General features: G+C 44.7%; 53 protein-coding genes and 2 pseudogenes (2 of these 55 only partly in view). 18 read left to right on the forward strand and 37 right to left on the reverse strand.

What is annotated here, in order from left to right:
• Positions 1-2864, reverse strand: partial view of a WD40 domain-containing protein gene (locus tag AM1_RS00755; protein WP_012160871.1) — the 5' portion only. 712 nt of this gene lie to the left of the window's left edge; the window shows 2864 of its 3576 coding nt (coding positions 1-2864); its start codon is at positions 2862-2864; its stop codon lies off the left edge, out of view.
• Positions 2865-3608: 744 nt separating this feature from the next.
• Here AM1_RS00755 and AM1_RS00760 point away from each other — a divergent pair.
• A complete protein-coding gene (locus AM1_RS00760; RefSeq protein WP_012160872.1) occupies positions 3609-5657 on the forward strand; it encodes a calcium-binding protein in 2049 nt (682 codons plus the stop codon).
• Between the two features lie 81 nt (positions 5658-5738).
• On the opposite strand, the gene pstB is transcribed toward AM1_RS00760, so the two are convergent.
• The 4 genes from pstB to AM1_RS00780 all read right to left on the reverse strand — a co-directional run bounded on the left by pstB (position 5739) and on the right by AM1_RS00780 (position 9676).
• Positions 5739-6542 carry a phosphate ABC transporter ATP-binding protein PstB gene (gene pstB / locus AM1_RS00765; protein ID WP_041658466.1) on the reverse strand — a complete coding sequence of 268 codons (804 nt, stop codon included), beginning with the start codon at positions 6540-6542 and terminating at the stop codon, positions 5739-5741.
• A 151-nt stretch (positions 6543-6693) separates the two neighbouring features.
• Entirely contained in the window at positions 6694-7629 is a 936-nt protein-coding gene (gene pstA, locus AM1_RS00770; RefSeq protein ID WP_012160874.1) for a phosphate ABC transporter permease PstA, read from the reverse strand.
• Entirely contained in the window at positions 7626-8567 is a 942-nt protein-coding gene (gene pstC, locus AM1_RS00775) for a phosphate ABC transporter permease subunit PstC (protein WP_315897246.1), read from the reverse strand. The genes pstA and pstC overlap by 4 nt, the downstream gene beginning before the upstream one ends.
• Before the next feature lie 95 nt (positions 8568-8662).
• Positions 8663-9676: a PstS family phosphate ABC transporter substrate-binding protein gene (locus AM1_RS00780; RefSeq protein ID WP_012160875.1), complete on the reverse strand. Its 1014-nt coding sequence runs from the start codon at positions 9674-9676 to the stop codon at positions 8663-8665.
• Positions 9677-9931: 255 nt separating this feature from the next.
• Between AM1_RS00780 and AM1_RS00785 the strand changes: the two genes are divergently transcribed.
• Together AM1_RS00785 and AM1_RS00790 are read left to right on the forward strand one after the other, a co-directional pair.
• Positions 9932-10213 carry a DUF7219 family protein gene (locus tag AM1_RS00785; protein ID WP_148215641.1) on the forward strand — a complete coding sequence of 94 codons (282 nt, stop codon included), beginning with the start codon at positions 9932-9934 and terminating at the stop codon, positions 10211-10213.
• 456 nt (positions 10214-10669) lie between these two features.
• Complete coding sequence (locus AM1_RS00790) at positions 10670-11698, forward strand: CHAD domain-containing protein (RefSeq protein ID WP_012160877.1); 1029 nt, start codon at positions 10670-10672, stop codon at positions 11696-11698.
• A 50-nt stretch (positions 11699-11748) separates the two neighbouring features.
• Here the strand turns inward: AM1_RS00790 and AM1_RS00795 are convergent, their stop codons facing one another.
• Together AM1_RS00795 and AM1_RS00800 are read right to left on the reverse strand one after the other, a co-directional pair.
• Positions 11749-12291, reverse strand: a complete 543-nt coding sequence (locus tag AM1_RS00795) for a transposase (RefSeq protein ID WP_012160878.1) — start codon at positions 12289-12291, stop codon at positions 11749-11751.
• Between the two features lie 1119 nt (positions 12292-13410).
• Positions 13411-14139, reverse strand: a complete 729-nt coding sequence (locus AM1_RS00800) for a J domain-containing protein (protein WP_012160880.1) — start codon at positions 14137-14139, stop codon at positions 13411-13413.
• Positions 14140-14536: 397 nt separating this feature from the next.
• Here AM1_RS00800 and AM1_RS00805 point away from each other — a divergent pair, with 397 nt between their 5' ends.
• Entirely contained in the window at positions 14537-14911 is a 375-nt protein-coding gene (locus AM1_RS00805) for an STAS domain-containing protein (protein WP_012160881.1), read from the forward strand.
• 50 nt (positions 14912-14961) lie between these two features.
• Here the strand turns inward: AM1_RS00805 and AM1_RS00810 are convergent, their stop codons facing one another.
• From AM1_RS00810 to AM1_RS00840, 7 genes are all read right to left on the reverse strand, one after another.
• Positions 14962-15888: a formylglycine-generating enzyme family protein gene (locus AM1_RS00810; protein ID WP_012160882.1), complete on the reverse strand. Its 927-nt coding sequence runs from the start codon at positions 15886-15888 to the stop codon at positions 14962-14964.
• An 88-nt stretch (positions 15889-15976) separates the two neighbouring features.
• Entirely contained in the window at positions 15977-16252 is a 276-nt protein-coding gene (locus AM1_RS00815; RefSeq protein ID WP_012160883.1) for a hypothetical protein, read from the reverse strand.
• A gap of 299 nt (positions 16253-16551) precedes the next feature.
• On the reverse strand, positions 16552-17037 hold the full coding sequence (locus tag AM1_RS00820) for a hypothetical protein (RefSeq protein WP_012160884.1): 486 nt from the start codon (positions 17035-17037) through the stop codon (positions 16552-16554).
• A 160-nt stretch (positions 17038-17197) separates the two neighbouring features.
• On the reverse strand, positions 17198-17362 hold the full coding sequence (locus AM1_RS41955) for a high light inducible protein (RefSeq protein WP_010474676.1): 165 nt from the start codon (positions 17360-17362) through the stop codon (positions 17198-17200).
• 97 nt (positions 17363-17459) lie between these two features.
• Positions 17460-18320, reverse strand: a complete 861-nt coding sequence (gene folP, locus AM1_RS00830) for a dihydropteroate synthase (RefSeq protein ID WP_012160885.1) — start codon at positions 18318-18320, stop codon at positions 17460-17462.
• Between the two features lie 253 nt (positions 18321-18573).
• Complete coding sequence (locus AM1_RS00835) at positions 18574-19020, reverse strand: hypothetical protein (protein ID WP_012160886.1); 447 nt, start codon at positions 19018-19020, stop codon at positions 18574-18576.
• 241 nt (positions 19021-19261) lie between these two features.
• Positions 19262-19720, reverse strand: coding sequence for a hypothetical protein (locus AM1_RS00840; protein WP_012160888.1), 459 nt, complete (start codon positions 19718-19720; stop codon positions 19262-19264).
• A 252-nt stretch (positions 19721-19972) separates the two neighbouring features.
• Here AM1_RS00840 and AM1_RS44350 point away from each other — a divergent pair, with 252 nt between their 5' ends.
• Complete coding sequence (locus AM1_RS44350; RefSeq protein WP_187152916.1) at positions 19973-20182, forward strand: helix-turn-helix domain-containing protein; 210 nt, start codon at positions 19973-19975, stop codon at positions 20180-20182.
• 21 nt (positions 20183-20203) lie between these two features.
• Here the strand turns inward: AM1_RS44350 and AM1_RS41960 are convergent, their stop codons facing one another.
• The gene (locus tag AM1_RS41960; RefSeq protein WP_012160889.1) at positions 20204-20341 is read right to left on the reverse strand and encodes a hypothetical protein; all 138 of its coding nucleotides are present in this window, start codon (positions 20339-20341) and stop codon (positions 20204-20206) included.
• 160 nt (positions 20342-20501) lie between these two features.
• Between AM1_RS41960 and AM1_RS00850 the strand changes: the two genes are divergently transcribed.
• Complete coding sequence (locus AM1_RS00850) at positions 20502-21068, forward strand: GGDEF domain-containing protein (protein WP_083776674.1); 567 nt, start codon at positions 20502-20504, stop codon at positions 21066-21068.
• Positions 21069-21249: 181 nt separating this feature from the next.
• Here the strand turns inward: AM1_RS00850 and AM1_RS00855 are convergent, their stop codons facing one another.
• A complete protein-coding gene (locus AM1_RS00855; RefSeq protein ID WP_148215642.1) occupies positions 21250-21627 on the reverse strand; it encodes a hypothetical protein in 378 nt (125 codons plus the stop codon).
• Between the two features lie 763 nt (positions 21628-22390).
• On the opposite strand from AM1_RS00855, the gene AM1_RS00860 reads away from it, so the two are divergent.
• Complete coding sequence (locus AM1_RS00860; protein WP_012160893.1) at positions 22391-23569, forward strand: hypothetical protein; 1179 nt, start codon at positions 22391-22393, stop codon at positions 23567-23569.
• A gap of 234 nt (positions 23570-23803) precedes the next feature.
• On the forward strand, positions 23804-26542 hold the full coding sequence (locus tag AM1_RS37410; protein ID WP_049783669.1) for an ATP-binding protein: 2739 nt from the start codon (positions 23804-23806) through the stop codon (positions 26540-26542).
• An 802-nt stretch (positions 26543-27344) separates the two neighbouring features.
• On the opposite strand, the gene AM1_RS00875 is transcribed toward AM1_RS37410, so the two are convergent.
• From AM1_RS00875 to AM1_RS00900, 8 genes and pseudogenes are all read right to left on the reverse strand, one after another.
• Positions 27345-28247: an alpha/beta hydrolase family protein gene (locus AM1_RS00875; RefSeq protein ID WP_012160896.1), complete on the reverse strand. Its 903-nt coding sequence runs from the start codon at positions 28245-28247 to the stop codon at positions 27345-27347.
• A 268-nt stretch (positions 28248-28515) separates the two neighbouring features.
• Positions 28516-28614, reverse strand: a pseudogene (locus tag AM1_RS44650) (IS6 family transposase); the annotation flags it as partial.
• A 57-nt stretch (positions 28615-28671) separates the two neighbouring features.
• Entirely contained in the window at positions 28672-29607 is a 936-nt protein-coding gene (locus AM1_RS00880; RefSeq protein ID WP_012160898.1) for an alpha/beta hydrolase, read from the reverse strand.
• A gap of 28 nt (positions 29608-29635) precedes the next feature.
• Positions 29636-29770: a hypothetical protein gene (locus AM1_RS43870; RefSeq protein WP_012160899.1), complete on the reverse strand. Its 135-nt coding sequence runs from the start codon at positions 29768-29770 to the stop codon at positions 29636-29638.
• Positions 29771-29803: 33 nt separating this feature from the next.
• Positions 29804-30679, reverse strand: a complete 876-nt coding sequence (locus AM1_RS00885) for an alpha/beta hydrolase family protein (protein ID WP_012160900.1) — start codon at positions 30677-30679, stop codon at positions 29804-29806.
• A 64-nt stretch (positions 30680-30743) separates the two neighbouring features.
• Entirely contained in the window at positions 30744-31589 is an 846-nt protein-coding gene (locus tag AM1_RS00890; protein WP_012160901.1) for an SDR family oxidoreductase, read from the reverse strand.
• A 62-nt stretch (positions 31590-31651) separates the two neighbouring features.
• Positions 31652-32308 (reverse strand): TetR/AcrR family transcriptional regulator, encoded by a 657-nt coding sequence (locus tag AM1_RS00895; protein WP_012160902.1) that lies wholly within the window; start codon positions 32306-32308, stop codon positions 31652-31654.
• Between the two features lie 432 nt (positions 32309-32740).
• Positions 32741-33463 (reverse strand): type 1 glutamine amidotransferase domain-containing protein, encoded by a 723-nt coding sequence (locus tag AM1_RS00900; protein ID WP_238549131.1) that lies wholly within the window; start codon positions 33461-33463, stop codon positions 32741-32743.
• 650 nt (positions 33464-34113) lie between these two features.
• Between AM1_RS00900 and AM1_RS42965 the strand changes: the two genes are divergently transcribed.
• Entirely contained in the window at positions 34114-34308 is a 195-nt protein-coding gene (locus AM1_RS42965) for a CHASE3 domain-containing protein (protein WP_315897247.1), read from the forward strand.
• A gap of 169 nt (positions 34309-34477) precedes the next feature.
• Here AM1_RS42965 and AM1_RS44180 read toward each other — a convergent pair whose 3' ends face one another.
• Positions 34478-34759 (reverse strand): DUF1971 domain-containing protein, encoded by a 282-nt coding sequence (locus tag AM1_RS44180; RefSeq protein WP_071819919.1) that lies wholly within the window; start codon positions 34757-34759, stop codon positions 34478-34480.
• A gap of 267 nt (positions 34760-35026) precedes the next feature.
• Positions 35027-35866: an SDR family NAD(P)-dependent oxidoreductase gene (locus AM1_RS00905; protein WP_012160907.1), complete on the reverse strand. Its 840-nt coding sequence runs from the start codon at positions 35864-35866 to the stop codon at positions 35027-35029.
• A gap of 285 nt (positions 35867-36151) precedes the next feature.
• On the opposite strand from AM1_RS00905, the gene AM1_RS00910 reads away from it, so the two are divergent.
• From AM1_RS00910 to AM1_RS38350, 3 genes and pseudogenes are all read left to right on the forward strand, one after another.
• Entirely contained in the window at positions 36152-36853 is a 702-nt protein-coding gene (locus tag AM1_RS00910) for a Crp/Fnr family transcriptional regulator (RefSeq protein WP_012160908.1), read from the forward strand.
• Positions 36854-36935: 82 nt separating this feature from the next.
• Positions 36936-37382 carry a globin family protein gene (locus AM1_RS00915; protein ID WP_012160909.1) on the forward strand — a complete coding sequence of 149 codons (447 nt, stop codon included), beginning with the start codon at positions 36936-36938 and terminating at the stop codon, positions 37380-37382.
• A 7-nt stretch (positions 37383-37389) separates the two neighbouring features.
• Positions 37390-38577 (forward strand): annotated as a pseudogene (locus AM1_RS38350) (MFS transporter).
• A gap of 129 nt (positions 38578-38706) precedes the next feature.
• Here the strand turns inward: AM1_RS38350 and AM1_RS00925 are convergent.
• The gene (locus AM1_RS00925; RefSeq protein WP_041658542.1) at positions 38707-39093 is read right to left on the reverse strand and encodes a DoxX family protein; all 387 of its coding nucleotides are present in this window, start codon (positions 39091-39093) and stop codon (positions 38707-38709) included.
• A gap of 404 nt (positions 39094-39497) precedes the next feature.
• Here AM1_RS00925 and AM1_RS00930 point away from each other — a divergent pair, with 404 nt between their 5' ends.
• Entirely contained in the window at positions 39498-39944 is a 447-nt protein-coding gene (locus tag AM1_RS00930) for a hypothetical protein (protein ID WP_041658549.1), read from the forward strand.
• Positions 39945-41333: 1389 nt separating this feature from the next.
• Here AM1_RS00930 and AM1_RS00935 read toward each other — a convergent pair.
• Entirely contained in the window at positions 41334-42047 is a 714-nt protein-coding gene (locus AM1_RS00935; protein WP_012160915.1) for an EAL domain-containing protein, read from the reverse strand.
• Between the two features lie 497 nt (positions 42048-42544).
• On the opposite strand from AM1_RS00935, the gene AM1_RS00945 reads away from it, so the two are divergent.
• A complete protein-coding gene (locus AM1_RS00945) occupies positions 42545-44812 on the forward strand; it encodes a response regulator (RefSeq protein ID WP_012160917.1) in 2268 nt (755 codons plus the stop codon).
• A 195-nt stretch (positions 44813-45007) separates the two neighbouring features.
• Here AM1_RS00945 and AM1_RS00950 read toward each other — a convergent pair whose 3' ends face one another.
• The 6 genes from AM1_RS00950 to AM1_RS00975 form a co-directional block, all read right to left on the reverse strand.
• Positions 45008-45865, reverse strand: coding sequence for a hypothetical protein (locus tag AM1_RS00950; RefSeq protein WP_012160918.1), 858 nt, complete (start codon positions 45863-45865; stop codon positions 45008-45010).
• Between the two features lie 428 nt (positions 45866-46293).
• A complete protein-coding gene (locus AM1_RS00955) occupies positions 46294-46752 on the reverse strand; it encodes a hypothetical protein (RefSeq protein WP_238549133.1) in 459 nt (152 codons plus the stop codon).
• 394 nt (positions 46753-47146) lie between these two features.
• Positions 47147-48457 (reverse strand): IS701-like element ISAcma8 family transposase, encoded by a 1311-nt coding sequence (locus tag AM1_RS00960; RefSeq protein ID WP_012160919.1) that lies wholly within the window; start codon positions 48455-48457, stop codon positions 47147-47149.
• Between the two features lie 130 nt (positions 48458-48587).
• Positions 48588-50954, reverse strand: coding sequence for an ATP-binding protein (locus AM1_RS00965; protein ID WP_012160920.1), 2367 nt, complete (start codon positions 50952-50954; stop codon positions 48588-48590).
• 387 nt (positions 50955-51341) lie between these two features.
• On the reverse strand, positions 51342-51716 hold the full coding sequence (locus tag AM1_RS00970) for a hypothetical protein (RefSeq protein WP_049783671.1): 375 nt from the start codon (positions 51714-51716) through the stop codon (positions 51342-51344).
• Between the two features lie 373 nt (positions 51717-52089).
• Complete coding sequence (locus tag AM1_RS00975; RefSeq protein ID WP_238549134.1) at positions 52090-52461, reverse strand: hypothetical protein; 372 nt, start codon at positions 52459-52461, stop codon at positions 52090-52092.
• A 787-nt stretch (positions 52462-53248) separates the two neighbouring features.
• Here AM1_RS00975 and AM1_RS00980 point away from each other — a divergent pair.
• Positions 53249-53995: an FHA domain-containing protein gene (locus AM1_RS00980; protein WP_012160923.1), complete on the forward strand. Its 747-nt coding sequence runs from the start codon at positions 53249-53251 to the stop codon at positions 53993-53995.
• Positions 53996-54545: 550 nt separating this feature from the next.
• On the opposite strand, the gene AM1_RS00990 is transcribed toward AM1_RS00980, so the two are convergent.
• Positions 54546-54863, reverse strand: coding sequence for a hypothetical protein (locus AM1_RS00990; protein ID WP_012160925.1), 318 nt, complete (start codon positions 54861-54863; stop codon positions 54546-54548).
• Positions 54864-55055: 192 nt separating this feature from the next.
• Here AM1_RS00990 and AM1_RS00995 point away from each other — a divergent pair, with 192 nt between their 5' ends.
• On the forward strand, positions 55056-55376 hold the full coding sequence (locus AM1_RS00995; RefSeq protein WP_148215643.1) for a hypothetical protein: 321 nt from the start codon (positions 55056-55058) through the stop codon (positions 55374-55376).
• Positions 55377-55417: 41 nt separating this feature from the next.
• Here AM1_RS00995 and AM1_RS01000 read toward each other — a convergent pair whose 3' ends face one another.
• Positions 55418-56098 carry a hypothetical protein gene (locus AM1_RS01000; protein ID WP_012160927.1) on the reverse strand — a complete coding sequence of 227 codons (681 nt, stop codon included), beginning with the start codon at positions 56096-56098 and terminating at the stop codon, positions 55418-55420.
• A gap of 228 nt (positions 56099-56326) precedes the next feature.
• On the opposite strand from AM1_RS01000, the gene AM1_RS01005 reads away from it, so the two are divergent.
• Positions 56327-56782: a hypothetical protein gene (locus tag AM1_RS01005; RefSeq protein ID WP_041658577.1), complete on the forward strand. Its 456-nt coding sequence runs from the start codon at positions 56327-56329 to the stop codon at positions 56780-56782.
• Between the two features lie 128 nt (positions 56783-56910).
• Complete coding sequence (locus AM1_RS01010; protein WP_012160928.1) at positions 56911-57441, forward strand: hypothetical protein; 531 nt, start codon at positions 56911-56913, stop codon at positions 57439-57441.
• A gap of 104 nt (positions 57442-57545) precedes the next feature.
• On the opposite strand, the gene AM1_RS01015 is transcribed toward AM1_RS01010, so the two are convergent.
• Positions 57546-57671: the end of a hypothetical protein gene (locus AM1_RS01015; protein WP_012160929.1), read on the reverse strand. 843 nt of this gene lie beyond the right edge of the window; 126 of the gene's 969 nt are visible here — the last part of the coding sequence; the start codon falls outside the window, past its right edge — the gene reads right to left on this strand; its stop codon occupies positions 57546-57548.

A 57671-nucleotide genomic window follows, 5' to 3' on the forward strand; every position in this document is an offset into this window, starting at 1 on the left:
AGCCAGTTGCCATCAGGACTATAGGCCAAACCATAGATCCAACCCCGATGTCCGGTCAAGGCACTAATACATTGGCCACTGTGATAATGCCACAGCTTAATGGCATAGTCGCCGCCACCGCTGGCGAGGATCTCACCGTTGGGGCTAAAGGCTAAGGAGTAGATAGGTTGATGATGCCCCTTTAGGGATCGCAACAACGATCCCTCTTTCCGATCCCACAGACGAATACTTTGGTCGAAACTTCCGCTGGCGATGGTTTGTCCATCAGGACTGCAAGCAACAGCGAAAATCCGATTGGTATACCCCGTTAGCACTTTCAGGCAGTTGCCAGTGTCAACATCCCAGAGCCGCACAGTTTGATCCAAACTGCCACTGACGACCAAATGTTCATTGGGGTGAAAGGCGATGGCAAAAATTCCATGATGGTGTCCCGTAAGGGTGTGGAGACAGTGCCCCTGGTTAACATCCCACAATTTAATCGTTTGATCACCGCTACCACTCACTAAGCTACTGCCGTCAGGGCTAAAGGCCAAGGAATTCACCCAGTTGCGATGGCCCCGAAGGGTTTGTAATAGCTCTCCGCTATCGCCATCCCAGAGCTTAATCGTGCTGTCTGTACTACAGCTGGCTAGACGCTGGGTTTGGGGGCAAAATGCCACGGACATAATCCAGTTGTTATGTCCGTGCAAAGTATGCTGACAGGTCCCCTCATCAACGTCCCAAAGCTTGATGGTTTTATCTGAACTCCCACTGGCGATTCTTGAGTTATCAGGGCTAAAGGCCACGGTAAAAATAGCTTGTTGATGACCCGCTAGAGTCTGTAGGCAAGTGTAGTCATTAACCTCCCAAATTTTGAGAGTGGTGTCCCTACTGCCAGAAGCCAGCAGTTGCCCATCTGGGCTAAAGGCCACTGCACAGACTTCAGAGTCATGACCGTGGAAGGTGTAAAGACAGTTACCCGCTTCTGCATTCCAAAGCTTTAAGGTATGGTCGGCGCTTGCACTGGCCAAAGTTTGATTGTCAGGGCTGAACGAAACGGAAAGGACGGCATTTTGGTGCTCATGGCCCACCCACAGTTGCTGATAGGTATGGGCGCACCAGACTCTGACTTTGCAATCCTGATCTGCGATCGCAAGATATCGACCATCGGGACTAAAAGCCACTGCTTTCACTTCATCCAGAATTTCTGAGAAGGTAGAATCGAAAAATTTAACATTGGCAAAGTTCGTACTGTGCAGCACCATCCCCTGCAAATCTGCTTGGCGAATCGTCATTTCCGAGAAATCACGACCACTCATATCCACCTTCATCACCTTAGCCAGGTGAAGAAGATTGCTACAGAAATATCCTTTTTCCAGGTGAACTTGCTCCTGGAGTTGAGGGATTAAGGCAAATATATGTTCAATAATCGCCTCTGGTGTACCAAATGTAGCTAACAAGCGATCGACAATGGGCTGCACAATCAAACATCTTTGAGTTTCAACAACAGAAACGGGGGCTTGAGCTTTGACCAATGGGTATTGGGCTAACCAGTTGATCTGATGCTGTTGGATCGAGGTAGAAACCTCTTGGATCAGCTGGACGGTCATGTACTCCATGACAACGGGCTGCAAGGTGAAAAAATGATCAGATTTCTCGATTAAGGATCGATTTTGGAGGGCTGCGACCGTTTGCAATAGTTCTCCCAAGGCAGTCGGTGACAGGATATCCGCCTGAATATCTTGATAGGAAACAGGTTCTCGATGGATGGCCAGCCAATATAACACCTCTGCCTCATGGGCACTGAGTCGTTGAAATTGCTGACTTAGTAAATCCTGAATGTCATCAAAAATAAAAGGTTCTTGTTGGAGAAAGCTCAGAAAGTGACTGAGATTGGAGTCAAAAACGTCCCGAATAAAAGTGGCCACAATTTTTAGCGCCAAGGGATTACCGGTATAGCGCTCAATTAAGGTTGACCAGTCTTCCTCACCGCCTCTATAGGTGCCTATAGCGCTAAAAATTTCACGACCCGCTTGAGTGGATAGTCCTTGAATTTGATGGCAGCGAACCGGTAATTTGTCTCCTTCTAGTCCATTTAAACCCTGGGGTTTCTCTCTAGACGTCAGAAGTAGACAGCTTTGGTGATAGGTTTCTCCGACAATTTTGAATAATTGCCCATATCCTTCATACCCAGCTCGATAAACACCAGCCCGATTGCAGTCTTCTAAAATCGACTCAACATTGTCCAAGATCAGCAAACAGCGACGCTCCTGTAGATGCTGCACCAATCGCGACAACAAATCTGCAATAGATTCAAACACTCTTGTTTCCTGGTGATGAGAGAGAACTTGAATCAACTGAGACAATAAGGACTCTACAGCAGGGGCATTGCGTAAGCTACGGAAAATGACCGTGTCATATTGATCCTGTAATTCTTGAGCTAACTTCACAGCCAGAGACGTTTTGCCCACTCCTCCCATACCCAGAATGGTGATCAAGCGGCACTGATCCGTCTGAATCCAGGTGTGCAACGTAACGAGATCCGCCGACCGACCATAGAACCGGGAAACATCTATGGCCTCTCCCCAATCTTGAAAGTTTGCCGGAGGGGTGGGGGATTGTGATGGGGGCGATTGAAGCTGTGAACTACTTTTCTGGACTGGATCGCCAAGATCTGCCACCGTTTGCCAATCTAAATTCAGTTGTTCGCAAAGCTCAACAAAAGTGGCGAAATCGACAGGCTTTCCTCTCAAAAAGTTACTGACGGTAGACAAGCTAAAGCCAACATACTCAGCCAAGGAGCGCTGACTGTGGAAGCCACTCCGCTTCAACACCACTTTAGTACGGGCAATACAATCACTACGGACACTCAGAGATCTAGACATGCGTCATCCCAAAAAAAGTTGGCTAATTCGGTCCTATCGGTAGATGGTTCTGTTGCAGGTCTCAATGGGATCTGGACAGCTAGGGCTCAAGTTCTTCTGCTGCCTAAGAAGCTTTCTCTCAAAAAAGGGGTATAGATTTAGTTTTTTGAAGCATAATTTTTACTCCAGAAAAATGATATATCTGACCTCTATTAATGGTTTAGACCAATACTCTAAAGGGCTTATCCTGGCAAGTTCCATATATTGAATGGTTCCTTTTATATCTAACGTTTATTCTGCAAAAAATCAAAAATAAATTAAGCAATAAGTCAGGTAGAAGTCAGTCATTCTCATGGCTTAAATCAGTCAGCTATGTCGTTTGATAGTAAATATCAAGTCTTTGATTCACTCAAATCTTCAATTCTATTGGTTTAACTATCAATAGAATTGAGATTGTTTTTATCTAGATAAAACTAAATTCAAGGGGAAGATATTTCTATCCTAACCATGAATGAATGGCACAGATTTTTACCCAGGTGCCAAAGAGATAGGAACGAAGAACCTTACTTCTTAGCTCTTGCTCAGCCATGAAAGCTGACAAACAGATTTCATCAAGTTTTGACTCGGTGTTCCCTATTTCCAATTAGCGCAAATATTTGAGATTCGCGGTTGGTTCAGATTTGCAGGTGCTTGCGCCTCAAGCTGAAATTCAATGGGCGAAATCAAATGACACTCAATTTCTAATGGTTACAGGGAGATAAATCCATGGCTTTATTTGAAGGAACAGGCGATATTTCATCTGTGGTAGCCGATTTTCAGGCAGCATTAGGTGGGCCGAACAACGGCAATACGTTTGGCCCAGTTGCCAACGGCAGACGAGAAATTAATTGGGATGCCAATATTGTCCCTTTTGACATGCCTGCTGATTTTTTCAACAAAACCGTTACCCGGGGTGCAGAGTTTGTGACCAACGCCGGATCTGAGTTCCGAGTAAGCAACCCAGACCCGAGTGATCCAGGTGCCCCAGATGATGAATTTGACAGTATTAATGCCACCTACCCAGATCAGTTTGATACCTTTAGTGAATTTCGACTGTTTACCCCTTCGGGGTCAAATGTGACAGAAGTGGAATTTTTTGTGCCCGGCTCTGATGTTCGAGCAACGTCAAGCGGGTTTGGGGCGGTCTTTACGGATGTTGACTTAGCTGACAGCACCAAGATTGAGTACTTTGATATCGATGGCAATCTTCTCCAGTCTGAGTTTGTTAATCCTGACCCTCAAGGGTTGTCATTCTTGGGGGCAACCTTTGAAGAAGGCAATTTATACAAAGTCAAAATTACCAGCGGCAATACTCCCATTGGAGCCAATGATGATCCTGCCAATGGGGTAGATGTGGTTGTCATTGATGACTTGCTCTACGGGGAGCCCCAAGCAGCCGAAACGCTGGATGGTGATGACGGTGACAACGTCCTTACCGGGACACCTGGGGGAGAGTTTATTCGAGGTTTCGGAGGGAACGATGCCATTCTGGCCTTTGGCGGCAATGACATTGCCCAAGGAGGCGATGGAAATGACGTTATTAGCGGTGGAGATGGCAGCGACTTCCTAGATGGGGGCGCTGGAGATGACACCGTTATCGGTGACAAAGGGGATGACACCAAACTCGGGGGCGATGGTAACGATCGGATTATTTGGAATGATGGTGATGGATCTGATCGGATTGATGGCGGCGCAGATATGGACACCGTCGAAGTCAATGGCAGCCCTGATTTAGGCGATGAGTTTGAAGTGGCCGCTGGAGCCAGCGATGTGTTTTTTCAACGGGTCAATCTGGGTCAATTCGACTTGGATATTAGTACCGTTGAGACCCTAGAAGTGAATAGTGATGGTGGAGACGACCAATTCACCGTTGGAGATCTGTCTGGCACTGGGCTAGAAAAAGTGGTTTTCAATGCCGGGTATGGTAGCGATGTCCTGGAAGGTGCGGACGCGACCACTGATGTACAAGCATTGGGCGGCACTGGCGACGATACCTTCACCAGTGGTTCGGGGAATGACACCCTGGAAGGAGAAGGTGGCAATGACTCTCTTGCTGGCGGCAATGGTGATGATCAGCTCTTGGGTGGTGAAGGGGATGACACCCTTCGAGGTGGCAATGGCAACGATCTCACAGACGGTGGCAGTGGGAACGATACGGCTGATTTTAGTGATATTCCCTTTGAGATCAGAGCGGATTTAAATACGGGAAAAGCTCAATACGATGTGGCCCCAGGTGTAACCGTCGAAGACACATTAGTCAGCATTGAAAACTTGACGGGTAGCACTTTTAATGACCGACTAGCAGGAGATCGCAATGCCAATATTTTGGATGGTGGAGATGGCAATGATCGCTTAACGGGTCGTCGAGGAGCCGATACGCTTCTAGGAGGCAACGGAGATGACAACTTAATCGGTGGTAGAGGAGCCGATAGGCTAGTTGGTGGCGCGGATAAAGATGTCTTGCTGGGCGGTCGAGGAGCTGATGACCTCAATGGTGGAACCGGCAACGATCTGATGCGAGGCGGTCGAGGGGCTGATGTCTTTCGGTTTGAACGTGATCTCCTAGACGGCATCGCTGATCGTGATGTTATTCTGGATTTCCAAGCCCAGGATGCCTTCAATTTCGATGATTACCTGGGTGCTGGCGGATCCGTTACCATCTCAAGAATTACGGGCGGCTTAAATATTGATTTGAGCGGAGAGGATACCATTATGGTTTTTGGTAGCCGAAGTGCCCTTAATGCGGCAGAAGCCCAACTGGAAGCATTGGTCTAAATACCTAATAGCGAAGTAAGTTGAAGCCATACAGAGGAAGCTAAATCCCCTAGCTTCCTCTGTTTCTTGCGAATGCTTGCATTAACCAAACCGACCTGAGACGTAATCGCGGGTGTAGTCTTGCTTGGGATTGGTGAAGATGGTGACGGTATCGTTAAATTCCACCAAATACCCCAGCTTGCCGCCCTGGTCAGTGGCTTCGGCATTGAAAAAGGCCGTTTTGTCTGACACTCGAGAAGCCTGCTGCATGTTGTGAGTCACAATCACAATGGTGTATTGCTCTTTTAGCTCCTGCATGAGTTCTTCAATGCGCAGGGTAGAGATGGGATCCAAGGCTGAGCAGGGCTCGTCCATGAGGATGACTTCGGGCTGGATTGCGATCGCACGAGCAATACACAACCGCTGCTGCTGTCCCCCCGACAGGGAAAGTCCACTATCCTTGAGCTTGTCCTTAACCTCATCCCAAATGGCAGCCTTACGCAGTGAGCCTTCTACTAATTGATCCATATTGCCTTGGAAACCATTGATGCGAGCACCAAAAGCAATATTCTCGTAAATAGATTTTGGGAAAGGATTGGGTTTTTGAAATACCATGCCAATCCGACGCCGAACTTCTACCGGATCGACCTTTTTGCTGTATAAATTCACCCCCCGGAAAAAAACATTACCCTTGACCTTGGCGCCAGGGATCAAATCATTAGTTCGGTTAAAGCAGCGTAAAACGGTGCTTTTGCCACAACCAGACGGCCCGATAAAAGCGGTGATTTGTTTAGTCGGAATATCTAAGAAAACTTCACGCACAGCCGGAGTAGAACCGTAATAAACGGAAACCCCTTCCATCTTTAACGCGGGCTGTTCAGTAACTGGACTAGAATCAGAGGTCATAGGTGAGTCGGCAAGGTTAGTCATGGGGTCGCATCCACAAGCTTATCAGTGAGCGTAAATCTATTGTTCTTAATTCACCTTAAGGAACACAGCTTATTACTCGGTTAAGAAATAAGGTCATGTGTAAATTTTCCGCAAAGGATGATGTTCGTTACAACTTTTGATTCTGGAATTTATTACGAAGCAGAATAGCGGTTGTATTCATAAGCAACAGGACCACTAACAAAATAATGATGCCTCCAGCTGCAATCGGCTCAAATGATTTCTGAGCTCGGGCAATCCAGACATAAATTTGGATAGGCAGTGCAGTAAAGTCTGATTGCAGCCCTTCAAGAGATAAAGGGGGGGCAAAAGCGATATATCCCGCAGCACCCACTACTAAAATAGGAGCTGTTTCGCCAATGGCACGAGACAGGGCCAGAATGGTTCCCGTCAAAATACCGGGAAGAGATTGGGGAAAAACCAGGTCCCGAATAACTTGCCAGCGCGTTGCCCCTAGGGCAAATCCTCCCTGGCGCAAACTACTAGGGACCGCTCGCAGAGCCTCACGGGTACTGACAATAATAATGGGCAAAATTAATAAAGCTAACGTTAAGCCTCCAGCTAGGACACTGCTGCCACCCGTAATTGGACGCATAATGTCCACAAAAACCGTTAGTCCCAACAGACCATAGACAATAGATGGGACTGCTGCCAAATTTCCAACATTAATTTCGATAATCCGAGTAAAAAGGTTATCGGGGGCAAACTCTTCTAGAAAGATGCCAGAACCCACACCGATAGGAAAAGCAACTGCTGCAGTAATGCAGAGGAGCCAAACAGTACCCATCAGCGCTGGCCAAAGCCCAGCTTTTGCAGCTTTACGGGAAGGGGGACTGGTTAAAAAGTCAACACTCAGACTGCTAGCACCGTCAGAGAGCACATCGAATAGCAATGTCGCCAATACCACCAAACTAATAATGGTGGCCAGCCACGTCAGGGCCTCAAAGAAACGATCCCATCGATATCTGGTATCAAGGGCAGGCTTAAATTGTGAATTTTCACTGTCTTCCAGACCGGGTAAATCCTTGGGATTTGATAAAGTCATTCGTATTTCTCCTGGAAACGGCGGACAAACCAGAAGCTAAAGACATTCAGGCAAAAGGTGATCAGAAACAACGTCATCCCAACGACAAACAAGGTTTTATAACCAATCGTGCCGACCGGATTGTCACCAAAGGTGGCCTGAACTATAAACGAAGTCATAGTTTGCACCGAAACCCGTGGATCCAGGGTCAGCACTGGGGATGCACCAGCAGCAACCGTGACAATCATCGTTTCCCCAACGGCACGGGAAATAGCCAGTACGCAGGAGGCCACAATCCCTGACAAGGCAGCAGGTAGAACGACCCCGGTTACGGTTTCTCGCTTCGTTGTCCCTAATGCATAAGATCCTTGCCTAAGACTTTGGGGAACCGCATAAATGGCATCTTCACTGAGGGAGGCCACCAAAGGCATAATCGCGAAGCCCATCACCATACCCGCACTCAGAGAGTTAAAAATCTTCAAACCTGGAACGAATCCCTGGAGTAACGGTGTGACGAATAACAAAGCAAAATACCCGTAGACCACGGTAGGAATACCGGCTAACACTTCCAATGCCGGTTTCAACCATCTACGAACATTGGGGGAGGCATATTCACTCAGACAAATTGCAGCCAATAGACCAATTGGTAATGCCACCATCAACGCGATCAGCGAGGTCATAAAGGTCGCGCTGATCAAGACAAAAATACCGAATTGATCACTAAACAAGGGGGTCCATTGCGTATCGGTTAAAAACCGAATCAAGGGAATCTCCTTGAAAAACTCAAAGGTTTCAAAGATGAGGGTGCCAACAATGCCAACGGTGGTGGCAATGGAAATTAGAGCGAAGCTGGCAAACAAATATTTAACGATTCGTTCAGACCATACGCTCAATCCTCGTTTTGGCCTCCACAACTGTGAGTCATTAGGTGGGGGGAGTGAGGTGGATTCAGTATGCATATTCAAACCAATCAGGTTATCTCAATTCTCCAATTACTCAGGGATTCTGAATAGAACTACCTGCCCAAACAGAATCCCTAGGTGAGTGGCGTTAATTAAAGAACGTCACTCAATTTAACGCCAACTGTCTTTCCGTCAGGGAAAATGGTTCCAGTCTTTCCTTCCTGGGCACGGGCCAACGCCTTGCCATAGATATCATCTGGCATGGGGAAGTAACCCACATCAGCGACGAGTTCCTTGTTCGCTGGATCCAAGTAAAACTCAACGAAGGACTTCATTTCGGGACGATCCATAGCCGTCTTGCTGACATAAATGAAGAGAGGGCGCGCTAGAGGAGAATAGGTTCCATCCAGAACAGTGGCATCACTAGGGGTGATACAACCATCTCCCCCATCAATTTGAACTGCTCTGAGAGAATCCTTATTTTCCTCATAGTAGGAATAACCGAAGTAGCCCATGGCATTCTTGTCGCCAGCAACACCACGGACAATGGTGTTGTCATCTTCACTAGTGGCAAAATCGCCTCGGCTCCCTTCTTCGTCAGTAATCGCTTCATTGAAGTAATCAAAGGTACCTGAGTCTGTACCCGGTCCATAAAGGGTTAGAGGGGCATCTGGATACTTAGAATTGACCTGATTCCACTTACTAATCTTGCCTTGAGCACCCTTTGCCCAGGCGGTCTTTAACTCGTCGACAGTCATACATTCCGCCCAATCATTATCCTTATTGACAACAACAGACAGGGCATCATAGGCAACAGGTATTTCGATGTACTCGATATTTTTTTCCGCACACAAATCTATTTCTTTTTGCTTAATGGGGCGGGATGCATTTGAGATTTCAGTTTCACCCGCACAGAACTTCTTGAAGCCCCCACCAGTACCAGACTTACCAACGGTAATCTTGACATCACTGTTGGCCGCCTGGAATTCTTCGGCCATGGCCTCAGCAATGGGAAGAACCGTACTAGAACCATCGATCGTGATCTTGCCAGATAGGTTCGCGTCGGTGCCAGTGCTAGACGGTCCATCACTAGTCGTTTCGCCACCCGCACAAGCGGATACACTAGCAACCAAAACAGCTAGGGAAACATAGCGGAATAAATTCATAGATTTATACTTCAGAAACATGGGTTATAAATCTCCCTAACCACACAAAAATAAGTAAGTTTATTCTACATTCCGTTGGAGAATATCTGCTCAAGGTAAAGAATAGGTTAAATTGGCAATAAGGGCAGCTAAATAATAAGGATAAAATGACGTAAATTGTCGGTATTTTTCTTAAAATCCTTTGACATATTTTGGCAAATAAGTTACTCAAAAAAATCTTTGTTAGTTAGAATAATTAAGATACGAAAAAATATTTTGCGTGTTCGTTTGAATTCACCCCATTCTCCTAAAGACCAGTCCGATAGCAAATATCGGTATTTATACCCTCGTAGTAAATACAGAGGGAGCTTTACTCCTGAAAAACTTGCATTCAATGCAAATCTTCAGGAATTTGCCCATAAAGTTACTTTTATCTGTGCTCTAGAAACATCAGGAAAAATCTCTTCTCTGCAGGCTTATAAAGACATCAAGCGCCTTTGGAAACAACTTAAAAAAAGTAAGAACAACTTACAGATCGGTCAAGATCAACTGGATTAAGAACTGGTTGGATTCACGAGTACTTGGAAAATATTAACTCTAATAAAGAAATACTAAATATTTCTCCCAGGAAATGATGTTTGCATAAGAGAAATATATTTAAATTTCCTCCAATTATCCTTTAGATAAGTCAATAAGAAATTTATTACAGAGAATTTAGCACAAATTCATTACTTTAATCTCTCTATCTTTCAGATCCTTTTTTTATCTATTGTTTTATCTGGATTTAGTGGTCTGTATTTTCTCAGGGAATGATGACTAAGAGACACTCTTGAAGGTTAAGCAAAGGTTAATATAAGTCTGGCTGCCCATCAGCTGGGTTCTTCAGGGCTTTTATGCCATACCATAGGGCACTGGATCTAAGAATCCTCTTCTACTGCAGAATTTCTCTTCAAGGTTGAGCATCTTCAGTAGAACTCCCTTTGCCCCAGTCTCGACCGGATGAGCTTATCCACCATGAAAACTCAATCCTCATCTTCTACTCAAAAGAGAAAAACGAAGGCTTTACAGCTCGATGCCCAATTATCCTTGGGGGAAGTGGCCTATCGAGGGATTCAAAAACATTTTAAGAAATCTACTAAGTATCAAGATGGGGTACTGGCGGATCGCGATCCAGAAAATCTACACCAAATGCGAGTGGGCATGAGACGATTGAGAACTGCCCTTGAAGTATTTGGTCCTGCGATTGATCTACCCGAGGCTGCTCAATCCTCTCAGGTTACTAAAATTGCCAAGCAGTTAGGCAAGGTGCGAGATTTAGATGTCTTGCAACTCTGGTTTCAACATTTTTTATCCATTTCCAGTACGAGCGCTGAAGAAGCCCAGGAAATTAAGCGGGTTTTAGGCCGACTAAACAAACGCCGTCAGAAAAAGTTCGCTCAACTCCCCAAATTGTTTAAGAGCAAACTCTATCGACAATTTGTCGCCGCATACCAAGATTGGCTAGAAAAGCCACAATACCAGGCTATTGCCATGATGCCTGTATTAGATGTGGTCCCAGATTTATTATTGCCTCTGCTCAGCCAACTCTTTCTTCATCCTGGGTGGCTAGTGGCAACGGAACCCCTTGAAGGGCGCATCTATCCTATGGTGGGCATGAGTATGGAAGCTCTGGATCAGGTGTTGGCTCAAGAAGGACCCGATCTGCATGATTTGCGTAAGCAAATGAAACGAGTGCGCTATCAAACAGAGTTCTTTGTTCCATTTTTCGGAAAAACCTATCAGACTCAGACGCGGGGCTTTAGAGATCTGCAAGAATTATTGGGACTTTTCCAAGATGAGGCAGTCTTAAGTGAATTCTTGGTCAAAGAATTGGGAGCCTCTTGGCCAGATCAGCTTCCTTCCTTAGCCAAGCTACTGCAAGAAGAGCGGTTTCGAAACTGGAAAAAATGGCAAGCGCAACAGCTCAAGTATTTGGATCCAAAGTTCCGACGAACCCTCAGCCGTCGAGTTATGTCACCATCCTTGGAAACACTGACGACCTGATATTGGCCTTCGCAAGATTCCAAACAGACCAGAAAAACAGATAGGTGAACTTAGGATAGAGCTGGACTATCTGGATGTAATTTATCCCAATCCCAGGCATGGGGGTTGGTAGTGATGTATTGGTGGAAAGTGTGAAAGGCAAACCGATGAGGAATGATGTGCTGATCCACTTCTTGTTGCCAAAGGGGTTGATGGGGCAAGTTTCTCAGATGCTTGATGCGTTGGCTGGCCATCCCTTTAAAGGATGAGATCCACTTGAGCAGGGAATGCGATCGCACCTTCGTTTCCTGCATCAGGGGCTGTTGGGCCAGGTCTTGGGAGCTTGGGTTAGCTGCGCCAATAATGCCGTGAATATGGTTAGGCATCATCACCCAATGGTGGAGGTCAAAGTCGGAACTCTGATCGAATGAGATCTGCCATTCTTCTGCAACTAATGCTCCTAAATCATTAAGCTGCATTTCACCAGCAATAATTTCCCCAAACAAGCACTCTCGTTCATGGGTGCAGAGAGTAATAAAGTAGGTCTCTGTCTGAGGAAATGTCGATTGGAGGGTGGGGGCTGTGGGGGAAGGGAGGGTTAAAGTTTGAGACACGAGAGGAAAGCTATTGTTGTTGGAAAGAGTTGAGTTGGATTTGAATGCATTGTCCTTAGAATGCCCATATGAATGGAAAATCTAAAGAATATAAAAATAGTTAATAAGTAATATTACTAATGTTTACTATTAATTAATCCGTAATTCAATTATGGCAAATATTTAGAATAGACGTCGTTTCTTTCGATACAAAATAGAGAATTAAACCTATAGATTATGTGCCTATTGATTGGAACTAATCTCGTTGATTGCCATCAGTAAATGTGCGTAATTCTTACTAATTGAGAGAAAATATATTGAAAGTTGACATTTGTTATACAACGAATACAACAAAGAAGACTCAACCTGAATCTCTTAGAACGCATGATAGCTACTGCAAGTCTTTCTAACACGGCCTAATATAGCTCTGTTTAGCAGTGCTTGACTGAAAATTGGGTCTTGAGCTGCTCTGCTTAGGTACAGTTTGGGGGCAATCCCGTTGAATTTTTTTTCACCAGATCGCAACTAACGTTGCTGAACAATTTATTCTAGGCTGATGATACCCCCAACCAGTGCTGAAAAATAGTCGGATAATCGGCCTTGGAACGCAGCGAGCTCAACGATGGCCATTGCACCCAATACTCAAACTATTTTGGTTTGCCCAATAGGAAAAATAGTTATGAACATAGATATCCAGCTTTAAGGAGTCTTAGACTCTCGATGCGCTGTCTTACGCTTTGGAAATGAGCGATTAGACTGGGCAAAGGCCTCGGTTCCAAACCTACCCAGGGAAGACATCAGGCTAGAGAAAATAGCCAGGCTGCTTAATAACTTTTTCATGGAAATATCCTCTAAATTGATATTTCTATGAAAACACTAAAAAATCAGCTTTCATGGGATACATCCCACAACCTCGTAGAGATATTATCTGCAAAATTGTGTGGGTTAGATCATGGCCTCACGCCCATTGGATCGGTAGAATAGCTGAATTCAGAATGATGTTATAACCTGACAACGATTTAGCCCTGACATACAAGAGACCTGTGATAGGTACACCACAGCATCTTGTCAGTGCAGCCCAGTACGATATTGATTTTATTGAGTCCCACACATTTCATTCATCAGAAATGCCCCAGGAGATTAGAACGCCATTTCTATTTTCTTAAAGTCCAGCTCAATTTCAGCCCAAAGAGCCTTATTGTGAGGATCCGTATTCAATGCCTTCTTAAGATAAGCTCTAGCCTGATTGAGTTTTCGTTCCCGGATGAGCTGCCGTCCCCAGGATTGGTAAATAATAGCCTGCCATTGTCTCACTTCCGCATCCTGGGGGAGACGTTGGGCCAGGGCTTCAATAAGGGCAACGGCTCTGGGAAATCTCTGGCGCTGAATTAATTCTTGAAGTTGCTTATAAGAATCCACCTTCAGCTTGATGTCTGCGGGTGAAAGGGAGGATTTTCTAGTGGAAGTGGCAGGCTTGGGTTGGGGGGTGGGCTGTTTAGAAACCGTTGCTCGTGGCCTGGATGTCGCAGCTTGAGGTCGAGCCTGACGTTGAGGCTGTTGTGGAGGCGGGGGCGAAGAAGGTTTTGTCGACTGGGTCGAGACCTTGACTGAGGGGGCAGAACGGGGCTTTGCTGTTGCTCTGGATGGAACAGATGCAGGAACTGTGCTGTTATTCGGGGCAGGAGGGACAATTTTTTGCAGCGTTTTGTAAGCCTCAGTAACCTGAATAAATTTCTCATGGGCGAGTTGATCGCCCGGATTGGTATCCGGGTGCCATTGCCTTGCTAGTCGACGATATGAGGCTTTGAGGTCTTCTATATTGGCTCTAGAAGTCAGTTGTAGCAGGCGATAGCAGTCTGCGATATCCATGTGTTTTGTTAAAGTCAGAAAACCCTTAATTAAATTTAGATCACCTATCGGGATGCTTGATTTATTTATTCCACCTCTATAGTTGTCACTTCCAACAAATTTCTTTCACCATGAGCAAATATATTCACGTTGAACCACAGTAGCATCAACTCTAAGTTCGCAACAATAGGCTATTTGCGGATTTACCAGAGTCTGACTGGCTAGAATACTGCATCATCGAGGTCAATCTATAGAGTCTGAACCAGCCAAAGAAAGGTAAAACTGATTCCATAGGTTTAAGCATTGTCTTTAAACTCAGGTGAGACACCAAGGTTTGCTAAACTGCCTCTACCACTCAACATATGGACGAACGGTTTGGTTTGACTGTCTCTACTGCTGTTTGTAGCAGGTACCCCTTGTGCAACAACTACCGAGCTTCTGTATTGTTCACCCTCCTCAACATCTCACTTCCACAACCCAAGACGTGTTTTATCAACATATCTATGAGCTGGTTCAATCTCGGGTTGAGGTCATTCTAATCAATTTGGAAACCGTCACCCGTCTTGATAGCGGGGGTTTAGGTATTTTATTTGGCGCTTTTCGGATTTCCCATCGTCAAGGAAAGCGGTTAATGTTGTATTCGCCTCAATCCCATGTGGTTCAGAATCTCCACAAGACAGGACTGACCCAAATCGTGGGGACTTATGCAACCCTAGCAGACTGCATCAAAGATGCTATTCCCTACTCCCATCGCTGGGTTCAAGATCTATCGATTCAACTGCCTGAGTTTTAAGGTTCAACGAGATTCATTCAAGGGAGCGTGGAGCTGAAGATCTGGCACCTTTACTCTTTAACTAGGCGAAAACCAAAAAGAATATGACGAGAATTTTGGGAACGGGAATGTTGGTAGGCCGCTCGACAAAAGCCCGGTGAATCATCCCACGAGCATCCCTTCATTACAACTGCTGAGCGAATGACCTGTTGCGTTAGGGTAGATGTATATTCAAAGACATTTCCCGCCATATCTTCTACCCCGGCTGGACTCCGACTGAGGGGATAAGTTGCGATCGCACTGGTCTGCAGTCCACCATGATTAGCCCAGTTGGTGGCATCGGCTTGCCAATCATTGCCCCAAGGAAAGTAGCGGCCATCGGTTCCCCGAGCGGCTTGCTCCCACTCTAAGGCAGTGGGTAAGCGATAGGACTGTCCATCTTGTTGGCCTCGCCATTGAGCAAAGGCTTGGGCATCGGGATAAGACACTAAAACAACGGGGTGCTGACCTTTACCCGTTGGAAAGCGTTGACCTTGCCAAAGAAAGGGTTTGACGGAGAGATAGGGGTGCACTAGGAACCCTTGTTTTTGATAATCATCAGCAGAAATAAATGGCGAACGATGACCCGTGGCTTTAACGAAGGCTTGGTATTCCGCATTGGTGATCAGGTTTTTTCCCATACAAACTGATGGTTGCGATCGCACCTGCCGATTCGGTTCTCCATCGAACCAGCCCCTTTTGCGTAAACGGGCTTCCGCTTTGGCCCGCTGTTCCGGTTGCTGGGCCGAGGCCGCTGCTGAGATGCGATAGGCATAATCTCGTTCTTGGCGATCGCTCCCGAGGATATAGTCTCCCCCCTCAATCCAAACGAAATCCCCCCCCTGCTCGCACTGAGTTGGCGTTAAAGACGATGGCTTCACTCCAGTCTGACAGCCCAAGAGCTGAGTTAAAGTCAGCACCCCCAGCAAGGATAATTTGAGGTTGAAGGATGGATGCATGGGTCTCCAAAGGATTGAGAGTAACCCTTTTTATCTTAAGGGGGCAGGTTTCCAAAGGCTCAAAGGGGAAGTCTGCCTAGGTCTGGGACTACATATCCGTCTTGTTGGGGCCTGGCATCATGTCCGGTGTATAGACATTCCCAGCTTCAATGCGTCCCACTAATGTTGCGCCTGTGCCGCAGAGAATCACTACAATTTGGGAGATATCCTTGCCGGTCATTTTACCCTCATCTACACTGTTGCCAACGATGGGGGCAATGGCAGCAACGGTCGTAAAGATAATTCCCCAGAAGGTCTTACTGGAAAAAATACTTTTACCTGAGCTGTTGGATGGAATGGAAGGGGGATGAGTGATGGTATTCATAGCTGCTTCCTGATTCGATACTCCATACCTTAAGAGAGAGTTCGGTCAGCATCAGTGACTGTTGTGGGGTAAAAATGTGACGCTGATCGAATAAAAATCAGGCTAATTTTATTTTTTAAGGTCAATATTCGCCAAAATTAAACTTTCACAGAGAGATACTAGCATTGACAATGAAACCCAGGGAATGGCTCCCCTGGGCAGACTCCTTGGTGTGAGAAGTTAATCTACTTTGATAGTAGACAGGGAATCTGAGTATTGGCTGATGAAAGTCTGAGAAACAAGCAAGGATTTAATGGGAATTAGGGGGAAGATGGATTGCCTGCTTCTTCCTCTGTCGCCCCCTCAGTTTCTAAGGGAAAGAACTGCATCTGCTTATGGGATTTAATGGCTTTATCAACTTGTTGCCACTGCACTAACGTAATTCTGATTTTGCCAGTGGTATTGAGCTCATTTTGGAAGCGGCCAGTTGTGCCAGCGGTCAAGATCTTGGGGGTAATTTCGGCTGTGCCTGCTTCAATAATTTTGTCCGTCTCTTCAGAATAAATTTCGTAATAGACCAGGGGGGTCAGAATTGAAGCATCTGACTGATTTTTTAAACTGCCCCGTAACGTATAGAACCAGGTGTCAGCAAAGTTCTCTTTCAAAATTTCTACTTCTGTAACCACTGCGGCGGGTGGCTTTTTGTCCTTTTTAGCGAGTAAAACATTAGAAGATAGAGCCGGACTGGGCAGGAGGACGCTGCTTTGCAATGCGACAAGGGTTGAATAGAGAAAGAGGTTGGCCATAGTGGGGGACAGTAAACTTTAGAGTCTAAGACGAGGTGAAAGGGATCAGTCGTTCCCGCTTGCAGTCAATATACAAAACAATCCTGAGCATGCCGGTGAGGCACTGCTCAGGATCGCAAGAATATGGATGGGAAGATTTCTCAGTAGAAGGCGTCGAAGACTAGGCTAGTCCCAGATAAGAAAAAATGCCCTGACCGGTTACCGCTTCAAAAACAAGAGCGGCAATAAAAGCAATCATGGCAGCGCGACCGCCAAACCGTTCTGCAAATTCATTGAATCCAAACTTGGGAGAAATTTGATTTGGAACGCGGCTGGGTTCAATCATGGTTGGTGATCCGGAAATGTTAAGAAAGTTTACGTTAGTCTCAGAATAAAAGCCAGAGACGCTCTAAGTCAATCTTAACAAAAGGACTTTGCATCGATCACACGGTCCGCCAAATCGCGTCTGCTACCTGGCAAACCTCCCTCATGGCTGCTCCATCATGAATGCGGAGGATGTCGGCACCACCTTGAATGGCCGCGCAACAGGCAGCAGCCGTTCCCCATACGCGTTGTTGCGGATCTGGCTGATTTAGGATTTGACCGATAAAGCTCTTTCGGGAAGGTCCCACCAGAATAGGACAACCTAAAACCTTAAACTGTGCGATTTCGCGCAGTAGGGATAGGTTTTGGGGGCCAGTTTTAGCAAACCCAATGCCTGGATCAATCGCCAGGAACTCTCTAGGGATGCCCGCGACCAGGGCAGCATCGATTTGCTGTTGCAAGAAGTCAATAATGTCCTTAATCATGTCCTGATAGGCTGTGAGTTGTTGCATGGTTTGGGGGGTGCCCCGCATATGCATCAAAATAATCGGGACCTGTAGATGGGCAACGGTGGACAACATCTGTGGATCATAAGTGCCACCCGAGACATCGTTGACGAGATCGGCTCCGGCTGCGATCGCAGCTGCTGCTACGGAGGATCGTGTCGTATCCACCGAAATGGGAACGTCTAGTTGAGACCGAATCGCCTGAATAACAGGAATGACCCGATCTAACTCTTCTGCCTCAGCAATTTCAATGGCTTGAGGACGAGTGGATTGCCCCCCAATATCGAGAATGTCGATACCAGCTTTTACCAGGTGATGGGCCTGAGATAGAGCTGCGGATTGGGAGTTAAATTGGCCACCATCACTAAAACTATCCGGGGTTACGTTCAAAATTCCCATTAAATAGGTGCGACTTCCCCAGGCAAAGGTTTGATTGCGAAGCGTCCAGGATGGAATATGGGCAGGAACATTCATAGGTATAGATAAAAGGGGATGGCACAGCACTCATTCACTGAACAGTTTAAGGTTCAAAACTCCTGTAAATATTTACATGGATGCATTTACAAGAGAAGCCAGCACCTCAGAAAATAAGGGCAAATCATGGCCTATTGTGCGGGGTTTGCTTGAAGGTGCTTTAAGCAATGCATCTTGATTTGATTTCTCAAGGAGAGATCAAAGTCAATCTCTATAGCCCAATTATACCAATCGATACGTCACTTTTGAATCCCTACACTAGAGTGATTGACCCGCAATTTAGCCCACTCTTGGCAAAGCCTGAACCCGTTTTGGGATCCCTTTCATCGGCCAAATTTTGAATCGAGCTTAAGAGGGATCCTTTTTGGGCATGAGTCAACTTGTCGGTGCACTCTGCCGAAGTACCGCTAAGGTGTGAAGTTTTATGAACCTGAGCATAAATGATGGTTTCTACTCCTCTGGGATCCCTGGATGTGATCACTACTTCCCTGGCCAAGCAGGTCAAGGAAAAGTTATCGATCACTAATTGCGGAATCCCAAATTTGCCTTTTCCGTATTGATACACCGCATCTCGGCAGACCAGGTAGAAGCAAACATTGGCTTCATGTGAGGTTGCTATGGGCGAAACTTGGCCACCAATCAGGGCTGATAATCCAAGATGGGCTGGTCGTATTTTAAGCTGTAATGATGTATTGCTCATTACTCATGATGAATACCTCCAAAGATTGACCATTGAACCCAGTCAGGGAACCAGCGAACCAGACAGCGAGAAGCCGAGATTAAATCAGAGCTGGCTATCGATTCCTGGGCAACCTGTCCAGTCAAATGTTAAATAAGAAACGTTTAAGTGTACATAGGGATGAATTAAAGCGTTGTTGATTGAATTTACGTGGAAAGGGTCAACCGTTTCTGGGGGGATGCCAGTTGACCCCAAGCTTTGATTAGTCGATGGCGATCAAACCGTGCTTTGTCTTGACGCATTCGGTACGACCGATGATTACGGTCTGTGTGTGGCTGGGCTTGGTTTGGGTGCTGGGCTTGGCGTGTGTGAGGACCTTGGGGCGCTTGCAGCCGACGTTAGGGATGCGACGGGCGTTAGCAGATCCAGGCACCGCAACGTGGCCCCAATTTTCAGTGATTGACTCCAGTTCAGAAGAGATTTGCTTTTGGTGCTGCTGGTTGGCGCGCTCAGTTGTTTCGTAGAGACTGAACAGCGCATCTTGCTTGGACCCGAAGCGCTGAGAGATTGAACGGCCCAACTCGTAGTAGAAATTACCAGAAAAATCTTTGTAGATCCGACCCAAAAACTCTGGGCCGTTATAGGCGATCCAAACATTGTTAGCGTCAGAAGCGGCAACAGTGGCGAGACAAGGGCGGGCGGTGACTGCTGTTGATGTCATAATTGTGTGTAAGTTCTGATTACTGTTTGGGACTTGAGGGGCCGCTTGGAAATCTGTAGGAGGAGGACTAAGCGGCTTCTCTTATGTACTTAGTATACACTCAATTAGGTAAATAATATACACGATTGAGTATATTAAAAATATTCAACAGTGCAAATTACACCATCTTGCATGTATCCCAGGGAATAGGAATACCTTTTCGTGTAGCATAAGGAGCGTGTTCTGTAGATGATCACTATGATTGGGTGGAAAATGCGAACGATCATGAGCGATCGAGAATTGACAATTAAAGATGTTTCAGAGGCGACCGGATACCACGTCAATACGATCGGAAAATGGCGAAGGTCCAAAGGAATGCCTAAACTTGATGGAACGGAGTTAGACAAACTCTGTGAAGCATTGGATTGCAGTATTTACGCACTGCTAGGTAAAAGCTCCATTGACGAGCCATTCAAACCTTGACCTGGAATTCCTACAGCTTCTCTACGGTCGCCACTCCCCAACAGCAACCCCCGACCCAAAATCGCTGTAGATATCCCAGGAAATACCCTCGATAATCCTTGAAAGCCCTTTATTGATTGGCTTCTGAGGATTGCGGGGGTTGTTTTTAGTTTGGGTCATGGCGGAAACTCCCAAACGCCACCACTTATTAGTGGTGTTATGTTCCAAGTGTTCGATCGAGATGCGCTAAGGGGTCCTGGGCGCTAAATAATGGTTGCTTTATTGAGTATTATCTACAACCCTACCAACTGGAAGGAGCAACGGTTGGCGGTGTTTTAAGCTGTCGGGATGTGACCAAGGAAAAAAAGCTAATGCTGAATTCAGGCATCAGGCACTCCATGCCGCCCTCACAGGTTTGCCAAATCGGGGTTGGTTTGATCAGTTACTCAGGGACTCCTTGGAGGATGCCATTGAGCAATCGACCTCTCTAGCGGTGATGTTTTTAGATCTGGATCGGTTTAAAGAGGTCAACGATGCTTTGGGCCATGCCATTGGTGATCGTCTACTAAACATAGTGGTTCAACGACTTTCGGGTTGCCTCCGCACGATGGATGTTATTGCCCGTTGGGGTGGAGATGAATTTATTCTGCTGCAACCCCAAATTTCTGGTCGGAATGATGCGGGTGAAATCGCTCATCGTTTGATTGACGTGTTGCAGTCAGATACCTGCATACAGGGCAACGCTATCAACGTTACAGTTAGTGTCGGTATTGCTCTGTATCCCGAGGATGGTTCAGATGCGTGCACTCTTGTTCAATGTGCTGATATAGCCTTATATCGAGCTAAAAATTCTGGACGCAATAACTATCAGTACTATTCCACTGATGTGATGGTGAGCGAACTGTAAAGAGTTCTTTCCATCATGATATTGATCATAATAAACGCTTATTTTTGCTCTAGGTTTACTCTTTCATAAGTCTAAATTTAGTAGACTTTATTAGATTTTTACAATCAATTCAGTTGGTTATTAAACATATTTATTAGTAATTCTGTTGTAAGTAGAAATGTATAAGGATGAAAAAACTAACTTAGATATCCATTGCCAAATGCCATCTTGTTGTTGAATTCTTGGCTTCTTGCAATACTTTTCGAAAATCTTGTAACTCTGCATGCAATGAGTCTTTATCATTTACTATGTCTGGGTTTTCCTGAATGTAAGATATCAAACTATCAAACCACTGAATTCCCTCAGATATATCAAACCATTGATTAGCATCGGGTACCGTATCAGGATCAATATCATAATCTGCCAGTAATTCATCACTGACGCCTAAATAGTCTTCAATTAACTTTAAGTCTAGTTGAGTAGCAATATAATTTAGCCTTTCCTCCTCTTCTGCTAGAATTTTGCCATCAACCATTGTGCATATATCATTGTCGAGTTCTATGTAATATGCAACTCCCATATCATTTGTTCCTCTGATTATGAATTACAGTTAAATCTAAATTTCCAAGTATTTAACTTTCAGCTGCCTAATTATCCCAAACATGCTAGTTCATAAACGCACTTTCGGTGCGAGACTATAGTTGCTAAATACCACTAATGCAGGATTAAAGAATCAGCATCATGAAGTCTATGGTAGAGAATCATCAAGGAAATCTTGCTGTTACCCGGTTAACTGTTCAAATAGTGTGGGTCATCAAGTATTGGGAGGCCAATTATTCTCCTCTCCATTATGCAATGGAAAAGAGTATCCAAAGTGTATCAGGTAGGTTTACTTGCAGTTTAGATTCAAGTTCCCTAATTTGAGTTTTTGTAGCAAGTACTCTCCAATTTTCTGGGGCTGTAGACAAAGACTCTAGAAGCCAATTCTCAATGCGATTCTTTTCGATTGGAGTCCGTTCTTGTTCGCTCATCATCGATAATTGTTGATGAATAATATTGGAACTGGGAAACTGGAAAGGTGCTCAGGCATATTTCTGGCATACCTATCTCAATACACTCAAGTTCTATGATGACAATCGCAAACAGCTTCAGAAGAGGGCTTCTGCGAAGCTAGCGGAGACGATTTCTTGGAGGATAAATTCTGATAGTTTATCGGATCACTAACTAAATCAATCTTGAGAAAGACACCTCAAAAAAATGGCGATGCTCTATCATCACCAGAAAATTGAAAATAACCCATAGTTCATACCCTGAGTTTAAGGATGTGGAGAACGCCAGAGATAATGCAGATATCCAAGGGAGCCAACTATCTTTGGGGACTGCTAGTAATCACCCTTTTAGTCGTGGTATCAGCCAGTCATCTTGCAACTAAGAATATGAGCCACCCTCATCCAAAACAACGTTATTTTTATCAAGGTTTTATCTATCAGCCTTATGACTGGAGCGATGAAGCTTTTGAAGAAACTTTTCGGGTGATCGGGGAAAACAGTGACATCATTGGTTTCTACTTTGATGGTTTTGTGCCCTGGAATGAGGCAGCAGCAAAGAAAACCTATCATCCAGTACAGGAGCAGGAAATCCAAAAAAGAATCAATGGCATTAAACCTCACCAAAAGATTTTCCTGGGGACGAGTCTTTTAGGGAGTGATCGGGTCAGTCTCTCGGGTTATTTAGGGGAATACGAAGTTCCAAGAACAGGCAAGTGGAAAGATAAGACTTTCGATGATCCAGAAGTGATTGCGGCTTATCTTCATTGGTGTCGAGATCTCATTACCCGGTTTCAGCCTGATTATTTTATGTATGTAGCAGAGGTAGATTCTGGCCTTGTTAACGTTGATGATCCTCGCTTCCAAAGTCTACTCCGTTCGGTGAAGCAGATTTACCCAGTATTAAAACGGGAGTTCCCATCCCTGCCGATACTCATTGAATTTGTGCTAGAAAATGACGAACAGATGAGTAAACGATCGGAGGTGACTCAATCGTTATTACCCTATACGGATATGTATGCGGTGAGTACCTTCCCCTTCATTATGACGGGAGGCAATCCTGCGGATATTCCTAAGGATTGGTTTTCACGGGCAAAGGAAATCGCACCAAATAAGCCGTTCGCAGTCGTTGAAACTAATTTCTTGGCTGAAGACTTTTATCATCCAACACAGGGAATTCCTATTCCATTTAGGAAGAAACGCTTACTGATTCCGGCGCGAGAGAAGTGGCAAGCTGCGTATATTGAATTCTTGCTTTCTGAAGCCCATCGATTGGAGGCAGAGTTTGTGTTGCACTGGGGGTATCGCGATTTGGACCAATTGCAAGCCAAGTTGGATGGTACGGGTGGTGCGTTTGATTCAAATATTCATGGCTTTGCCAGTTTATCTAAAGACTGTGGACTTATTGACGAGAAAGGTCGTCCTCGCCCCTCCTTTAACGTATGGCAAAGATGGCTGTCTCTTCCAAAAGTCTAGCTTGGAGGTGAGCGCAGCCTTGAATTTTACGTGATAGCTTGTCATACATCCTTTGTGCCTTTTAAACCCTGTATGGGAACACTTAGAGCTGAAAAGTAAAAATAGTCAGGGGTTAGTTCAACTCTTAAGCTTCTTTCGCTTAAAAGCTGGAGGAATGATGAGTTCCAGCAGAACTGTTATAAAAAAACTGGGGCTTCTATTTCAATAGAGGGTTGTCCTATCACTAGACAGCGTATGACCGGTTGGAAATCTCATTTGAACATTTTGGGGAAGCTACAAGCGAAAGCGACTTTACAAAACCCGATTCACCTAATTTTGGTTTCCACTGGTTTGCTCGTCACCGGGATGATGACATCTACGATGGCCATCGGACAATCACTAACCAACAAAACCAAAAATGTTCTCGTCATTCACTCCTATCACGCAGAACTATCCTGGACCCAACAAGAAAAAGAAGGGATTGATCAAGGGTTTCAAAACAGTGGTCGCAACATTCGCCTTTTTCACGAATATCTAGACCTGAAACGGTATCCCGACGCACCCCATAAGCAGGAATATCTAAACTACCTACGGCAAAAATATCAAGACACCCCCATTGATGTATTGATGGTCGGTGACGATCCTGGCTTAAATCTGGTTCTTGAGTATCGCCGTGCATTCTTATCCCAGGTACCTCTCGTCTATTTTGGACTGAATCATGTTCGAGAGTCCCTTCTCAACGAGCCTGGGATGACGGGAGTATATGAAACTCATAGTTATGAGGAAACAATACTAGAGGCCGTTCGCCAAACAAAAAGTAACGGCATTATTCTCATCAGTGACTCTACAGCATCAGGTGATGCTAATCGCAAGCGAATCGGGCAATTGCGGACCCGTCCTCAAGCGCCTAAAGAAATCATCCATCTTGTCGATTTGGTTCCCCAAAAAATTGCTGAAGAAATTGGTCAATATCCTGACCACTGGCCCATCTTTATGCTGGGGCAACTTCGTCTAGAATCGGTCGATGGCCCCTTGATCGACTTTAATCAAGGGTCAAATCTTCTAGTTCAAACTATTCCTAACCCTATTTATTCCGTTAGTTCACTCATGATTGGTGAAGGAATTGTGGGTGGAAAAGTTTTGGATGGGAATGTCCATGCCCAACAAGCTGTTGACTTAGCGCTCCAAATCCTGGATGGCAAGCCCGTTGATCAAATTTCGCCCATTATTAAATCCAAGAATCTATGGATTTTTGATGCCAAGATGCTCAAACGGGCTGGCTTACCCCTAGACGATCTCCCGCCAGGTAGTATGCTGATTAACCAAGAAGCGTCTTGGTTAGAAGAAAATCAAACCTTACTGATTATCGTCTCAACGATCTTTTTCTCAGGCTCTGTCACCATCCTGTTGTTGATGCGTTCCATTCGCAAGCAAAGACGTATTGAAAGCGAGCTGCGGGGCAATCAAGCCAAACTCAAATTAGCTCAACAAACTCTGGAGAAGCGTGTAGAGCAAAGAACTGAGGAGCTATCAGCTGCCAAAGAAAAAGCTGAAATCGCCAACCATGCCAAAACAGAATTCCTCGCCAATATGAGCCATGAGCTTCGTACACCGTTGAATGCCATCTTGGGGTTTAGCCAGTTACTCCAAAGTGAAGGCAATCTTACTGAAGCGCACCATAGCCATGTTGGTATCATCAATCGCAGTGGCGAACACCTCCTCACCCTGATCAACGATGTCCTCGAACTTTCCAAAATTGAAGCTGGACAAACCGTTGTTAACGTATCTTCTCTCGATCTGATTGAGCTGCTAGAGACACTGCAATCGATGATGCAGCTCAAAGCTAATGCCAAAAGCATTCACCTATCGACAACTTACAATCCTGACATCCCCCACTTCATCGAAACCGACACGATTAAATTACGGCAAATTCTGATTAATCTGCTGGGGAACGCCATCAAGTTTACGAAACAAGGCCAAGTTAACTTGAATGTCCGCACCCTTGAGACCCCAAATACAGAGGGCTTGATATGTTTGCAGTTTACGGTCAGCGACACTGGTCCAGGGATCGATTCCTCTGGATTGGAAGCGATTTTCACCCCCTTCGTGCAGACTCGAACTGGTCAACAATCTCAAGAAGGGACCGGACTAGGTCTGCCGATTAGTCGTAAATTTGCCAGGCTTCTGGGAGGAGACATTACCGTTGACAGTACGCCGAACGAAGGCAGTGCGTTCCATTGCACCATCCAAGCGAAACAGACGACGATGCCCCAAGTGAGCAGCCGTCAATATACCCATGTTGTCCAGCTTGCGACCCATGAGATACCTTGGCGGATTTTAGTCGTCGACGACCAAATTGAGAACCGCCAATTAATGGTGAATCTCCTCAATTCTGTTGGCTTTGACACTCAAGAAGCGATCAATGGCCAAGAAGCGGTTGAGACAAACCAGCGCTGGCAACCCCACTTAATTTGGATGGATCTACAAATGCCAGTCATGGACGGCAAAACGGCCCTTCAACAGATTAAGGCGGTAGCTCATCCTCCCATCGTGATTGCGTTAACGGCTAATATCTTTGAATGCGATCGCACCCAAGCTTTACAAGATGGGTTTGATGGATTTGTCCGCAAACCCTTTCGCACTTCAGAAATTTGGGAACAAATGGCTGTGCATCTGCAGGTGGATTTTATCCAAGCAACTCCATCTAGCAAGCACTCTCCCGCTGCACCTGAATCTGTCGACAATACCCTGATCTTGCAAGATCTGAAACATCTATCTCCCGATTGGCAAATTCAGCTACTCAAAGCCTCTCAATCTCTTGACACCCCCAAAATTGAACAGCTTCTCACTCAAATCCCTGACCAGTACGCGTCCCTGACCAAGATCCTCACTGAGTTAGTCAGCGCCTACCGGTTTGATCTCATCTTAGAAGTCCTAGACAGCCTCAACTTGGAGTGTGGTCACCTAAGTCTTGAAAGCGACCCTCAGACTTAGGTTCAAACTCGGACTTGATGTTTGTTCAATATCGGACTTCTCTCCAGCTAGGTATCACCAGTTTGAGGAGTAGATAACAATAAGGCGCTCAGTCCCAGGAAGAACTAGGGTCTATGCTCCCATAATCTCAACCTCTACTAATGAGAACAGAGGTTACGGGTCAAGACAAGTCATTTCATCCTAAAAAAAGTATCTGCTTTTCTCGCGATTGACCAAGTTCTGAAATCGCCAGCTACAGCCTGCTATCCATGAGGATAGCCAGGTGGATGATATCAGCAAGCTATTTTATTTTCATACAAAAAATAGCCAGTCGATGGTTGTGGCTAAAGCAACAAAATAGCCAGACTAGAACTATCCCCAATTGAACATTTCCAATCAGCACAATAATGTTAAAGCACGTGTTAATGATCGTTTCTAAGTTTGCCAATGGTATAACGGCTACATCCGAAGGGATCTCGGCTGCCGAGCTAATTCATCCTTATGATGTGTTTAGAATGGCAAATTGTAAGGTGACGATCGCTAGCTCAAGAGGAGGGGCGGTAGTTTTTAAACCTCTAAGAGACCCCAGTGATTTGTCTGGAGCCTCTAATTTAGATCCCCTCTCAGCCCGATATATTGCTCAGCCGAGATTTATAAAGCGGCTTATGAACACTCCCGCAATCTCAGAGCTTAATATCAGTGATTATGATGCAATCTTTGTTTGTGGAGGGGAAGGAACACTTTATACGAAAGCGTCAGGACTAAGTTATACCAAAGCATCGGGACTGGGGATTCAAGACCATTTTTTGCAATAAACTGATCCTTAGGTCATGTGTGCATCAAACCATGCCACAAGCTGTTCGGGATGCTCTGAAAAATAGGCATACCCTCGAAAACGCTCTGCAGTCTCTTCCACCCAAATGATTTTTTTGTCTGGGTTGGGCAAGGCATCATAGAATCCTTGGATAGCCTCAGCCTGCATTGACGCATCGTTTCTGACCTGCAGCACTAAAGTTGGGATCTTGATGGCTGACACCTGCTTCATAGCGTTATAGTCATCGAGCCGGAAACCATAGATTTTCCGTTGCTGTTGGTCATAGAGTTCAGCGCCCTCTATAGGGTCAATGCCCATGCTCTGGCAAGATTTTTCAATCATGGCTCGACCCAAGACGGGCTGGAGGGCTGTCATGGAAATAATGTGTTCAAACTCTTCGGGATGCTTGGCCATGGCGATCAAGGTGGAATTACACCCTAGGCACATCGTATGCAGAGAGGTCTTCAAATCGCGAGTCTCTAGACGGCTCTTGGCGTACCGCACGGCACCAATGATATCGCGCCATTCTAGCTGACTAAAACCGTTGGCTCCCGAAGATGCACTCAAGCCATGGTCGCGAATGTCATAGGCAATGATGTTATAGCCAGCCTCATGCAGAGCTTGGTAGGCGGGCAAGAAGTTCACTTCAAAGCCGCCACGGAAGCTAAATTCTTCCAGGTGACCGGCAAAGCCATAGCGATTACCTGGCCCGAAGTGGTTGCAAATGATTAAGCGATCCGAGTCTGCGGGGATAAACCATCCCTCTAACCGAGTGCCGTCAATGGCGTTAAAGAAAATGTCCTCATACACCATGCCATACTCATTCGGGCGTCGATAGACGGGGGTCCGAGTAGGCTTTGCCATCGCTTGGGCCATGGCGTTTACGGCTTGGATCATCTGTGCTTGTTCCATGTCACTCAGTTTCTTGTTGTATTGAACGTTTCTCTATTTGGTTGAACGATTGTCAGCATTCTCCTTGGGCAAGGCTGAGGTTGCTGGTCACATTAGAGGTACTGATCAAACCAGTTCACAAATGCTTCAGGCGACCGTCCCAGATAGTTGTAGCCTGCAAACCGGCTGGCTTCTAATCGGAGAGTGTCAGTTATGGATTAACCAAACTCTCTAAAATTGTGAATACTATGTCTTTTAGGACTTCAGAGTTCCTGTGCGCTCATTATTAAGTCCGACGACATTGCTTGTAGCGGAATATTACATAGCCGAGGTTAGTTTTACCCTGTAGAAAAGAGACTCGGCTTGAGTGGCAGTGAGGACAATCCATTAAAAGCGGACAGAGTATAAGGGTAAGAAATCAGCCTGCCAGACTGGCGGTAATCCCTCAATTTTGGCTACTCGGGACTGACGATTTCAACTTGGGAGCCGCTAGATATTTATTAAACCAACTTAATATCGGTTCAGAGTTCTCTCCTATCCAGTTGTAACAAGCCATACGATTCTGGAGCGCATTTTTCATTTTAGGCAAGTCTAACAACAGAATCTCTTTTTCAACGTTTAATTCCTCGTATAACTCATTAAGGAATTCTTCATTGAGATAGCTATCATTCATATTCTGGATGATTAACGTCGGCACTGTAATATCCTTTACAAAAGGTCGCCAAGTTAGTTCGTTAAAATCCTCTCCAGTTTGTTTTTTGATAGATTTTGTTGTGCTATCGACCAAAAAGTTTGGTAAACCCATCGCATTAACAAAACATGTATAATCCATCGGCTGGACTGAAATCATACACTTAATATTTTCATACTGTTTTAGCCCGTTTTCCATACCAAAGGCTGCTACACTCGCCCCTTGTCCCATGCATATGCTCAGCAAACCGATTTCAGCATCCTTGTATGTGCCATGATTAGTCATAAAATCAACCGCAGCTAGCACATCTTTAGCTTCTTCTTTTCCCCAGCTGATATAGGGCAATGTGCCAAGAGAACTCTTTCCGTGATTACGCATATCGTACATAAGCACGGAATAGCCTGCTTCATTTAAGTACTTCGCCTGACGAAGAAAGCGAACATCTTCGTCCCAACCTTTAATAAAACCTTTGCCTTCTCTGGTATAGCCTGAGCGAGAGCATTGCACACCAAAGTGAGACTGAATAATGACTTTATTGGTACTGCCTTTGATCAACCAACCTGAGAGCTCAACACCATCTTTAGCGCTGAAAGTCACAGCTTCATAATCGAGGCCGTAGTTTTTGGGGTCATCAAACACTGGAGATTGGTAGGGTTTAATAAATGTATTGGCAATCATCTTTCCCAGCATTGGTCTTGCTCCTGATCTGTAAATTAAACTACTCATTCGGGCGTTGATAGACGGGGGACTGAGTGGGCTTTGCCATCGCTTGGGCCATGGCGTTTACGGCTTGGAACATCTGTTCTTTTTCCATGCCACTCAGTCTCTTGTTGTGTTGAACGGGTGTTAGCATTCCCCTTGGGCAAGGCTGAGGTTGCTGGTCGTATTAGAGGTACTGATCAAACCAGCCCACAAATGCTTCTGGAGACCGTCCCAGATAGTCGTAGCCCGCAAACCGGCTGGCTTCTAAGTCCAGCATCCGCAGATCTTTTTCCACGGTCAGGGCATCGTAGTAGGACTGCACCATGTCCAGATTGGTCCAGGGATCGTTCTGGTTCTGAAGGACCAATGTGGGGACTGAAATTTTAGGGGCATCGTTGATAAAGTTGGGCTCAGCCATATTGAAGCCGAGGCGATCGCGAGAGACCTTGGCCCCGGCGCGCTCCATAAATCCAGGCATGCCCAGTGCTTTGACGAAGTAGCTGTAAAGCAGGGGCTGCACGTTAACCAGCGCCTTTACCTTGTCACGACTGGCTAACCCATCTGCTAAGCCGTAGGCATAGGTGGTGGAAGCAGCCCCCATGCAGATACTAAGCAGCCCCACACTGGCATTGGCAAACTCAGGTCGAGCCGAAACAAAGTCTACTGCTGCCACGACATCCTTAGCTTCTTCAGGCCCCCAGCTCACCCACGGAATCGTACCTAGGTCGCTTTCTCCATGCCCCCGCAGGTCATACATCAATACGGAATAGCCCTGCTCAGCAAGGTATTTGGCCTGGCGTAAAAACTTGATGTCTTCTTTCCAGGGTGCGATCGGCCCTCTGCCTTTGGGAGACCAGCCACCACGGTTGCATTGCACACCAAAATGGCTCTGCACAATCACGCGGTCTGTGCCTCCTTTGATCAACCAGCCCCGCAGGGTTACACCGTCACGCGCTTTGAACTCCACATTTTCGTAGTTGAGTCCATAGTCTGTAGGACTGTCAAACAACGGTGACTGGGATGGCTTGACCATCATATTGGAAACCATATTGCCAAACATATCTGACCTCTTGATGAGCGTGATGACGTTGAATCGTGTGATGACTGTGTTGGCGGGTGACTTATTACACTGGCGGCATTAGTAATGGGGTAACTTGGTCGATAAAGGCCTGGCGAGAGTCAGCTTTAGCGATCATCCCTGCTAGCATTTCTGCATCAGAACCGACCGGGTTGTTGATGGGGGTGTCTTGGGTCGCACATTCAAAAATTTTGTCGGCTACTTCTTGAGGATCAGCAACTTGGCCACCCTGGTTGGCCATCTTCTGAGCGACGTCTTGCAAGTGAGTATGCAACTTCTCAGCATGAGCCACTAGTTCGGCATCTCCAGCTTTAAGGATGTCGCTGGTATTGGCATTAAACCGGGTCGTCGGATAGGCCCCAGGTAGAACACTTTTTACTCGAATGTTAAATGGCTTGTAATCAAAGGCCATACCTTCCGTGAGGCCCTGAACAGCATGCTTGGTTGAGGCGTAAATTGAGATGGTGGGTGCGGCGAGCATACCTGCCATGGACGTTACGTTAATGATGCAGCCTGATTTTTGTTGACGCATAAACGGCAAAACGGCACGGGACACATTCATGACGCCAAAGACGTTGGTTTCAAACATTGCCCGAATGTTTTCGTCTGTTGCTTGCTCAAACAGGGAGTGGCCACCGTAGCCTGCGTTATTAACCAGCACATCAATGGTGCCAAAGGTGGTGATTGTCAATTTAACCGCGACTTCAATACTGGCTGGTTCAGTTACATCGAGTCGGGTTACAACTACATTTTCAAGTTGTGTGAGGTCCGTTTCGCGCTCCGGAGAACGCATTGTAGCCACCACATTCCAGCCAGATTGCTGAAACTTCAGGGCGGCCAGTTTACCAAATCCTGAACTTGCCCCTGTGATTAGGACCGTTTTCTGATTCATGAGTTTGACTCCTGATTGTGGTGATTGAGGGTTGATATTGAACGGCTTTGCTATCGGGTAAATTATTCGTTATTGATTGCGATCGCCCCATGAATTAACGCGGATAGTCCATACGTCATCGTCGATTCAAATTCCCAGGGGGGCTGATTGACTTCTGGATGCCGCAGCGCTTCCAGCAAATTTTCACTGGGATTAGAGAGGGGCCAAAGGCCAGCAATCATTGAGTAGGTGCATTGAATCACCATGATCCACTGCTGCTGATTGAGGCGGGGGAACACCGATACCAAACTCTCTAATAGTTCTTGGTAGGTGGTATAACCTTGTTTTTTGAATTTAATCAGTTGCTCAACGGAGGAATTACGCTCCATGGAGATTGAAAGTTGGGGAATCAGATTGAGTAATGTTTCATGTTGCAGCAGTGTTTCGACCCAAACCTGAGTCATTTCCGATACGTTATCCACCGATGCCATTTGCTGAAGTCGGTTTATTAATGCGCGCACAAATACAATTTGTTCTGCTTCGTAAATGACTAAGAAAATCTCCTCTCGGGTCGAGAAGTAGCGATAAATATTGGCTTTGCTAATTCCTGCCTCACGGGCAATCCCGTTGAGGCTAATTTCTTCATATGCCAACTCAGAGAAGAGAGACTGAGCTGCTTCAAGAATTTCTTCTCGCCTAGCAGCTTTTTGGCTTTGACTCCGTGCTCTTGCCCAACTCATAGATAATTAAGTAACCACTGGTCACATAATAAGTGACCAGTGGTTACTTGTCAACCCCTGCTTGAGGTAATTGAAGGGTTGATACTGTTGGCGAACTCCTAAATTGAGCCTCAAACTCAGTAAGTTCGTTCTCAGCTCCTGAGCTGAATCACCGAGATCTTATTGATTCAGAGCTGAACTTGAATTCGCCAACAGTATCGAATCATTGCCATACCCCAAGAAAGGTTGCCATCAGAATGGACCTCGGAATGGTTAATACTTGACGGCCCTCATTGGATATTGAATATGCCCATAGACCTCAAATTATCTTGGTGCAAGTTATGAGTCGTCTTACCTTGGCCACATGATCAAGTTAACAGTGCTGTTCAATCGTCATCACTCCCCTCCAGCCCCATGAAAGGGAGGAGCCTGAACAATGGAAGACAAAAGTCCTTAGTGTGAATTGTCAAAGTATGAATCATTAAAGTCTAAATCCAACGCCTTTAAGACTAAGCTCGCCGTTAGGAAAGCAGAATTGCTTTGCTGGCCAGTAATCAAGTTGCTGTCTTGAATTACAAATGGTGTGAAGGCAGAACTCGCCACAAATTTTGCACCGCGCTTTTTGGCCTCCTCTTCTACAACAAAAGGAACCATCATCGGGCCAAAGTTTTTACTCATCCACTGCTCTTCTTTCTTAGAGAATCCAGTGATCATTTTGCCTTGAATCAACGGTTCGCCATTATCCAAGGTGGCATTCAGGAGTAAGCAAGCGCCTCGACAGAGGGTTGCACTCGGTTTCTCGTCTTGGTAAAAGCTGACAAATAAATCGGTCAAAGCCTTGTCTTTTGGGAAAGTATAGAGGGTTCCCTGACCACCACAAACAAAGATTGCATCATAGTCCTGTGTATTGAGATTTGAGATCGCAGGGGTATTCGATAACTGATCGGTAAACGCCGCTTGGGTAATATATCGAGCAGAGAGGATATCCAGCGACAAGAACCCAGACGGATCACGAGGTTCACTCTGTGCATCAAGTTCAATCGGGCCACCCTGGGAACTTGCGATGGTCACCTGGCAGCCAGAGGCTTTGAGCACAGCGTAAGGATGGATCAGTTCAACAGCACAGATCCCCACGGGTTTGCCGATGTTGCTGGTAGCAGAGTTGGAAACGATCATTAAGATGTGCTTTGACATTTTGAAGATTGATGGGTACTGGGTTGATGAGGTATTTCTGAGCAGAGGTCAAATTGCTATTTCAGCCATGTTTTTGAGTTAGCTTATGTTTTGACTAATCAAACTGAACATTTTTATTTGCAGATAATTTTAATATGGCTATTTTGCATCTACAGCCACAACTATCTACTGGTTATTTCTTTGAGGTAAAAAGGATAATCTTCAGGTATCATCCACCTGGATATCCACCAGCATCATTGGCTGTTTTAGCTAGACTATTCCCCACTCACGAGTGCGATAACTGCTCCCTATATCTAAAAATTTATAAAGAAGGAATAGGGTAGGGCATTAAGGGCATTAGCGATAAGTAGAGTTTGGGTTTTTTGGAGGAGAATAAAGGGATTAACCTCTGTTTCAAATCACGAAAAATTCTTATCAATTATCTGTCAATTATGGATTAGATAGTTGCTAAGATGATTGAAATAATTTCCTTTTTAAATAAGCGAATATTTGCACCGTTATACATCTTTTTGATGATGCTTATTTTGTTGTTATTAACCTAAGAAGGGTTAAGCTTAGTCGTCAATATTCAGAAGCAACACAACGTCAACCGTATCACTCCAACCTTCCAGATTTAGCGAGAAAGTTAGCACTTGCTCAGATCCGTCCTTGTGGAGAAAGTGGCTCTTCGCAGATATTTTCTCAGTAAGAATAAAGAAGTTCTCCAACAATATCGAGACGGGCGATCTGCCTTTAACACCAGCCTAGATCGTTTGTCCTATCTCCTCAAAAATGTCAGAACTCAGCATCCTAGTTCACTATTCTCAATAGTCAATACTATTGAATGAAATACTCCTGATTTTTAATCGAGAAATCAACTATTTCAAGGCTTGAGTTTTTACTAGAATTCTCAACTAAAATATTGGACACTGAATTCTGAAACTTTCCAAAATGCTCCAAGTTTTTGTATAGAGAACATTCCAAAAAAGAATTTAAAAATTGACAAGATTACTAACGTCAAACCTGGTGGTGGAACTCTACATAAAACTCGACTGACCCTATCGGCTCAACCTTATGGGAAATTTTAGGTTCGATGATACCAGGGAGTTCCGAGCTGATCACATGTTCCTCAGGGGGATTCGTGAGAATTTGATATCGCAGTTGGCCAGATATGACACAAAGCTTACCCCAACTTCCTTCTCTAGTGGTATGGGAATGGAGTAGTGCGTTTGGAATTGTATCTTGTGTAAAGACCGAGGTTTGACGGTAAGCTGTAACATTCTTGGGGAGTATTTTCATGATAGTTTTCCGAGGATTGAAGCTTGCTGAAAGAACGTCTTGATCAACCTACCTATAAGGGATCTCATGCTCATCTTGTGGTTTAGAAATGGTAGTCCAGCAGTGACGGCAAAACCAATGAGGACCCTCATGACTCACCTGTTGAACCATTGTATGGGAGCAGTAAGGGCATGTCGGTGTTGAGCAGTAAGGACAAGATTGCATCGTATCAACCTCCGATGAGAATCAATTAAGGAAATTATTCTGGTCTTGGGATCTTTGACTGGCTTAGGAAGGACCTGCATTACAGCAGTCTTTAAATTCAAATTCAGTTTGCCGAGTAGATTGCCGATGGCCCAGCCTGGCCGACAGTTGCATCGCCCGCTCTACAAACCCAGGTGCAATGTAGCTAGCGAAGATGGCTATCTTAGATTGCCAGCCCACCCAAATCTCTTTCTTGCCAGAGCGCAAGCCTTTTACAAAGGCTTTGGCGACATCACTAGGCGAACTAGCAATCACCCAGGCAAATTTATCCGTATTTTGAACCATATCCGTTTCGGTTAGGGTCGGCAATAAGGCAACGACCTGAACGTTATAACTAGCTAACTCCATACGAAGAGATTGAGTCATTCCCAACAAAGCAAATTTGGTCGCTGAGTAGGTGGAGTAGGTGGGGGCAGCAAGTTTCCCCATTAAGCTTGAGACATTGACAATAGTTCCAGCCCGATGCTTTACCATATGCTGAGCTATCAGTCTGGTAATCGCAAAGGTCCCACACAGATTTAAACGAATCTCAGCTTCAAATTCTTCAATGGTGGAGCTGAGAAAACTGGCCTGATGTGCCACCCCTGCATTGTTCACTAGCAGATCAATCGGACCAAAATCGGACAGTGCTTGGGGAATGAATTGCTTAATCTGTCCTGTTTGAGTCAAATCTAGTGAGATCACAACCACATCAACTTCAGGGGCCAATTGGTGTATCTCTCTAGTTAAGTGCTTTAAACAACATTGCTGACGGGCAATGAGTATCAGACGAGCGATACCCTGCTGGGCAAGTTCAAGAGCGATCGCTTTGCCTATACCTCGTGATGCTCCTGTAATCAAGGCGGTCTTGTTTTTGAGTCTCATTCTTAGCTTCTCCCAGCTCGATTAGGTATCGGTCATCTTCAAAACCAATGTTGCTGTGTAGGGTGAGTGAATTCCAAACTGTAACGGCCACTAGGTAAACGATATGGGTTACCAAACTATTAGTAATGATGAGTGTCTAACAGGGTGAACATCCAAACGGATGAAGACTAACAGCGAAAATGTGTCCTACTGTTTTCTTGAAGTCTTTTGCTGTTCCGTACATACTCAATATGCTGAATCTTCATCTACATGTCTTTGAGGTAGCTCAAAGAGCAGCCCTTTTATATGAAAGCCACTGTTGAACAACTTGCAGGACTCTCTCTTTTTGCAGAACTGCGTCCCCAAGATTTAGAAACGCTGCAACCCCATACTCAGATTCGAACCTACCGAAAAGAAGAGATTCTTATTCATGAGGGAGATCTGATTCCTGAAAAACTGCATGTGTTGTTCAAAGGGGTACTGCAAGTCGTTAAAAGTTCAGCAACGGGGAAGGAGACGATTTTGCGGCGGCTGAGGGCAGGTGATATCTTTGCTGCTCCAGCTCTGTTTGGAGACGCATTAGCTCCAGCAACGGTCTTGGCAATTGAGGATTGCCAGGTATTAACCATTGATAGAGCAGACCTTTTGAGGGCGATTCAAGAAGCTCCAGAACTGGCGCTGAGCATCTTGGTGGTCTTTAACCAGCGGCTCCAGCAGTTGCATAAGATGGTGCATGGGTTGGTTTCAGAGCGAGCAGTGGTGCGTTTGGCTCAGCTCATCCAATATTCAGCTCTACAGCATGGAACTAAGGTGACGGAGGCAGGTGAGCAGCTTCAGATCAAGTTGCCCTACTACCAAATGGCACGGAGCATCGGGATTACTTATGAAGAATGTGCTCGCTTAATGAAAGGACTCCATGCAGTAGTGGCCTATCAAAGGGGTGGCAAAATTGTCATTCTTGATCCGGAGGAATTGACAGCCATCGCTGAAGGGCAAAAAGAAATTTAGCTTGTATGAGGTAGCTCATAGTTGTTCGTAGGCAATCTTGGCAGACTTAAACCTGTTCAAGTTACCGAGACGAAAATGAACTATGGCGCTACAAACAGAACTTCTGACAAATAGCTTTGACCTGCTTCGAGAGAATGAAGCAGAATTCACCCAAGTGTTTTACGGCACATTATTTACGGACTACCCACAGGTGAAACCGCTGTTCTCCAACACTCATATGGATGAACAGGCCAAGAAATTATTTGCTTCTCTACTATTAGTGGTAAACAACCTGACAAAGCCCGATGCGCTTTCCTCAGCTCTGAAAGGTTTAGGCACTCGACATGTGAAGTATGGCGTTCTACCCGAACATTACCCCCTGGTTGGTAGCACCCTCCTCAAATCAATGGCAGCGACTCTCAAAGATCAGTGGACTCCAGATATTGAGGCAGCCTGGACTGATGCCTATGGGGCGATCACTGAAATCATGCTGGAGGGGACGGATTACCCCGAAGAAGTATTGATCTCTGAAAGTATGTCAGCAACTTAAAAGAACTATGAATCAGCGCTTTCAATCGCAACCCTATAAGAGTCTTTGCTTAGCAACAATTGCCTTTGCGATCTCATTTGCCAGTTGGGGGGTGATCGCTGGGGTTGCTCCCTTACTGAAACAAGAATTAGGACTCTCGGCTACTCAAGTTAGCCTCATGGTCGCTATCCCGGTTCTACTGGCGGCCTTGGGTCGGATCCCCTTAGGCATCCTCACAAATCGGTTTGGGGGGCGTTTGGTCTTTAGCCTATTATTGATTCTCGGGATTATTCCTCCTGTCGCTTTGGCGCTGAATCACTCTTACCTCAGCCTCCTATTCTAGGGACTCTGGCTAGGTTTAGCAGGGAGTTCCTTTACCGTTGGCATTGCCTTTGTATCCACTTGGTTCCCTACACGAGCACAAGGGACCGCTCTAGGCATCTATGGTTTGGGAAATATTGGGCAATCGATTGCTTTGATTGGGGGACCATTGTTAGCCCATCGCTTTGGAATTGCGGCTCCGTTTCTCTTATTTGGTCTAGCGTCCCTCACTTGGGGGATTGTTTTCGCTATTTTTGCGCGGAACGCAAGAGGGAAAAGGGTGCCCAAGACTATTGGGCAGAATTTCAAGTTCCTCCGTCGAACAAAGCTGGCCTGGGTACTCAGCCTGTTCTATTCACTGACTTTTGGTGGGTTTGTGACTCTCAGCATCTATTTGCCCACGATTTATCAAGAGACCTTTTCAATCAATTCAACTACTGCAGGGGCACTCACGGCTACCTTTGTGATCGTCGCGACGGCTTGTCGGCCTTTTGGAGGATGGGTGAGTGATCGCATAGGCGGCAGAAAACTCTTATTAATTGTCTTGTTAGGGGTCTTCCTCATTGGATGGACTTTGGCTATCCAATCAATGCTCCTCTTTACTCTAGGTAGCATTGGGAGTGCGGTTCTTCTAGGACTAGGCAATGGAGGAGTCTTCAAACTTGTTCCCGAATATTTTCCTAAACAGACTGGCACCGTCACAGGCTTAGTGGGAGCAGCAGGAGGGCTGGGCGGTTTCTTTCCACCCATCTTTCTAGGAGTGATGAAAGATATGATGGGCAGCTATACATTCGGTTTTTTAGCTTTAAGTCTATTTGGCCTTATTTGTGCTGGAGTATTATGCATCACTTTCTTAGAAGTAAATCCCCCCAATTCGACTGTCCCTTCTCGATAGTGTTATTGATGAACTCGTGGTTGCGCTGGAGAATAGCGAACCCCAAAACAGATTTGGCATGTCAGTATCAGTTACTTCAGACTTATGATTGTTTCCAATCTTTGAGCTGGGTTTTAATTGCAAGTATGTTTAGTTATGTCCTTTTTGGGCCGCTGCATCGATGCTGATTGATCCAGCCCCAGTGTAAATCACCATCAGGAGTCCCCCGATTAAACCCACATTTTTCAAGAAGGCATTGACTTGGCTTGGATCGCCAATGAAATTATGAAATACCAGCGTGGCTGGAATCAGAAACAGAATCAGCAATAGTGCACCAAGTTTAACTTTATAGCCCATGACCAGAGATAAGCCTCCCACAAGTTGAAAAACAATGGTGCCAATAGCGAGTGCTGGGGCCAAGGGGAGAGTTTTACCAATCATCTCAACGAAACCAGAAAATCCCAGTAGATGGTCAATTCCAGCCTTGAAAAAGATAAGGGACAAACAGATGCGAGCTGCCAAGGGTATGTATGTCATCAGCTTTATCCTTTATGAGGTAAGGGGGGCTTTTATATCTTGAAGAATTTGACTGACATTTGTCAGGGTTCATTCAGGTTCAGACAACCCTATTATTTCGAGTGATTGAAAGCAGCGATTAACGTGAAGGTCTTAAGAGTGCGGTTGCTCCCTGTATCAATTGGATTTCCGTAAACTCTCGGATACAGAAAACACAAGAGCTTATTTACTATAGAGGAATAAATATATAAATAAATCTAGTAATCAATAACTATGTCACCGTTAGAAAAAGAACTTCTTCCTATAGATGAGACTGAAGTATTCCCAGAAAATGACGAGCTAGAGATTGTAGACCTTGATGATCTACTGAAAGAACTACAGCAAGATTGAGGCTTAAAAATACTACTCGAAAAGATTAACCCTACATGGATCCTAATAGCCTTGCAGTCTGGAAAAACTTAGAGACTCATCTGGGTACTCCTTTCAGGAGAAATATGGTGGATCTCGTGTTGGAGATAGCCCGTGACCGGACTACCGATCCGCATAAGATTGCCACTTGGATGGTGACGACCTCTACTTCCATCTGTCATGCAACTTTCGGGACAAATGATCCCATGCCCTTGCTCTCACTCTATATCCGGGCATTAGATACCCAATATCCAGCCACCATGCAGGAAATTTATCAAATATTAGCCAATGAAGGCTTAGTGAAATATGCTCCTTCATCACTGAAACGTGACGACTTCACGAGTATCCTCTGGGCTGCGGGTTCGACCTTTGCTAACGGCGAATTAAAACTGATAGAAGATAAGATCTATATCAGCCCTCAAGGATTACAGCGTTTGAGATCGATCTGGAAAGCACCAACGTGACAAACCAACAATCCTCGACTTTTATCGAAATAGAGCAGATTCAGGTACTTCTTAATTCGGACAGTTTCAAACTCAACTGTCAGCTCTGGCGAAAGGATTACTCTCTGCTTATAGTCTCAGCTCTTTCAATCATCAGACACTCAATCGCTTTGCCCTACTAAGACGAATGTTTTTGTGCTATTGACTTTAGGCATTGTTTTCATCAAAAATCTAGCAGCAACTCGAAGTTAATCTCTGATTGTAGTTAACCCCAATTCGGGTTAAGCCCATTTTTGAGCCTCTTCTACGAAAGGATGAAGGTTTCAGCCTTTATCCCGAACTCAGGTTTCATTAAATAAATTCTTTTATTCCTAGAAGAAATTTTTTAAAAAAAAAGGGACAGTTCACGGTACTGGAACTGCCCATAAATATTCTGTGATAGATGAGAGAATTGCTCTATTCTCATCTCTTTCAATTGAGAATACCCAGGTCGGGAGCATACCTGACAAAGTGATGCGAATGAATTTCAAAGTCTTACTCAATTAAGATGTTCCTACATCAGAAGGCGTATAGTTCGAGATTTCACTGAGATTGTCAAGGTCTTTAGTACAGCTAAAACACGACTTCCTCTCGCTGACCAGCTCATTCCCTTATTCTTCTGGCGATGTCCGATGACAACATCTACTCCATTTTTTAGCTCGACCACTGCCAACTGTCATTCCAAAATGCTAGCGACGACGGTAATCAACATTGGGTCAAAGCTGGAGAGTTGATTGGCTACATGAGCAACACAGAATGGTCTACTGCTCCTTATCTGAGAAATGAGCGTGAAGACTCTAACTATACGAATGTTATTTGGAGATGTGTTTAACGCTTATTTCTAAGCATATTGACAATCTACAAACTCGAATTATAAAAAAGCTGTTGTTTGATGTGATAAATATCACTATTTATGAAAAAGATTTCCATAAAAACTTCAGGTTTTATGGAAACTATTCTCTCATAAAATGCTTTAAATAAGTTATATATTTGAAATATTTGGGAATTTTAAATCGTAAGATGTTCACTTTAGTTTCTTGGTGATGGACAACCAAAAGATAAACATCTTCAGGCAGGGACGAGTTGTGAACTATTTTCCTTAGTCTTGAGCTGGACCCTCATACGATGGGATTTACAACTTAGTCTCTGTCTGCATCTAATTGAGATATAAATGAGGATGCGACAACGCCTCGAAATACCCATTACCTAACAAAATGGCCTGTATTTTGCTGCTAAAGCACTGCCGTTACGTCACTTCAATATATAGAGTTGCTCATCTCTATACGAAATTGGTATTGGCTGCTTTCCTGTAACTAGGCTTTGATGCGCTTTCTTCAAGAACCAGCATTAGATTGTATTATTTCATTGGAATCAATCATTTTTATGGAGGTTAGGATTGCTGCGGGCAAAGCTTAAGTCGGTAGTCACAGCTCTGAAGCTAGGCTTTGCAAAGTAATAGCCCTGAAATAATTGGAGACCTAATTCCCTAAGAACGTCTAATTCTAAATCTGTTTCAATGCCTTCTGCAATCGGTTCAATGGCTAAATCTCGACAGACTTGCACAATTCCTCGAACAATGGCCTGCCGCGCTTTGTCTTTATCAATATTCCGAATCAAAGCCATGTCTATCTTAATAAAGTCAGGTCGGAAATCAGCCAGAAAGTTAAACCCAGAATAACCGGCTCCAAAGTCATCCAACGCTGTTCTAAACCCCAACTTTTGATAGTGCTTAATGATGGATTGAACATGGGCATAATCTATAACCTTTTCAACTTCCGTTAGCTCAAATAGAATTCGGCTAATGGGAAAATTACATCGTTCAGCCGTTTCAAGTGTTGTCTGAAGACAAAGTTCTGGATGGTACACTGCATTGGGCAAAAAGTTGATACTCAATATCGATTGAATGTCTAACTCTGCGGCAAGCTGAATCGCCTGAACCCGACAAGCTTGATCAAAGCGATATAGGTTCTCATCCGTTACTTGCTCCAAAATACTGATCGCTGATTCATTATTCATGCCTCGAGCCAGCGCTTCTTGCGCAAAAATACTGCCATCTGCAAGATTCACAATGGGCTGAAAGGCCATTGTGAAGCGAAAGTTCAGCCTAGACGAATTCAGACAACCGTCACACTCCCTAGCCATTGAACTCTACACAACCGCAGCTGGAATTCTTGGACATGAGGCTAGACATAGGCCAGATCAAGATAAACAATATCTGCAAATTGTGCTGCTTCTTGGCAACCCAGGCAAGTTGATGCTGTTTACCTCATCGACCAGTATGCCCACTGCGTCAACGTGGAGCCTCTCATTCCCCAAAATTCTGGATTGGGCCTTCTGGGGGCTTATTAAAAATATTCAGCAGAAATCTGACGAACAACCATCATTCTGAATCTTCAAAAGTCGTCCTCTTTTTGAAATATTTTTAACTTTAATATTGCCTTGAGATAGATATAAATGATTGGGGACCTATTCAGATTATTAGTTCATATAAATGGGTACTCTACGGACATCAGTTAATGGGTGAGGTGGGGGAGTATCTCTCCTTATCACTAGCGGTCCAATTTACTCCGTGAGCGTTTCAAGTGTTTAAGCTACTGCGATACTATTCCATCACCAGCTTTGTGGCTTTCGTAGTGGCCATTGCTGCCCTGAATCAGTACACGCGAGATCGTGCCATTCAGAGCTTAGTCACAGTTACTGAGAATAAGAATGTTGCCCTGACTCAATCCTTTGCTAATACCCTCTGGAAGACCCATGGATCCTTCTTAAGCAATACTCAATCTTTGACAGCAAAACAGTTAAAGTCCCATCCCCAAACCCTGAAGCTGACGAAGGATATCGAATCCTGGGCAGAAGGACTCCCCGTGTTGAAAGTAAAGGTCTTTGATACACAAGGGCGGACTGTCTTTTCAACGAGTACCAAGCAAATTGGCCAAGACAAGCGTCAATCAAAAGGCTTCCAGGCAGCCATTCAGGGGCAATCCCGCTCCTTCATCAACCATAAAGACACCTTTACAGGTATGAAGGGCCAGATGAAGGATCGCAATCTTCTGTCGAGCTATCTACCTCTGCGTCCCGATGGCCCAGACGGCTCCATTGAAGGGGTATTTGAGATGTATACCGATGTCACCCCGTTGCTGGAACGAGTGGAAACCACCCAGCGCAATATTTTGTGGGGAACCAGTGGGGTGCTTGGGTTGTTGTATGGAGTTCTGTTTGCAATTGTCTATCGAGGTGATCGCATTATTCAAGAAAAGCATGCTGCCGCTGCTGCCGCCGCCCGAGCAAAAGACGACTTCTTGGCGATGATGAGTCACGAAATTCGCACACCAATGAATGGCGTGATTGGCATGACTGGCTTGCTCCTGGATACAGAGTTAACGCCTCAACAGCAAGAATATACAGAAACGATTCGTAAAAGTGGGGATAGTCTCCTCACGCTTATTAATGACATTCTGGATTACTCCAAAATTGAAGCCGGTAAGCTGGATCTGGAAAAACAGGCATTTAATGTCCGGGTTTGTGTGGAAGATGCCTTAGAGCTGGTGGCCTCTCGGGTGGGTCCCAAGGAGATTGAGTTGGCAGGGGTGGTTGAACCCGATGTTCCCCAGGCGATTTTGGGAGATGTGACCCGCCTACGCCAGATTCTCGTCAACCTGTTGGGCAATGCCATCAAGTTCACCCAATCTGGGGAAGTCGTGGTTAACGTTTCGGCTGAGCCCTTTGCAGCGGATACTCCTTTGTATGAACTCAGTTTTGCCGTCAGAGATACGGGTATGGGGATTCCTGCTGAACGCCAGAATCGTCTATTCAAATCCTTTAGCCAGGTGGACTCATCGACCACCCGTAAATTTGGTGGAACAGGGTTGGGGCTAGTCATCTGTAAGCGTTTAAGTGAACTGATGGGCGGTCGGATTTGGGTTGAAAGTGAAGAAGGTCAAGGGTCCACCTTTGCCTTTACGATTCAAGCCGAAGAGACGGAAGATACAACGGTGTTGGCTCAATCGCTACCTGCTGTTACCTTGAAGGACAAGCGGGTGCTGCTTGTGGATGATAACGACACCAATCAACGGGTTCTCACCCTGCAAACAGAATCTTGGAAAATGAAACCTCAGGTGGCTGCGTCTGGCTACGAGGCTTTAGGGCTGTTGGAACATGCGGGTCCTTTTGATATCGCGATTCTGGATATGCAAATGCCTGAAATGGATGGCCTCACTTTGGCTCAGAAAATTCGCAGTCATCCTCGGGGGGTAAACTTCCCAATGGTAATGTTGACCTCCATTGGTCAGGCTCCTGACTTAGCCCATCACAAAGGTCTGTTTTCAGCCTGGCTCAATAAGCCGATCAAACAATCCCAGCTCTATAGCGCCCTGGTCAAATCCTTAACGGGAAATGAAGTCAAAACTCAAAAGTCTACTACTCTTCAGCTAGATACAGAGATGGCGGATCAGCATCCCTTGAAGATTTTGCTGGCGGAAGATAACCCCGTCAACCAGAAACTGGCTGTGTTGATTTTAGCCAAAATGGGCTATCGCCCTGATGTTGTGGGCAATGGTTTGGAAGTTCTGCAAGCCCTCAAGCGCCAATCCTATGATGTCATTCTGATGGATGTTAATATGCCGGAAATGGACGGGCTGACGGCAACAACCCATATTTACCAATCGATAATGCCGGAAGAACGACCCAGGATTATTGCGATGACCGCCAATGCCATGCAGGGGGATCGCGAAAAATGCCTGGATGTTGGCATGGATGACTACGTGACCAAACCCATCAATATTCAGGAACTTGTGGTTGCCTTGGAGAATAGCGAGCCTCAAACAACAGAAAGTCAGCCGATTAAAACATGAGGTTGAATCATTTAGTTAGAGTAATGAGAGCTTGGGTTTTAATCAAAATATCCTTTGGATTCTACTGAACTGGGATAAAATCTCTCAATAATTTCAAGAAAACGACCATTTAGATCAGAATTGGATTACCCATAGCCAATATCGCACTATACCGCTGCCCTTCAGTCTAAAATCGATTTGCGTACAACGATAGACTTAATCTAAGTGGGGCAACTGACGAGCCATTGCTTTACAATACCCAAGAGCAATTTCTGCATTTGCCGTTTTACCTTGTTCTCGAAATAACTCCGCAGCGGCCTGGAAATCAGCCATTGCTCCTTGTGGGTCTCCTAAGATGGCCCGTAGCAAACCTCGACTCCCATAAGCCTGTGCATGGTCAGAGCACAATTGAAGTGCTTCCGTATAGAGTGCCACAGCCTGCCTAGGAGCCGCACTCTCCGCTTGCATTGCTGCTTTAAGTAGCGTTTCTGCTTTTTGTTTGATTGCACCGTATGAACCGGGGGGATCAAAATCTGGGCTGTGCTCAAACAGAGCTTCCAGATTAGCCACTTGCTGATGATGGAATTGCTGGAACTGCGCTAAAAGTCTTAGGGCAAGCTCTTGTTCATCTGGATCTGCTAGTAAGGTTGCCACTGCCTCAGTTGCTACAGCTCCTATCTCCCATAATTTTTGGGCGATGAGGTAGTCAAGGCTCTGATCTTCACAAGCTTTAAGCATATCAATCAGCCCCATAACCTGTTGCTGAGGCTCAATTTTACTGAAGGTCAAATTGACCAAAGATTTCAAATCAGCATCCAGGACGTGTTCTTGCTCTATGAAGACTAAGTTGGGGACTGCCTTAGCACCAAACAGCGGTATTATTTGAGCGACTTGGGACCGAAGTTTAGAATCCGTCTCACTTAACAAGATATGGAAAGCCAAGCCTAAAAAACTTTCAATATTCCACCAGTCCAGGTCAACGGATTGTACTCTTTCACTCGCAATTGGAAGTAGTTGTTGAAGGCAAATACTATATAAATCTTGGTGGGGTTCTAAGAAGCAAGAATCAGACATCAAAGGACCTCTTGCTAAACTTCAAACAGATAAAAACTTATTTTTACTGTAGAGTATTTAGCATTTGAAGTGCCATGCGTTCATGCCAGGATTCTATAAAAATTAGTAATTACCTTACTGCAGTAAGACATTCTGGGGTATGACAATCATCACTCAAAGTGAAGGCCAAAAGATAATAGCAGTATGTATACTGGTTTGCAGCTCCACTAATTCCTGAGAATTGTGAAGTCATATCGTCCTTGCGACTATTTATGAATATTAATCAAGAAAACAACCCATTCCTATTAGTAGGTGGGTCGTTTAGGTTTGCATAATATTTGGTGTTGTCAGCATAGACCTAGCTTTAAAAGAAAGAATATGAGAATTCTTCGTCTTTGGCTATGCCTTAACCCCTCCGATTTCGATCAGCGAACCATCGATATGGAACCTTAATCATTAACAGGCCATTTCCATGTAAAGAATGGCTCATTGCCATCCTTACGATAGGCATTTGCAACAATCACTCCGGCTGAATCATCTGCAGATAGAATAAGATGTTTCTGAAAAAAATCATTACGAGGTTGCTGGGCTGATTGAACCCAGACCGTTTGAGCAGGTCGAGGTCCTTTATACTGAGAGGCAGCGTCGGGCTCGTATTCTTCGCTGGGGGGCGTTAGCTCTGCAGTACCAGCGGTGGAAGTCATATAGTTCACAATCTCGGAAGGGGTTTCGAGGGTCGGACGATCTTCTAACTTCTCAATAATGGATAGAGAAAACGCTGCCGTCTGATCCATTTCGGCATCACCAGAGCTTTCAAGTTGGGTTGTCTTGCTTGAGCAGCCTATCAATAGTAGAAGACTGATCGTCCCTGGAATGACCCATTCTCTTAATCTCAGTAAGGTATTCATGGCTGAATTGTTGGAGTATCAACGTTGAAATTCTCTAGAAGAGGCTGGCTGACATTACTTGCTGGTATGACCATAACGGGTCCAAATCAATGCCAGTTGAATGCTTTCGTGTTTTTCTTCCAACCGTGATGGTACCCAAATACGGTGTGTTCTATTCATCAGTAGCTAGGATGTCACCAACCAAGTTGGCGGTCATAAGGTCTGGGTTAAAGCAACTGAATAGATATGATTCTTCGATATGTGCTATGAGATAAATCCAATGGCTTGAACAACTTCATATCGGCGCGTTAGCTCTTGATAAAGACAGAATTATTTTTCCTGAGATGAACAAATCATCATTAATCGATTAAAAAGAAGTAACATTTAGCCCAGACCTTATCCCTCTTTTATCACTTTAGACAGAGAGAAAATCAGGATGCTTGAGCAATTTCCTCACCAGTGGACAGCAAAATGCCTCCATCTTTGATGTGAGTTGCTCAAACCCCTTTTTCAAAGCACGGCTGGGAAAGACTTCTAACCAGCGCTTTAGAAGATTCCAACTGATTAACGGTTGAATGATCAAGCGCACATTATTGAGCAGATTCTTCCACCCGTTTTGGTTATCCCACCAAGGATGCTGCGCAAAGTGTTGATGTGCCACTGGACAAGAGTCATTGAAGACATCAGCGAACAAACTCACCATCAAGAAAGCGCTCATCACTATCTCCCACCACTTTTCAATTTGTTCGTAGTGCGTCATGCGAAAATCAGCCCAACCCAAGGTATCTTTAGACTGTTTGAGACCATACTCAATCCAAGTTCTGAAGCCATAGCAATCCCCAATTTCATCCAGCTTGATCTCGGGTGCCGCTGCCATGACATAAGAGGTTGAGTTCTCTGGTAGCGTTTGGGGGTCCGTGGTTAATAGCCAATAGCGCTTCTGGTGGTGTCGCTGGCCATAAATGATCTCTTGCCTGTAACGAGTTTCAGTGGTGCCATTGCTGAAGGTTCGTTCAAATGACTGCCACGGTTCGGCAAAGACTGCTTGTTCTGCGGGTAACCACACCGCATGATTGCTACGAATCGCTAGGATATAGGGCAGCTTTAACTCCTCTAAGACATTCACAAAGTTTGTTTGAGCTTCCCCATACAAGCTGTCAGCCAGGACGAGCTCAAAGCAAAAGCCCATCCCTTGCAACTGTCGGATCATTCCAGCAGCAATTTGGGGTTTGCTGAGATACTCATCCTCCTCTTTAAGACGTTCTCGGGGTTTGTACACTTCAAAGGACAAAGGCAAAATCATCCCTTGAAACAGCCCGTAGGCAGTGACTGCGACGATGCCATTCTCTTTCTTGCCCACATTGCCGATATACTGCCGTTTCACATAGTCGGTACTCTTGCCTTTTTTGCAATCGCCCGTCTCATCGATCAATAGAATTAACCTGCGCCCATCCAGTATTTTCAAGATGATGTCCAATCTCTTGTCAGACAAATGTGACGCTACCCAAGGTGATTCACTCAGAAAATGATGCAGGCTTTGATGGTTCTCCAAGCCCACTGCTCTTGCAATGGCGGGCAATGATTTACGTTTGATATCACTAATCATCCCCAGATGGAGATGCTTGAAGGCTTCATAACTGCGGACTTGGGGAAATAACTCTGCAAATAGTTGGCAGTACTCATCAACAAAGCCAATGGTTGGTTCTGGACTTCTTGAAGCTGACATCACTCATTAGAAAAATAGAAACTGAGAATAGTCTATTTTTTATCTGTCTAAAGTGATAAAAGAGGGTTATAGCCGCCAGCTGTATATTCATTTCAGCAATCTAAGGTGATCGAGTGGATGTACACCTAGCTTATTTATAGATGGGGAGTCGCACCGTAAAGATTGTCCCTACCGTTTCTTGGCTGGTGAGTGTTATTTCACCCCCATGCAAGTCAACGGAGCGTTTGACAATAGCCAAGCCTAATCCTGTCCCCGAAATATTACCCACATTCGTGGCTCGATTAAAAGAATTGAATACATGACTACATTCCGATGGCGGAATTCCTAAACCATGATCTTGAACCTTGAGAATGGCTTCATCGCTTTCAAACACTAAATCAAAATTGATTATTCCCCCCTGGGGGGAGTATTTGATGGCATTCGATAGTAGATTCGTAAAAATATGACGAAGTAATTTTTCGTCCATTTGCACTTCAGTCAATTGCTCTTGCAAACGACAAACAATCTCATGGGTTTGGGTCGTGATCTGCAACTCTTCAGCCAAACCTGTGCAGAACTCGGTGAGTTGCATCGGGACGGGATTAAAAGCAAGGTTACCGGATTCTGCCTTACCCAGTAACAGTACATCATTGAGCAAACCCGTCATATGATCAACGGATTGCTGAATTTGACTTAAATGCTTGAGCTTGCGAGTCTCATCCCACTTATGACCATAGTGCTCTAACAACTCCGCAGAAGACAGGATCGTTGCCAAGGGTGTCCTAAATTCATGGGATGTCATCGCCACAAACCGTGACTTGAGTTCATTGAGTTCCCTTTCCTTGTTGAGCGCGTTGCGAATATCGTCTTCAGCTCGTTTGCGTTCAGTGATATCGCGAATCACAGCCATCACTTCATTCTCAGCACTGACTGCAAACCGAGCCTCAAACACGAACGAGTTTCCTTCAGCGTCAAACTGATATTCAAACAGCTGCATCTCATGCCTATCGAGTGTTTTTTCAATGCACTCCATAAATGGTTGGGCCGTAGCTTTGGGGAAAACATCATAAAGAGATTTTCCTAAGAATGCTTCACTAGGCAGGGGCAGTTTCGTATTGGGTGCATCTTTATAATTGACAAAAATGCCATCCGCACTGAATCGAAACATCCAGTCGGGCATGGCATTAATTAAGGCTCGGTTAGTGGCAACACTGGATTGCAAAGCAGCTTCAGCGCGCTGTCGCTCAACAATCTCGCTTCTCAAGTGTTCATTACTCTGCTTGAGTTCAACCGTTCGTTGTTGGACTCTTTGCTCTAGCTCGCTATGTGCTCGCTGTAAGTCTGATTCAACTTGCTTGTGATCGCTGATATCACGACCTTCGAAAATCAGCAAAACAACATTATCCACCTCATCATGGACGGGCTTTAAGGAAAAATCGATAGTGGCAACCTTGTCCTCGGCTCCAAGTATATCCACTTCATACCGAACGAACTTTCCCCAAGCTGCCTCAATAACAGCATTTTTAAGTCGGCTTTGTGTTTCTGCTGATTTAGACCACCATCGAGTTTCCCAGAGTGGAGTATTAATGACGTCGTCTAAATGGAGACCCCCAAACTCTAAAGCAGTTTGATTCGCCTCCAACAAAATTCCATCGGGGTTCAGAAGACCCGAGAACTGGAAGGTTTGGTTGAATATAGCCTTAAATCGTCGCTCACTATCCTTAAGGGCAGCTTCCATTCTCTTCCGTTTAGTAATATCAACGATATAAGTTCGAATCAAATCACTCTCTGCAATGTAATGAACGGATTGCTCAAAGATTTGAGATCCTATTTCAACTTCTCTAGCGAAGTTTTTTTCGTCCTCTTGGCCAATTAAAGTCGTTACCCCTGCCATGATTGGGTGATCAGTTTGCATCTCCCGTAATTGTGGGAACTGGGCCACCGCAGCGGGATTCAAGTAAGTAATCTTACCGTTTAAGTTACTCTCGATAATGGGGTTCGTAAAGAGTTCTGGGAAGGAGGCTAGCCGGACGATTGCAGCCTCATTGGAGTGGGCAAGTACTTCACTGGGTGGTGTTTGGCTCTGCATCGGATTGTGAAGATTGGACAAAAAGCCCGTCACCTCATCCGATTCACAAGACTCTAAAAAATGGACATCGGCAATATTGTTCGTCATATAATACCGAGCCCGGACCTCCTGACCAAACATGACTTCATCGCCATGATTCAAGTCGTGCGTGGTACACTTTTGGCCGTTGACTGTTAAACCATTCATGCTCCGTTTACCCTGAAGGTTTCCATCAATCAAACGAAAAAGATGGCTATCAATATCAGGTTTAGTCACCCGCATCAGCAAGGCATGTTGACGAGATACTGATGGTGATTTAATCACAATCGAGTTACTAGGATCTCGACCAAGAGAGCAAGTCGAATCTATTAGTGGGACAGTTCGTTTCCCTAGCTCGTCTTCAATAACTAGAAAATGCTGAATTTTTGGAGAAGATGTGGAGAAATCCATCGACTCAAGATGATAATTCCATCTATGCTTTTCCTAATATGCCCTTTAAAAGGTATATCTAACTATCGGAATTCGATTGAAATAAATTATTCCTTAATATAATTAAGGATATTTTTTCTGTCGGCTAGTTTAGTAGCCTAAAAATAAAAATCTATTGTCAATAAACTGGATTTGAAACGGGAAACACATACACTTCAGAAAATAGAAATCAGGACAACTTGAATCAATCGTTCTGAATGAAAAGCTAGGCAACCGAATTGATATAATTGTACTATCGTGCGATAGTCTCGGACTCAGGATAACTGGTCAATCCTTCTTATATTCTCATTACGAATAATCCCACGTCCATCTACGAAGAGTATGGATAGCTCGGATGTACAACTCAAATCATTCATCGGAAGTTAAACTATCAGGACGCAGAGCATTCAGCTTTGATAAAAGCCTCTGAATCGCTGCTAGGGACTCAATCAGATCTGATAGCTCTGTTTCTAATGTTGATGCTAGTAATTCCGTCAGATCTGATAGCTCTATTTCTAATGCTAATGAGAGGTCAAACATTTCTTGAGCATTCGTTGTCACTCCTTTATCAACGACATCAGTTGCCAGTTGATATAGCTGTATTAAGTTCCTTCTTAAATCAAGTAGTCTACCAGCTAAATGTTCACCTGGAGGGTTAATCAACCTATAAAGAAGATTCACTGCAGCTAACAAATCAACCGTCTCAAAGTGTTGATTTAAATACTTCCATTCTTCATAAGACATCGAGGACATAGGCTGCCAAAATTATTCACTAAAGCAACTTTTACAAGCTCAAACAAATGCATCTCCTCAAGCAGCTTGAGGTTGCATGTCATCACTAAGATAAAACAATTCATGAAAGGGACTAAGGCTTTTATAAGTATATAAACCAATAAAAGAATTAAAATCAATTAACCCTCATACTCCGTTAGATTGGCTTGAATACGGAACACTCTGCAATTATTCCAAGCCTTCTCTTCACTGGATCAGCCCGTTGGCCCCGAACAGTAACACCCTCTCGCATCTAGGTCGGAATGGTGTCCATTCTGTTCAACCCAATGAAGGGATTCTACATCGAATCAAGCTTGAACGATTTCTTATGAAGCAAGAGACGTAATTATCTCATAGTTTTTTTCAAACCCAGAATCCAAAATATTCGTCGCTCTACTTTAGCTAATTGACCCAGAGGTTGACTGCTAGTACTGGTTGATCTGCTCAAAATTGTTTGGAGTTGAACGATTACTTCAAGATCCCGAGCCATCAGACTAATATCCAGTTCTTCTAGGTACAAACTTTCTAAAACATGGTTGATATCAGATTTCTCATCGGCTACTATTCCCGCACCTTCTACAATAAAGGACTGAAGTTGATTGGCAGATTGTGCAAGGAGTTTACGCAAGTAATAGCAGGTGGTCACTGTTACTTGATCACTAATAGGTTTCGCTGAGAGGGGTGATGAGTGGGTGGTCAAAATAGGTGCAGTTTTCATGGTCTTGGGGAATAGATATAAAGGTTGTCAGAGATAGGGTTTTAAGCTTCATACATGCCCATAAGGTCTTAATCCCACTAAAATCATGAATCCGTTAATGGACTACCTCTGATGTGCAGTTGTGTGATTTTCACCGATCACTCTATTGAGCAAGTAGTATTTCCTAACCAAAAATAGAGAAGATGATTTGATAGCTCATGATATAAGAACTATCATTTTTTAAGAAAAAATTTATTCTCAGATTCAGCATTTAACACTAATCATTATCTCAATCACAGATTTATCTTTATGATTGAAGTGATGCTTACGATATTTAATTTAGTGTATTTCTTTGAGTATTTTCCCTGCGATTCTAATTTAATGCATGATTTATCAAATTTCTATTCTGTTTTAATCTAAAAAACAGAATTATAGCGTTAGTTTTGGATTCACACATTATTGGATATACTTAAAAAGTTTAATTATGAGTAATATTTACTCAATCATGCGCATGATCTTTGTTAGTTTAAGCGGACGTAAAGCATTTCAAACAGGTGTTCTAAGCGTTTTGTGACTCAGATCACAGTAGCTTGAAATAATTGTCATTGTAATGAACTAAATGGATATTATGCTTTGCCCTTTCATGATTATTCAATAAATTATTCAACTCTTCCGATGCTTCTGTGCAAGAACACTTTTGGATGAGTATTATTAGAGATATAACTTATATTGGGATTTAAGTTTTGATACTTGTCATTCCCTTAATAAAGTCTAGTTATTTTAATAGTTAAAGTTTTCTTCCACTGCTATGAAAAAAATCAAATCAGAGGCTTGTGAACATCATCTACTAGTGATTGATGATGGAAAGGAACGGCGCATTGTCAAGTTAACCGAAGTTGCTTATTCAATCGGTCGAGACGCAACCAATGCCATTGTCTTGAATAATCCGTCTATTTCCAGACAACATGCCATGCTAGTGAGAGTCCCTCTCCCACATCAAGCTCATCGGTATCGCATCATTGATGGCAATTCTCAGGGTAAACCCAGTGCTAATGGGATTTACATCAATGGTCGGCCATCTTCAACCCGTGAACTTGAGACAAAAGATCTCATTAACTTTGGCAAGGATATTAAAGCGACTTATCTCACGCTTGAGATGGGCCAAGTGGAATTGCTGAATTATATTGAATCGCTCTCTTACAAGAGCCTTAAATCTGACACCCTAGACCATAAGGCAACGGTGTTTAATTCAGCCAATGTACCAGTGGCTGAATTAAACACCGTTCTAGCATGTCATCATTCACCCACCCCAGAACAGGACCATGACTCGCTTCAGCAGGCTCCTCTTCAGGCAAAAGAGACGGTTCGGTTATCCAGAGAGGAGATCCTCAAAGAGCTAAATAAACCTGTCAGCCGTCAAATGTGGATGGTTATAGCTGGAGCGATCCTATCCTTCTGTACACTAATCGGTTGGTTGATGCTCGATGCTAGAAAGAGCAGTCCAGCATTGGAATTTACCCAAGCACCCAGCAGTTTGGGGGACGCTAGACTTTAAAGTTCAATTTAACGATTCGGTCTGCCCTTTGTTGAACTAGTAGTTAATCAACAATAGACCTCTTGCAATATTCGTTTCATGATGTGCTACTGACGAAAGAAATTCAGCGATCTGACTCGGATTTTAGTCCTCTAGCATATCGTTAGTTGAATTATGCAAGAGGTCTAATAACAGTCGCTGAATTAAGACAAATAACAGTGAGAAGTATTAGGATTAACGATGATAGCTGAGGATCTGATTGACTATTATTTAAACAATTTCAATTCATCCCTTGATGCGACTGGAAACGCTGCTGTGGATATACCTATTCTTCAATCATGGGATTGTGTTGATATTAATAATCAGACAAAAGTTCATGGGCATTTATTTCAGCATCACACACTTCCACCTGGTAAGTATTTAGAATCTTCTGCTGTTCAGCGATATTTTGTGTATCAAGGTCATGTTTGTGTGGCCACTAAAAACTCAACCTATAGGTTAGGCATTCCTCTCCTCTTCTAAGGATGATGTCCAAATCATTTGTAGTCTGCATTATGATGAATGGAATTTCTTACTGGGTCATTCGTTCTAATTTTTGGAAATCAGTTGTTTTCAGAGGTTGACCCAACTCATATAGGGAATTTTGAGTTTTGATGTATACGTGACCATCACCCGCTAAGTAACGATGGACTGTTGAGGTCATCATCTTAACCCCGTCGGGATAATCAGGATGGCCCAGGAGTCTTCCTTTGATAACAGCACTCTTTCCCTTTCGTATAGCAGTCCAGGACTCAATAACGGTTATTTTTTTTGGTGTTTCAAAATGATCGTCTGGAATATTAGAAGTATTCTTTTGGAAAAAAACGGATATATCAGTAACTTGCAACATTAGAGCTCAGATTAATCAGGGGAACTTGCATCAGTAATATGAGGAGAGTTTTGTAGGTATTCCTCACTATTAATTTTAATTTGTGCTCAGATTTAATTAAACCGTATTATCCCTGACCTTTTTTTGACGAGTGATTTGGCTTCATCTTATGAATAGCCCTTCCGCTGCGCCCTCATTGTCTTTTTCGGCATCTTGCCAATCTTGGCCATTGGCATTGGTTTTCGGGCCTATCCGCCCTTAAAGCGGACTTACGTCATTTGGCAAGATATTCGCAATGGCCAGGTACAGTTTGATATCGGCACTGTTAATCCACAGATGTTTGCTGCTGGACGTAACGTCCAAATGGTGCTCGTGGTCGATGGTAACCGCACATACTCCGCTCTTGACTCAGTCCTACGCAGTATCCGCAATCCTGACACCCATGGGAGCCAAACAGACGAACGCTATTGCCTACGTATTGCGCCACGTTCACGCATTGTTGTGAATATTGTGCTAGTTTCCGAATCTGTATGAGCGTATCAATTGCAGATGCGGGTTGTAGGCTGGAGCAGCAATTACGGAGAATCCGGTTGGACGCGCATATTCCGAATGTCGAGTACAGCTTGACCAGATATCAAGTGTCCGTCTCCCTTAAGGCCCAGTTCTAGCGTCACTAAAGCCAAGATATCTGCGTCTAAAGTTTGGTTGCCTAGATCAACATTGCCACTGTGAGGGAAATGGAACCAACCTGGATGTTGGGCACTCAGAGGTGCTTTAAAAGTGGTCCATTCCTGATTAGAAGAAACACAAAGCGGTTGATATTCGAGTCCGGGGTTACCATATCCCCAAACCTCACCATCGCGTTCCATCAGGCGAAGGCCAATACAGACTGGATCTGAGGAGCGGGCTTCAAAGGTGAGAAGACTCTGCTTGGGAAGCCGCTCTGGAATGAGTCTTTTAGGCGCAATACTGATATTGGCTCCATACCCTTCTCGGGAGAACTGAATGCTGAGATGGGGCAAAGTCCCTTGACGATCAATGAAGCTCTTAACCCAGCTATTGTCTAAGCCTTCATGTTGTTCAGCGTCTGGATCAGCCCAAATTTTGGCTAGGTTGTCTGATTGCAACTTGAAGTCTTGAAAGATGCCATCTTTAGACGCTTGACCAATTGCGGGCTTAAGCCCATGGTAGCGGTAAATATCTAGAGTCTTCTGAGTTGATAATTGGGCAAAGCTACTGCTTGGTAACCCGCTCATAATCAAGAGACTGAATAGGATAAAGCGTAAAGCCATGAGTCTAGAGAGAATGACACTGGCTATAGCGTGCACAAGTGAACTGGTGAATTAACGCATCCATGAAAACCGATAATATGTTCGACTCTCCCCGCTCTAAAGAGACGGGGATTCTTTTGCTAACGGGGTAAAATGTTTTGGGGCGATCCAAAATTTTACCCTTGCTACGGTTGTCAACTGCGGAGTGCTTCAATGCTATCGGTTTGGCTGGTCGTTGGGGCCTGTGATTTGCTAGTGCTAATGTACTATCTTGACCTGGACTTCACTGTTGCGGAGCAACTCTTGAGCGAAGCGATCTGCGTGTGGGGGATGGGTATCGGTCAAGGGACGTGGAATAAGCGGACCGGAGGGAGCATTATGCCGCGAAAGGGCTGGACTGGCAGGGTCCTAGAGCTACCCTGGAAAGCGTTAAACAAAGAAGAAAACCCCGGTATAGACAGGAGGGTAAGGCACCCCATAAATTTTCTTTTTTGTTTAACTGCCCAAGCGGCGAGCTTTTCGCAGCGGAGCAAAGCGGAGCGAGAATCTTGCTTTCTACTCAGCGATAGCTACCCAAAAGCCTTACTCACCAAGCCTTACAGCCAATCTCGACGACTCCGGTCTCATCATCGAACAGGAATATTTGGTCATCCAGCGTCCCACCGTTGATATAGTCAGGGCAGTAACCTGAGCAACGTTAGCCAGTAGATCAAGTGCCTGACATCCACCCCAGAAGCAAAGCCCGCCGCTCTCAGAATCAGATTCCTGGGTTTCCAGAGAAAAAACGAGAGTTGTTCATGCAAAAAATTAGCCTGGGCTTAGGAGTGGGTGACGCTTGCCTTTTGGTTGATTTAGACCCGTGGAAAGTCCAATCTCTATTGGACGAGGGTCAAGCTGTTTTTGAGTCCAGAGGATTAGAAACTACAGGCGTTATTTCTATCACGAAATCGGAGATAAAAACCCCAACAGAGGGTCTATACCTGGACTACCAAAAGGCCCGAATCGCCCTCAAGGAAAAGGCCCTGACTTCTATCGTCAAGTCTAAAAACATATTCCAATGTCATAAAGGAAAATTGATGTTGGAGCTATTTTTCGGTGGTGAATTTAACAGTTCTAGTATCAAAGAATCCGAGATTCAAACAACTATTAGTGTCGTTATGGCCTATGTCATGGAGCAGCTAGGACCCAGCCACAAAAAAGCATTGAAAGCCGTTCTAACCTCCAACAAGGACATTTTAGATATCCCCAAGTCAGAGTACAGAGCAATCAAGCGTATTGCAAAAAAGATACGCTCAGATAAGCAAATGACCATAGATTTCGCTGCATAACTTCAAATTACTCGCCATAGCTTCAAATAGCTTAACGTGCCTTACGTTTACTTTTGTTAACGAACTATTGGGCTAGGTGGGTGAGGGTAAGCTGGGATTGCTGTCTAATAATACCTGCGATATCTTTGTTGAATTTTGGATACTTGCTTGTTGAAGGTTTTCAAGGCACTCTCAAACTCGTGGGGGCCATGGATTGCAGTTGACAGGTGACCTGAGACAAACTCAGGTGC

The organism is Acaryochloris marina MBIC11017 (genome assembly GCF_000018105.1).
Classification (GTDB): Bacteria; Cyanobacteriota; Cyanobacteriia; order Thermosynechococcales; family Thermosynechococcaceae; genus Acaryochloris; species Acaryochloris marina.

Coding starts and splice junctions, on each gene's coding strand:
- AM1_RS00905 (WP_012160907.1), bottom strand. CDS start 35,866: ATGAGACTCAAAAACAAGACCGCCTTGATTACAGGAGCATCACGAGGT.
- AM1_RS00835 (WP_012160886.1), bottom strand. CDS start 19,020: ATGAGCAATACATCATTACAGCTTAAAATACGACCAGCCCATCTTGGA.
- AM1_RS43870 (WP_012160899.1), bottom strand. CDS start 29,770: ATGCTAACACCCGTTCAACACAACAAGAGACTGAGTGGCATGGAAAAA.
- AM1_RS00840 (WP_012160888.1), bottom strand. CDS start 19,720: ATGACATCAACAGCAGTCACCGCCCGCCCTTGTCTCGCCACTGTTGCC.
- AM1_RS00800 (WP_012160880.1), bottom strand. CDS start 14,139: ATGGATATCGCAGACTGCTATCGCCTGCTACAACTGACTTCTAGAGCC.
- AM1_RS00900 (WP_238549131.1), bottom strand. CDS start 33,463: ATGATCGTTTCCAACTCTGCTACCAGCAACATCGGCAAACCCGTGGGG.
- AM1_RS00885 (WP_012160900.1), bottom strand. CDS start 30,679: ATGTTTGGCAATATGGTTTCCAATATGATGGTCAAGCCATCCCAGTCA.
- AM1_RS00965 (WP_012160920.1), bottom strand. CDS start 50,954: ATGGATTTCTCCACATCTTCTCCAAAAATTCAGCATTTTCTAGTTATT.
- AM1_RS00820 (WP_012160884.1), bottom strand. CDS start 17,037: ATGGCCAACCTCTTTCTCTATTCAACCCTTGTCGCATTGCAAAGCAGC.
- AM1_RS00915 (WP_012160909.1), top strand. CDS start 36,936: ATGGCGCTACAAACAGAACTTCTGACAAATAGCTTTGACCTGCTTCGA.
- AM1_RS00980 (WP_012160923.1), top strand. CDS start 53,249: ATGAAAAAAATCAAATCAGAGGCTTGTGAACATCATCTACTAGTGATT.
- AM1_RS00950 (WP_012160918.1), bottom strand. CDS start 45,865: ATGTCTGATTCTTGCTTCTTAGAACCCCACCAAGATTTATATAGTATT.
- AM1_RS00990 (WP_012160925.1), bottom strand. CDS start 54,863: ATGTTGCAAGTTACTGATATATCCGTTTTTTTCCAAAAGAATACTTCT.
- AM1_RS00975 (WP_238549134.1), bottom strand. CDS start 52,461: ATGAAAACTGCACCTATTTTGACCACCCACTCATCACCCCTCTCAGCG.
- AM1_RS00855 (WP_148215642.1), bottom strand. CDS start 21,627: ATGGGAGTTGCATATTACATAGAACTCGACAATGATATATGCACAATG.
- AM1_RS00880 (WP_012160898.1), bottom strand. CDS start 29,607: ATGCTGGGAAAGATGATTGCCAATACATTTATTAAACCCTACCAATCT.
- AM1_RS01000 (WP_012160927.1), bottom strand. CDS start 56,098: ATGAGCGGGTTACCAAGCAGTAGCTTTGCCCAATTATCAACTCAGAAG.
- AM1_RS00790 (WP_012160877.1), top strand. CDS start 10,670: ATGAAAACTCAATCCTCATCTTCTACTCAAAAGAGAAAAACGAAGGCT.
- AM1_RS00810 (WP_012160882.1), bottom strand. CDS start 15,888: ATGCATCCATCCTTCAACCTCAAATTATCCTTGCTGGGGGTGCTGACT.
- AM1_RS00890 (WP_012160901.1), bottom strand. CDS start 31,589: ATGAATCAGAAAACGGTCCTAATCACAGGGGCAAGTTCAGGATTTGGT.
- AM1_RS00935 (WP_012160915.1), bottom strand. CDS start 42,047: ATGGCCTTTCAGCCCATTGTGAATCTTGCAGATGGCAGTATTTTTGCG.
- AM1_RS00895 (WP_012160902.1), bottom strand. CDS start 32,308: ATGAGTTGGGCAAGAGCACGGAGTCAAAGCCAAAAAGCTGCTAGGCGA.
- AM1_RS01010 (WP_012160928.1), top strand. CDS start 56,911: ATGCAAAAAATTAGCCTGGGCTTAGGAGTGGGTGACGCTTGCCTTTTG.
- AM1_RS37410 (WP_049783669.1), top strand. CDS start 23,804: ATGACCGGTTGGAAATCTCATTTGAACATTTTGGGGAAGCTACAAGCG.
- AM1_RS00815 (WP_012160883.1), bottom strand. CDS start 16,252: ATGAATACCATCACTCATCCCCCTTCCATTCCATCCAACAGCTCAGGT.
- AM1_RS00910 (WP_012160908.1), top strand. CDS start 36,152: ATGAAAGCCACTGTTGAACAACTTGCAGGACTCTCTCTTTTTGCAGAA.
- AM1_RS41955 (WP_010474676.1), bottom strand. CDS start 17,362: ATGATTGAACCCAGCCGCGTTCCAAATCAAATTTCTCCCAAGTTTGGA.
- AM1_RS00780 (WP_012160875.1), bottom strand. CDS start 9,676: ATGAATTTATTCCGCTATGTTTCCCTAGCTGTTTTGGTTGCTAGTGTA.
- AM1_RS00930 (WP_041658549.1), top strand. CDS start 39,498: ATGGATCCTAATAGCCTTGCAGTCTGGAAAAACTTAGAGACTCATCTG.
- pstC (WP_315897246.1), bottom strand. CDS start 8,567: ATGCATACTGAATCCACCTCACTCCCCCCACCTAATGACTCACAGTTG.
- AM1_RS41960 (WP_012160889.1), bottom strand. CDS start 20,341: ATGACCCAAACTAAAAACAACCCCCGCAATCCTCAGAAGCCAATCAAT.
- pstA (WP_012160874.1), bottom strand. CDS start 7,629: ATGACTTTATCAAATCCCAAGGATTTACCCGGTCTGGAAGACAGTGAA.
- folP (WP_012160885.1), bottom strand. CDS start 18,320: ATGAATGTTCCTGCCCATATTCCATCCTGGACGCTTCGCAATCAAACC.
- AM1_RS00960 (WP_012160919.1), bottom strand. CDS start 48,457: ATGTCAGCTTCAAGAAGTCCAGAACCAACCATTGGCTTTGTTGATGAG.
- AM1_RS00875 (WP_012160896.1), bottom strand. CDS start 28,247: ATGGAACAAGCACAGATGATCCAAGCCGTAAACGCCATGGCCCAAGCG.
- AM1_RS01005 (WP_041658577.1), top strand. CDS start 56,327: ATGCTATCGGTTTGGCTGGTCGTTGGGGCCTGTGATTTGCTAGTGCTA.
- AM1_RS44350 (WP_187152916.1), top strand. CDS start 19,973: ATGCGAACGATCATGAGCGATCGAGAATTGACAATTAAAGATGTTTCA.
- AM1_RS00925 (WP_041658542.1), bottom strand. CDS start 39,093: ATGACATACATACCCTTGGCAGCTCGCATCTGTTTGTCCCTTATCTTT.
- AM1_RS44180 (WP_071819919.1), bottom strand. CDS start 34,759: ATGAAAATACTCCCCAAGAATGTTACAGCTTACCGTCAAACCTCGGTC.
- AM1_RS00860 (WP_012160893.1), top strand. CDS start 22,391: ATGCAGATATCCAAGGGAGCCAACTATCTTTGGGGACTGCTAGTAATC.
- AM1_RS00760 (WP_012160872.1), top strand. CDS start 3,609: ATGGCTTTATTTGAAGGAACAGGCGATATTTCATCTGTGGTAGCCGAT.
- AM1_RS00955 (WP_238549133.1), bottom strand. CDS start 46,752: ATGAATACCTTACTGAGATTAAGAGAATGGGTCATTCCAGGGACGATC.
- pstB (WP_041658466.1), bottom strand. CDS start 6,542: ATGACCTCTGATTCTAGTCCAGTTACTGAACAGCCCGCGTTAAAGATG.
- AM1_RS00970 (WP_049783671.1), bottom strand. CDS start 51,716: ATGTCTTATGAAGAATGGAAGTATTTAAATCAACACTTTGAGACGGTT.